Annotated in this window: 52 protein-coding genes and 1 pseudogene (2 of these 53 cut by a window edge); 29 read left to right on the top strand and 24 right to left on the bottom strand. The window is 53.3% G+C overall.

The genetic code is table 11. The features are described from left to right. The 8 genes from G7064_RS14195 to uxuA all read left to right on the top strand — a co-directional run. Window positions 1-258, top strand: the end of a protein-coding gene (locus G7064_RS14195; protein ID WP_166074100.1) for a glycoside hydrolase family 2 protein. The gene continues 1,611 nt to the left of window position 1, outside the view; only the last 258 of its 1,869 coding nucleotides appear in the window; its start codon lies beyond the left edge, outside the window; it ends in the stop codon at window positions 256-258. A 93-nt stretch (window positions 259-351) separates the two neighbouring features. Continuing rightward, window positions 352-1,812 (top strand): agarase, encoded by a 1,461-nt coding sequence (locus G7064_RS14190; RefSeq protein WP_166074099.1) that lies wholly within the window; start codon window positions 352-354, stop codon window positions 1,810-1,812. Beyond that, the gene (locus G7064_RS22760) at window positions 1,809-2,354 is read left to right on the top strand and encodes a sialate O-acetylesterase (protein ID WP_262888612.1); all 546 of its coding nucleotides are present in this window, start codon (window positions 1,809-1,811) and stop codon (window positions 2,352-2,354) included. Before G7064_RS14190 ends, G7064_RS22760 begins: the two co-directional genes overlap by 4 nt. Continuing rightward, window positions 2,264-2,674, top strand: a complete 411-nt coding sequence (locus G7064_RS22755; RefSeq protein ID WP_262888611.1) for a sialate O-acetylesterase — start codon at window positions 2,264-2,266, stop codon at window positions 2,672-2,674. The genes G7064_RS22760 and G7064_RS22755 overlap by 91 nt, the downstream gene beginning before the upstream one ends. 48 nt (window positions 2,675-2,722) lie before the next feature. Then, entirely contained in the window at window positions 2,723-3,793 is a 1,071-nt protein-coding gene (locus G7064_RS14180; RefSeq protein ID WP_166074098.1) for an endo-1,4-beta-xylanase, read from the top strand. A 225-nt stretch (window positions 3,794-4,018) separates the two neighbouring features. Beyond that, the gene (bglX, locus tag G7064_RS14175; protein WP_166074096.1) at window positions 4,019-6,265 is read left to right on the top strand and encodes a beta-glucosidase BglX; all 2,247 of its coding nucleotides are present in this window, start codon (window positions 4,019-4,021) and stop codon (window positions 6,263-6,265) included. 13 nt (window positions 6,266-6,278) lie between these two features. Then, window positions 6,279-7,157, top strand: a complete 879-nt coding sequence (locus tag G7064_RS14170; protein ID WP_166074095.1) for an SDR family oxidoreductase — start codon at window positions 6,279-6,281, stop codon at window positions 7,155-7,157. Window positions 7,158-7,343: 186 nt separating this feature from the next. Beyond that, on the top strand, window positions 7,344-8,516 hold the full coding sequence (uxuA, locus tag G7064_RS14165) for a mannonate dehydratase (protein ID WP_166074094.1): 1,173 nt from the start codon (window positions 7,344-7,346) through the stop codon (window positions 8,514-8,516). Window positions 8,517-8,654: 138 nt separating this feature from the next. Here the strand turns inward: uxuA and G7064_RS14160 are convergent, their stop codons facing one another. Both G7064_RS14160 and uvrA read right to left on the bottom strand, forming a co-directional pair. Further along, entirely contained in the window at window positions 8,655-9,068 is a 414-nt protein-coding gene (locus tag G7064_RS14160) for a DUF2251 domain-containing protein (RefSeq protein WP_166074093.1), read from the bottom strand. A gap of 68 nt (window positions 9,069-9,136) precedes the next feature. After that, the gene (uvrA, locus tag G7064_RS14155; RefSeq protein WP_166074092.1) at window positions 9,137-11,977 is read right to left on the bottom strand and encodes an excinuclease ABC subunit UvrA; all 2,841 of its coding nucleotides are present in this window, start codon (window positions 11,975-11,977) and stop codon (window positions 9,137-9,139) included. 223 nt (window positions 11,978-12,200) lie between these two features. On the opposite strand from uvrA, the gene G7064_RS14150 reads away from it, so the two are divergent. After that, window positions 12,201-13,250, top strand: coding sequence for a hypothetical protein (locus tag G7064_RS14150; RefSeq protein WP_166074091.1), 1,050 nt, complete (start codon window positions 12,201-12,203; stop codon window positions 13,248-13,250). 48 nt (window positions 13,251-13,298) lie between these two features. Beyond that, a complete protein-coding gene (locus tag G7064_RS14145; RefSeq protein ID WP_166074090.1) occupies window positions 13,299-13,808 on the top strand; it encodes a YdeI/OmpD-associated family protein in 510 nt (169 codons plus the stop codon). A gap of 189 nt (window positions 13,809-13,997) precedes the next feature. Here the strand turns inward: G7064_RS14145 and G7064_RS14140 are convergent, their stop codons facing one another. Beyond that, complete coding sequence (locus tag G7064_RS14140) at window positions 13,998-15,101, bottom strand: DUF5694 domain-containing protein (RefSeq protein ID WP_166074088.1); 1,104 nt, start codon at window positions 15,099-15,101, stop codon at window positions 13,998-14,000. A gap of 236 nt (window positions 15,102-15,337) precedes the next feature. After that, window positions 15,338-16,045, bottom strand: a complete 708-nt coding sequence (locus tag G7064_RS14135) for an SGNH/GDSL hydrolase family protein (RefSeq protein WP_166074087.1) — start codon at window positions 16,043-16,045, stop codon at window positions 15,338-15,340. Window positions 16,046-16,311: 266 nt separating this feature from the next. Here G7064_RS14135 and G7064_RS14130 point away from each other — a divergent pair, with 266 nt between their 5' ends. The 3 genes from G7064_RS14130 (at window position 16,312) to G7064_RS14120 (ending at window position 19,474) form a co-directional block, all read left to right on the top strand. Then, window positions 16,312-16,626 (top strand): hypothetical protein, encoded by a 315-nt coding sequence (locus tag G7064_RS14130; protein ID WP_166074086.1) that lies wholly within the window; start codon window positions 16,312-16,314, stop codon window positions 16,624-16,626. 44 nt (window positions 16,627-16,670) lie between these two features. Continuing rightward, a complete protein-coding gene (locus G7064_RS14125; RefSeq protein WP_166074085.1) occupies window positions 16,671-17,783 on the top strand; it encodes an alpha/beta hydrolase family protein in 1,113 nt (370 codons plus the stop codon). 209 nt (window positions 17,784-17,992) lie between these two features. Then, complete coding sequence (locus G7064_RS14120; protein ID WP_166074084.1) at window positions 17,993-19,474, top strand: alpha/beta hydrolase family protein; 1,482 nt, start codon at window positions 17,993-17,995, stop codon at window positions 19,472-19,474. 85 nt (window positions 19,475-19,559) lie between these two features. Here the strand turns inward: G7064_RS14120 and G7064_RS14115 are convergent, their stop codons facing one another. From G7064_RS14115 to G7064_RS14090, 6 genes are all read right to left on the bottom strand, one after another. Further along, on the bottom strand, window positions 19,560-20,486 hold the full coding sequence (locus tag G7064_RS14115; RefSeq protein WP_166074083.1) for a hypothetical protein: 927 nt from the start codon (window positions 20,484-20,486) through the stop codon (window positions 19,560-19,562). A gap of 29 nt (window positions 20,487-20,515) precedes the next feature. Next, window positions 20,516-21,295, bottom strand: coding sequence for a DUF4974 domain-containing protein (locus tag G7064_RS14110; RefSeq protein WP_166074082.1), 780 nt, complete (start codon window positions 21,293-21,295; stop codon window positions 20,516-20,518). A 39-nt stretch (window positions 21,296-21,334) separates the two neighbouring features. Further along, window positions 21,335-22,396, bottom strand: a complete 1,062-nt coding sequence (locus G7064_RS14105; RefSeq protein ID WP_166074081.1) for a FecR family protein — start codon at window positions 22,394-22,396, stop codon at window positions 21,335-21,337. Between the two features lie 103 nt (window positions 22,397-22,499). Then, window positions 22,500-23,234, bottom strand: coding sequence for a head GIN domain-containing protein (locus G7064_RS14100; protein ID WP_166074080.1), 735 nt, complete (start codon window positions 23,232-23,234; stop codon window positions 22,500-22,502). A 100-nt stretch (window positions 23,235-23,334) separates the two neighbouring features. Then, window positions 23,335-23,910, bottom strand: coding sequence for an RNA polymerase sigma-70 factor (locus G7064_RS14095; RefSeq protein WP_166074079.1), 576 nt, complete (start codon window positions 23,908-23,910; stop codon window positions 23,335-23,337). Between the two features lie 294 nt (window positions 23,911-24,204). Then, the gene (locus G7064_RS14090) at window positions 24,205-25,497 is read right to left on the bottom strand and encodes an MFS transporter (protein WP_166074078.1); all 1,293 of its coding nucleotides are present in this window, start codon (window positions 25,495-25,497) and stop codon (window positions 24,205-24,207) included. A 694-nt stretch (window positions 25,498-26,191) separates the two neighbouring features. Here G7064_RS14090 and G7064_RS14085 point away from each other — a divergent pair. The 3 genes from G7064_RS14085 to nth all read left to right on the top strand — a co-directional run bounded on the left by G7064_RS14085 (window position 26,192) and on the right by nth (window position 27,792). Continuing rightward, entirely contained in the window at window positions 26,192-26,827 is a 636-nt protein-coding gene (locus G7064_RS14085) for an RNA polymerase sigma factor (protein ID WP_133274187.1), read from the top strand. Next, on the top strand, window positions 26,766-26,996 hold the full coding sequence (locus tag G7064_RS14080; protein ID WP_133274188.1) for a hypothetical protein: 231 nt from the start codon (window positions 26,766-26,768) through the stop codon (window positions 26,994-26,996). Before G7064_RS14085 ends, G7064_RS14080 begins: the two co-directional genes overlap by 62 nt. A 67-nt stretch (window positions 26,997-27,063) precedes the next feature. Then, entirely contained in the window at window positions 27,064-27,792 is a 729-nt protein-coding gene (gene nth / locus G7064_RS14075) for an endonuclease III (protein WP_166074077.1), read from the top strand. A 13-nt stretch (window positions 27,793-27,805) separates the two neighbouring features. On the opposite strand, the gene G7064_RS14070 is transcribed toward nth, so the two are convergent. Then, window positions 27,806-29,014 (bottom strand): glycosyltransferase family 4 protein, encoded by a 1,209-nt coding sequence (locus G7064_RS14070; protein ID WP_166074076.1) that lies wholly within the window; start codon window positions 29,012-29,014, stop codon window positions 27,806-27,808. A 65-nt stretch (window positions 29,015-29,079) separates the two neighbouring features. Then, complete coding sequence (locus G7064_RS14065; protein WP_166074075.1) at window positions 29,080-30,081, bottom strand: gliding motility lipoprotein GldB; 1,002 nt, start codon at window positions 30,079-30,081, stop codon at window positions 29,080-29,082. A gap of 107 nt (window positions 30,082-30,188) precedes the next feature. On the opposite strand from G7064_RS14065, the gene G7064_RS14060 reads away from it, so the two are divergent. Then, window positions 30,189-30,845, top strand: coding sequence for a porin family protein (locus G7064_RS14060; RefSeq protein ID WP_166074074.1), 657 nt, complete (start codon window positions 30,189-30,191; stop codon window positions 30,843-30,845). A 174-nt stretch (window positions 30,846-31,019) separates the two neighbouring features. Here the strand turns inward: G7064_RS14060 and G7064_RS14055 are convergent, their stop codons facing one another. From G7064_RS14055 to G7064_RS14045, 3 genes are all read right to left on the bottom strand, one after another. Then, a complete protein-coding gene (locus G7064_RS14055; RefSeq protein ID WP_165963667.1) occupies window positions 31,020-32,627 on the bottom strand; it encodes a ribonuclease E/G in 1,608 nt (535 codons plus the stop codon). A gap of 400 nt (window positions 32,628-33,027) precedes the next feature. After that, window positions 33,028-33,945: a tetratricopeptide repeat protein gene (locus G7064_RS14050; protein ID WP_166074073.1), complete on the bottom strand. Its 918-nt coding sequence runs from the start codon at window positions 33,943-33,945 to the stop codon at window positions 33,028-33,030. Window positions 33,946-34,028: 83 nt separating this feature from the next. Beyond that, window positions 34,029-34,334, bottom strand: a complete 306-nt coding sequence (locus G7064_RS14045; RefSeq protein WP_084443967.1) for an HU family DNA-binding protein — start codon at window positions 34,332-34,334, stop codon at window positions 34,029-34,031. 199 nt (window positions 34,335-34,533) lie between these two features. Between G7064_RS14045 and mutY the strand changes: the two genes are divergently transcribed. The 4 genes from mutY (at window position 34,534) to recG (ending at window position 39,072) form a co-directional block, all read left to right on the top strand. Next, entirely contained in the window at window positions 34,534-35,625 is a 1,092-nt protein-coding gene (mutY, locus tag G7064_RS14040) for an A/G-specific adenine glycosylase (RefSeq protein WP_240935503.1), read from the top strand. Window positions 35,626-35,719: 94 nt separating this feature from the next. After that, on the top strand, window positions 35,720-36,145 hold the full coding sequence (locus tag G7064_RS14035) for a single-stranded DNA-binding protein (protein ID WP_133274194.1): 426 nt from the start codon (window positions 35,720-35,722) through the stop codon (window positions 36,143-36,145). 128 nt (window positions 36,146-36,273) lie between these two features. Further along, window positions 36,274-36,903: a gliding motility lipoprotein GldD gene (gene gldD / locus G7064_RS14030; protein WP_240935502.1), complete on the top strand. Its 630-nt coding sequence runs from the start codon at window positions 36,274-36,276 to the stop codon at window positions 36,901-36,903. A 72-nt stretch (window positions 36,904-36,975) separates the two neighbouring features. Further along, entirely contained in the window at window positions 36,976-39,072 is a 2,097-nt protein-coding gene (gene recG, locus G7064_RS14025) for an ATP-dependent DNA helicase RecG (RefSeq protein WP_166074072.1), read from the top strand. 62 nt (window positions 39,073-39,134) lie between these two features. Here recG and G7064_RS14020 read toward each other — a convergent pair whose 3' ends face one another. Next, window positions 39,135-39,359, bottom strand: a complete 225-nt coding sequence (locus G7064_RS14020) for a hypothetical protein (RefSeq protein WP_166074071.1) — start codon at window positions 39,357-39,359, stop codon at window positions 39,135-39,137. Window positions 39,360-39,867: 508 nt separating this feature from the next. Between G7064_RS14020 and G7064_RS14015 the strand changes: the two genes are divergently transcribed. Beyond that, a complete protein-coding gene (locus G7064_RS14015) occupies window positions 39,868-40,614 on the top strand; it encodes a hypothetical protein (RefSeq protein WP_166074069.1) in 747 nt (248 codons plus the stop codon). After that, a complete protein-coding gene (locus tag G7064_RS14010; RefSeq protein WP_166074068.1) occupies window positions 40,518-41,213 on the top strand; it encodes a hypothetical protein in 696 nt (231 codons plus the stop codon). Before G7064_RS14015 ends, G7064_RS14010 begins: the two co-directional genes overlap by 97 nt. Before the next feature lie 72 nt (window positions 41,214-41,285). Here G7064_RS14010 and G7064_RS14005 read toward each other — a convergent pair whose 3' ends face one another. The 5 genes and pseudogenes from G7064_RS14005 to G7064_RS13985 all read right to left on the bottom strand — a co-directional run bounded on the left by G7064_RS14005 (window position 41,286) and on the right by G7064_RS13985 (window position 49,410). Then, on the bottom strand, window positions 41,286-43,070 hold the full coding sequence (locus tag G7064_RS14005) for an acyl-CoA dehydrogenase family protein (RefSeq protein WP_166074067.1): 1,785 nt from the start codon (window positions 43,068-43,070) through the stop codon (window positions 41,286-41,288). A 228-nt stretch (window positions 43,071-43,298) separates the two neighbouring features. After that, window positions 43,299-44,476, bottom strand: a pseudogene (locus tag G7064_RS14000) (thiolase family protein). A 48-nt stretch (window positions 44,477-44,524) separates the two neighbouring features. Next, window positions 44,525-46,933 (bottom strand): 3-hydroxyacyl-CoA dehydrogenase/enoyl-CoA hydratase family protein, encoded by a 2,409-nt coding sequence (locus G7064_RS13995; RefSeq protein WP_166074066.1) that lies wholly within the window; start codon window positions 46,931-46,933, stop codon window positions 44,525-44,527. 70 nt (window positions 46,934-47,003) lie between these two features. Then, window positions 47,004-47,483: a MarR family winged helix-turn-helix transcriptional regulator gene (locus G7064_RS13990; RefSeq protein WP_133274200.1), complete on the bottom strand. Its 480-nt coding sequence runs from the start codon at window positions 47,481-47,483 to the stop codon at window positions 47,004-47,006. A gap of 151 nt (window positions 47,484-47,634) precedes the next feature. Continuing rightward, the gene (locus G7064_RS13985; RefSeq protein ID WP_166074065.1) at window positions 47,635-49,410 is read right to left on the bottom strand and encodes an AMP-dependent synthetase/ligase; all 1,776 of its coding nucleotides are present in this window, start codon (window positions 49,408-49,410) and stop codon (window positions 47,635-47,637) included. Between the two features lie 156 nt (window positions 49,411-49,566). Here G7064_RS13985 and G7064_RS13980 point away from each other — a divergent pair, with 156 nt between their 5' ends. The 4 genes from G7064_RS13980 to G7064_RS13965 all read left to right on the top strand — a co-directional run bounded on the left by G7064_RS13980 (window position 49,567) and on the right by G7064_RS13965 (window position 52,620). After that, a complete protein-coding gene (locus G7064_RS13980) occupies window positions 49,567-50,715 on the top strand; it encodes a formimidoylglutamase (protein WP_166074064.1) in 1,149 nt (382 codons plus the stop codon). A gap of 54 nt (window positions 50,716-50,769) precedes the next feature. Beyond that, window positions 50,770-51,099 carry a cytochrome b5 domain-containing protein gene (locus G7064_RS13975; protein WP_166074063.1) on the top strand — a complete coding sequence of 110 codons (330 nt, stop codon included), beginning with the start codon at window positions 50,770-50,772 and terminating at the stop codon, window positions 51,097-51,099. Window positions 51,100-51,141: 42 nt separating this feature from the next. Then, window positions 51,142-51,948, top strand: coding sequence for an N-acetylmuramic acid 6-phosphate etherase (gene murQ / locus G7064_RS13970; RefSeq protein ID WP_133274204.1), 807 nt, complete (start codon window positions 51,142-51,144; stop codon window positions 51,946-51,948). 105 nt (window positions 51,949-52,053) lie between these two features. Then, complete coding sequence (locus G7064_RS13965) at window positions 52,054-52,620, top strand: hypothetical protein (RefSeq protein ID WP_133274205.1); 567 nt, start codon at window positions 52,054-52,056, stop codon at window positions 52,618-52,620. A gap of 72 nt (window positions 52,621-52,692) precedes the next feature. On the opposite strand, the gene G7064_RS13960 is transcribed toward G7064_RS13965, so the two are convergent. The 3 genes from G7064_RS13960 to era form a co-directional block, all read right to left on the bottom strand. Next, window positions 52,693-52,941, bottom strand: a complete 249-nt coding sequence (locus G7064_RS13960) for a YtxH domain-containing protein (RefSeq protein ID WP_133274206.1) — start codon at window positions 52,939-52,941, stop codon at window positions 52,693-52,695. A 297-nt stretch (window positions 52,942-53,238) separates the two neighbouring features. Then, window positions 53,239-54,561 (bottom strand): ribosome biogenesis GTPase Der, encoded by a 1,323-nt coding sequence (der, locus tag G7064_RS13955; RefSeq protein WP_166074062.1) that lies wholly within the window; start codon window positions 54,559-54,561, stop codon window positions 53,239-53,241. A gap of 118 nt (window positions 54,562-54,679) precedes the next feature. Beyond that, the gene (gene era / locus G7064_RS13950; RefSeq protein ID WP_166074061.1) at window positions 54,680-55,573 is read right to left on the bottom strand and encodes a GTPase Era; all 894 of its coding nucleotides are present in this window, start codon (window positions 55,571-55,573) and stop codon (window positions 54,680-54,682) included. Window positions 55,574-55,766: 193 nt separating this feature from the next. On the opposite strand from era, the gene hemH reads away from it, so the two are divergent. Together hemH and G7064_RS13940 are read left to right on the top strand one after the other, a co-directional pair. Beyond that, window positions 55,767-56,807 carry a ferrochelatase gene (hemH, locus tag G7064_RS13945; RefSeq protein WP_133274209.1) on the top strand — a complete coding sequence of 347 codons (1,041 nt, stop codon included), beginning with the start codon at window positions 55,767-55,769 and terminating at the stop codon, window positions 56,805-56,807. Window positions 56,808-56,926: 119 nt separating this feature from the next. Further along, window positions 56,927-57,671 carry the 5' portion of a sulfite exporter TauE/SafE family protein gene (locus G7064_RS13940; protein ID WP_166074060.1) on the top strand. It continues 59 nt past the right edge of the window, so only the first 745 of its 804 coding nucleotides appear in the window; the start codon lies at window positions 56,927-56,929; the stop codon falls past the right edge of the window.

The following is a 57,671-nucleotide window of genomic DNA, read 5'->3' as shown; positions in this document are numbered from 1 at the left end:
GCCAACACTCGCTGGAGCGAGGAGTACCAAGAGGCGCTCTACGTGAACCAGCTAAAGATGCTGGGGGGCATTTCCGGCCTGCGCGGCATGACGCCCTGGATTCTGGCCGACTTCCGCGCCACCCGCCGCCAGCACCCCGTGTATCAGAACGGCTTCAACCGCAAAGGCCTGATTTCCAGCACCGGCGTAAAGAAAAAAGCTTTCTACGTGCTACAAGAATACTACCGGCAGATGGCCCAGAAATACGACGGCAAATAGCGCATGAAACCGATAAGCAAGAACGTCATGCAGAGCGCAGCGAAGCATCTCGCCAGCGGTAGTAGGATTACTAACCTTTCATCAGCACGCGAGATGCTTCGCGCTGCTCTGCATGACGTTCGCTTTGTTGGTGCGTCTCTGCTGTTACTTGGCGCTACTACTGCCGTTCAGGCCCAGAACCGCGACAGCGCCGAATACACCCTGCGCGTAGCGGCTAAAAAGACCATCAACAACTCCCAAATTGATGGGAAAGCGGGTTTCTCGGAGTACAAAAGTTACCCCACGCGCACCATCGCCCAGCTCCAAGACTTCAAACCCACTACCATCAAGCTAAGCAAATACGGCGGCAGGCTCGATAAGCGCACCAAGGCCACGGGCTTTTTCCACGTGAAGAAAATCGAAGGACGCTGGTGGGCTATTGATCCGGAGGGCTACTACTTCCTGCACAATGCGCCCAACGACGTGCAGCCGGGCCGCTCGGAGCGCACGAAAAAGGCGTTGCAGGAAAAGTATAAAGACAACGCAGGCTGGATGGCTGCCACCCGCAAGTTTCTGTTCGAGAACGGCTTCAACGGCACGGGCGCTTGGTCGGCAACCAAGGAAATTCAAGCCGAAAACATGAAAGCTGACAAGCCGCTGGCCTACACCATCAACCTGGATTTGATGAGTGGCTACGGGAGCAAGCGGGGCGGCACCTACGTGCAGCCTGGCCACAAAGGCTACCCCAACGACGTAATTTTTGTATTTGATCCGGGCTTCGAGGAGTTCGTGGAGGAGGCCACCAAGCAGCTGGCTAAGAACAAGAACGACAAGAACCTCTTCGGCTATTTCTCCGACAACGAGATGCCGCTGCTCCGCAAAAACCTCGATGGTTACCTCACTTTGCCCCCCGCCGAGCCCGGTTACGTAGCCGCCAAAAAGTGGGCCGACGAGCGCGGCATTACCCTGGCCACCATTACCGACCAGCACCGCCAGGATTTCCTGGCCTACGCAGCCGAGCGCTACTTTTCCATCGTGGCCAAGGCCATGAAAAGGAACGACCCCAACCACATGTACCTCGGCTGCCGCTTCCACGGCGCCCAGCGCTACTACCCCGAGCTGATGCGCGTAGCCGGCAAATACCTCGATGCCGTGAGCATCAACTACTACAACAACTGGACGCCCGAAAAGAAATGGGTGGCCGAGTGGGAGCAGGTGGCCGGCAAGCCCTTTATGGTGACGGAATGGTACGTGAAAGGCGAAGATGCTCCGGAGTTGGCCAACACTGCCGGCGCCGGCTGGGTAGTGAAGACGCAGGAGGACAGGGGGCTTTTTTACCAAAATTTCACGCTGGGTTTGCTGGAATCAAAGAATTGCGTGGGCTGGCACTGGTTTAAGTATCAGGACAATGACCCTACCCTAGTGGGCGCTGAGCCCTCGAATACCAATGCCAACAAGGGTATCGTGAATAACTACCTGGAGCCCTACAAACCGCTGCTGGATAAGATGCGCGAGCTAAACCAGCAGATGTACACCCTGGCCGATTTCTTCGACAAACGCCAGCCCCAACCATGAAGCAGGCCGCCACCTTACTGCTGAGCTTAATGCTCCTGCTAGCTAACTCAGTCGGTGCGCAGAGTCTGCGGCCGCGGCTGCGCGAGGTGGTGGCGCCGCCGGCGCGTAAGGAGCAGTTTCGGCTTTACCTGCTCATTGGGCAGTCGAATATGGCGGGGCGCGGGGTGGTAGCAGCGCAGGATACACTTCCTAATCCGCGGGTGTTGCGCCTAAACCAAGCCGGACAATGGGAAGTAGCCAAAGACCCTGTTCACTTCGATAAGCCGGTAGCCGGCGTGGGGCCAGGACTTAGCTTCGGCAAAGCCCTGGTTGCGCAGGAGGCCGGCATCACCGTGGGGCTGATTCCGTGCGCGGTAGGAGGGTCGGCCATTGCCCTCTGGCAGCCGGGCGTGTTTTACCCCCCACCAAAACCTACCCCTACGACGATGCCCTGGCGCGGGCCAAAGCAGCAATGCAGAGTGGTACCCTGGCCGGCATCATTTGGCACCAGGGCGAATCGGACAGCAACCCGGCCGGCAGTGAGGCTTATGCCCAAAACCTGACAGAATTGATTGCTCGGCTGCGTCAGGATCTGCAAGCTCCTAGCGTGCCCTTTGTGACTGGTCAGCTGCCCGCCTTTCAGATAGAAAAAACCGATAGCCTCGGTCGCAAAACCACTAATGCTGCGGCAATTCGCCTCAATGAGGCCATAGCTTCGCTTGCCCAAACTGTGCCGCATTACGCTTACATCAGCGCCGAGGGCACCCACGACAACGGCGACCAAATACACCTGGATGCCGCCTCCGCCCGGCTTATGGGCCAGCGCTACGCTCGGGCAATACGCAGTCTGCAAGCCAAGACCAAACGCCGCAAACGCTCCTGACGCTGCTTAGGCATTGCTTTAACAGCCCACTACTTCACTCCCCCGCTCATGAAATCGTTGCCTGTACTTGTCTTTTGCATCCTGCTACTGATGCAGTGCAGCAACAAAGAGTCCGGCGACGCGGCGCCAACGCCTACACCCCCAAAAACGCCCCCCAGCACCACATTACGGCAAGTAGCGCCCTTTCCGATGGGTGCGGCCGTGAACATTAATCTGCTAAAGACGCGGGCCACTTACCTGAACGTAGTAAAGACCGAATACAATAGCGTGACGGCCGAAAACGCCATGAAATTTGGCGCAGTGCATCCCAGCGAGACGGTTTACAACTGGACCGATGCGGACTATTTGGTGGAGTTTGCGCAGCAAAATAATGCCCGCATGCACGGCCACACGCTCATCTGGTACAAGTCGCTGCCCAGTTGGGTAACCAACTATCAAGGCAACACGGCGGCGTGGGAGAACCTGATGAAAACCCATATTCAGACCGTTGTGGCGCACTTTAAAGGCAAAGTGGCGGCGTGGGACGTGGTGAATGAAGCCTTTGAGGATGATGGGCAGTTGCGCAACAGCATCTGGCGGCAAAAGCTCGGCGACGACTACATCGCGCGGGCCTTCGAGTACGCGCATCAAACCGACCCTGAGGCTTTGCTTTTCTACAATGACTATGGCCACGAGTACAGCACCACGAAGCGCACGGCTATTCTGGGCCTAGTAAATAGCCTAAAGAGCCGTGGCGTACCGATTCACGGTATTGGCCTGCAAATGCATACTAGCAGTACTATTTCCAATACCAATCTGGCCAACGCCATCAATACGGCCGCTCAAACCGGCTTGAAAGTGCATCTGGCGGAGCTGGATATTGCGATGAATCGCGAGGCGTTGGCTACAGCCACCTTCACGCCGGCATTGGCCGCGGCGCAGAAAGACAAATATAAAGCCGTGGTGCAGGCATTCAGGGCGCTGCCGGCTGCCCAGCGCTACGGCATCACCACCTGGAACGTGGGCGACGCGGATACCTGGGTGCGTGGCTACTGTAGCTGCCCCGATTGGCCCCTGCCCTTCGACGAAAATTACCAACGCAAGCCCGCCTACGACGGCATTGTGGAGGCTTTACAATAATCAAGCACTAGTGCGGGCTTGAGAGAAGCCCGTGCTTCTATGTTCACTTGGCGGCCACTGGCCACATTGGGGAATGGAAAAGCAGCTTTTCAGTAATTCATGCGTCGGCCGCCTTGGTGGGTGAAATGCGTCGATGCTGATAGAAAAGCTGTGGTTAGTGGCCGCCAGTGAACATCTTATCCTTTGTTTTTGCCCCCCAGCGGCGACTTTTTTACCCTAAACTGAATGCGCCTACCTCTTCACAGATATTTACTCCTGGGATTGTTGCTGGCCTCCGGCACCACCGGATTAGCCCAGAAAAAGCCCCCCACCGCGGCTACTATTGAGCAGCGCGTCAGCAGCTTACTGGCCCAGATGACCTTGGAGGATAAAGTCGGCCAGCTCAACCAATACTCGGGTCGTGAGCTGACGGGACCGGCCAGCAACCGCAAAACCGATTTGCTCAACAGCATCCGCAACGGCCAAGTGGGCTCTATGCTGAACGTGAAAGGCGTAGCCGACACGCGCGCAATTCAAGCGGAAGCCATGAAGTCGCGCCTGAAGATTCCGCTACTGTTCAGCCTCGATGTGATTCACGGCTACCAAACTGTTTTCCCCATTCCGTTGGGCGAAGCGGCTTCCTGGGACTTAGCAGCCATCCGCGAATCGGCACACGTGGCGGCCCGCGAGGCAGCGGCTTCGGGCATTCACTGGACGTTTGCGCCCATGGTCGATGTGGGCCGCGACCCGCGCTGGGGTCGCGTGATGGAGGGCGCCGGCGAAGACACCTACCTCGGCGCCCAGATTGCCAAAGCCCGCGTGCTGGGTTTTCAGGGCGAGAAGCTGGGCGGCACCGACGCTATTATGGCCTGTGCCAAGCACTTCGCGGCCTATGGCGCCGCCCTGGCCGGCCGCGACTACAACGTGGTGGACATGAGCGAGCAGCAGCTTTGGGAGGTGTATCTGCCGCCCTTCAAAGCGGCGGCCGACGCGGGCGTAGCCACGTTTATGAACTCTTTCAATACCCTAAACGGCATTCCGGCCACCGGCAACAGTTATTTGCAGCGCGACATCCTGAAGGGTCAGTGGCAATATCCCGGCTTCGTGGTGAGCGACTGGGGCTCGATCAAGGAGATGGTAGCCTGGGGTTATTCGCTGGATAAAGCCGACGCTGCCCAAAAAGCCATAACCGCCGGCAGCGACATGGACATGGAAAGTGACGCTTATTCTGCTTCGCTGGCACAGCTCGTCAAAGATGGCAAAGCCGACATAAGGCTCGTGAATGACGCTGTGCGACGTATTCTGCGCAAAAAGTTTGAGTTGGGCCTGTTCGAAGATCCCTACAAGTTCTCGGATGCCAAGCGCGAAAAAAAGGTACTCAGCGACCCGCAACACCGGGTGGCTGCCCGCCAAATAGCGCAGAAATCCATCGTGCTGCTGAAGAACGAGAAGAACACGCTGCCCTTAACCTCGCAGCGCAAAATTGCCCTCATCGGCCCGCTGGCTAAGGCCAAGCGCGACCTGGCCGGCAGCTGGATTGTGCTGGCCGATACCACCCAAATAACCTCCGTGTACGACGGCCTGACCAAGCGCGACGGCAAAAATGCCCCCCAGGTGCTTTACGCCAAAGGCTGCGAGGTGCAGAGCGACTCCCGCTCCGGCTTCGCGCAAGCGGTAGAAACGGCCAAAGCCGCCGACGTAATTGTGCTGACGGTGGGCGAAACCTGGGACATGAGCGGCGAGGCCAAGTCGCGCGCCGATATTCGTTTGCCCGGCGTGCAGGAAGAGTTGTTTCAGGCCCTGAAAGCCACCGGTAAGCCTATTGTGGTGATTATCATGGCGGGTCGGCCGCTTATTTTCAACGCCATTGCCGATCAGGCCGACGCCATTTTGTACGGCTGGTGGCCGGGCTCGGAGGGCGGCACGGCCCTGGCCAACGTGCTGTATGGTGACTATAATCCGTCGGGCAAGCTGCCGGCTACGTTTCCGCAATCTGGGGGGCAAATTCCGATCAGCTACCAGCAATACAGCACTGGTCGGCCCGTTACCAAGCCCGGCGACATTCGCTACAAATCGGCCTACATCGATGCGCCCAATACGCCGCGCTACGCTTTTGGCCATGGGCTGAGCTACACTACGTTTAAGTATGACGGTTTGAAACTTAGCCAACCAAGCATGCGTGCGGATCAAACAGTGCAGGTGCAGCTGACGGTGACCAATACGGGCCAGCGCGCCGGCGAGGAAGTGGTGCAACTGTATTTGCGCGATTTGGTGGCCTCGGTAGCGCGGCCGCTGAAGGAACTCAAGGACTTTAAGAAGCTCAGCCTCAAGCCCGGCGAAACCCAGACCGTGACGTTCGTCGTCGATAAAGACAAGCTTGCCTTCTACAATCGGAAGCTGGAATGGGCCGCCGAGCCCGGTGAGTTTCAGCTCATGGTTGGCTCCGCCTCCGACGATATTCGGCTTGAAAGCAAACTAACCCTACTACCCTAAGCGACCTCTCTATATGCTTTCTACTATTCCCGTGCAGCCCGATGGAGCCACCGATTCCACTCCTCGCCCGAAGGCCGCTCTCGATCAATTTTCCCTACGCGGCAAAGTCGTTGCTATTACTGGGGCCACGGGTGTGCTGGGCGAGGCTATGTCGCTGGCCGTGGCGGAGGCCGGCGCCAAAGTAGCCATCCTCGGCCGCGACGCTACCCGAGCAGCGGCGCGCGTGGCGGCAATTCAAGGCATGGGCGGCGAAGCTATGGCGGTATTAACGGATGTCCTGGACCAGGAAAAAATGCAGGCCGCTTGCGACGAGATTCTGGCTGCTTGGGGTTCTATTGACGGTTTGGTGAATGCAGCGGGGGGCAATATGCCCGGCGCCACCATCGGTCCCGACCAGGATTTGTTTGATCTGAGCATTGAGCAAACCCGCCAGGCGGTAGACCTGAACCTGTTCGGCACCATCATTCCTACCACCATCTTTGGCCGTGTGATGGCCGAAAAAGGACGCGGGTCTATTGTAAATATTTCCTCTCTTACCGCCCAACGGCCTTTAACTCGGGTGCTGGGCTACACTATGGCCAAGAAAGCGGTGGAAGCGTACACGCAGTGGATGGCTTCGGAACTAGGCCTGCGCTACGGCGGCGCCCTGCGCATGAATGCTATTGCCCCCGGCGTTTTCCTGACCGAGCAAAACCGTTCGTTGTTACTCGACACTGACGGAAATCATACAGATCGGGCCCGCAAATTCATCGCCCACACGCCCTTTCAGCGTTTCGGTGTGCCCGAGGAACTGACCGGTACGCTGATCTACTTGCTCAGCGACGCCTCCCGCTTCGTAAGCGGTGAAACGATATTGGTGGATGGTGGCTTCAATGCCTTCAGTGGCGTATAATTGGTCATTAATCAGTTTAAAAGGCAATCATGCAGAGCGCCGCGAAGCATCTCGCGTGTTTAATTGCAGGACTAATCTCATCCCATCAGAAGGTCATGCTGCGCTGGTCGAAGCATGACAATATTCTGACAACGACCGCGCGTGATACCGCATTCTGCCTGACGTCCTCCTAGTTTTTTCTTCCCTATGCCTATCATTCAAAGCTGGCGCTGGTACGGCCCCAATGACCCCGTAAGCCTCTCCGACATCCGTCAAGCCGGTGCTACCGACGTGGTATCGGCCCTGCATTATATTCCGAATGGTGAAGTGTGGCCCATAGCCGACATCAAGCAGCGGCAGGCTGAAGTAGCCGCGGCGGGCCTCACGTGGAGCGTGGTGGAAAGTGTGCCCGTGCACGAGCAGATCAAAACCCGCACCGGCAACTTCGAGCACTACATTGCGAATTACCAGCAAAGCCTACGCAACTTGGCTGCTTGCGGCATTCATACCGTCACCTACAATTTTATGCCCGTGCTTGACTGGACGCGCACGGATTTGGCCTACGAAGTAGAAGATGGCTCCAAAGCGTTACGCTTCGAAAAAGATGCGTTTGTAGCCTTTGATGCGCTGCTGCTGAAGCGCCGCGGGGCTGCTCACGAGTATACGTCTAAGGAATTGACGCGAGCCGAGACGCGCTTAGCTGGCATGAGCGACGCCGAGCGACACCAGTTAGAGCGCAACATCATTGCCGGCTTGCCCGGCTCAGAAGAAAGCTTCACGCTCACTCAGTTTCAGCAAGCGCTAGACGCGTACGACGGCATCGACGCAGCGCGACTGCGGCAGCACCTGATTCTGTTTCTGCAAGCCATTGTGCCCGTGGCCGAAGAAGTAGGCGTGAACCTGGCCATTCACCCCGACGACCCGCCTTACCCTATTCTAGGCTTGCCGCGCGTGGTCAGCACAGCCGCCGACGTGGAGGCGTTAGCCACCGCGGTGCCTTCGCTAAATAATGGCTTATGCTTCTGTACCGGCTCCTTCGGCGTGCGGCCCGATAACGACCTACCCCAGATGGTACGCCAGTTCGCCGACCGGATTCATTTTATTCATCTGCGCAGCACCCAGCGCGATGCGGGAGGCAATTTTTACGAAGCCAACCACCTGGAAGGCGACGTGGATATGTACGCCGTGATGCGCGAGCTAATAGCCGTGATGCGGCAACGCCAAGTGAGCCTACCCATGCGCCCCGACCACGGCCACCAGATGCTCGACGATCTGCACAAAAAGACCAATCCCGGTTACTCCGCCATCGGTCGCCTGCGCGGATTAGCCGAATTGCGCGGTCTGGAAATGGGCATTTCCCGCAGCTTAGCAGCGGAATAAGTAACTCCAAAACAGCACGGAGACGCAACACTTTGCGTCTTGCCGTTGCTATGTTGGTCGTTCAGGCGGGAGAAGGTCCTTCCTTCGTCAGGATGACAGAATATTATGATTCTGACAGCAACATTTGCCCCCAGCCACTTAGGCAGCGAAGTATTTATCCACCAATTCGTCCGTCAGCTCTCGCGAACCTAGCTGCCCGTTTTGGGCGGGCGGAAAAGCGTTACGGCAGAACCCAGCCTGGCGCTGGAAGTCGTACAGCGCGTGACTTTTGCCGTTGATAAGCAGCACGGCCGTATTTTGGGCTTCGTCCCAGAAGATTTGCGCCGTTATGGGCACTTCCCGATCTTCAATATCAGCCACGTTGTAGATGTGGAGCGCATCGAGCAGTTCCAGCTCATTGCCGTTGCGCAACGCGTAGAAGTAGCCGGTGGTGCCGTCGTCTTCAAACAGAACCTGAAACTCGTTATTCGCAGCCGCGCTGCTGATTAAGCGGTTTTTTTCGCCGGGCTCTGGTTCGCCAACTCGGAATTTTTCTTCGACGCTTAAGATCATAGCTGCAATAAAAAAGGAGCCGCTGGATGGCGGCTCCTTCGTTTTACGAGAAATCTGGGTTGAGGTCGCTACACTTTATCGGCCAGGAAGCGGGCCGTGTGGTTGGTGTCTTTCAGCTTCACCATGTCTTCGGGTGTGCCTTCGAACAATAAATGCCCCCCATTGAGGCCACCTTCCGGGCCGAGGTCGATAATCCAGTCGGCGCATTTGATGATGTCGACGTTGTGCTCGATGATGAGGACCGAATTGCCTTGTTCAATAAGGGCATTCAGTGCTTTAAGCAGCTTGTTGATGTCGTGGAAGTGTAGGCCAGTGCTGGGCTCGTCGAAGATGAAGAGGATCTTATCCTGCTGCAAGGTGGCACCTTTGGTCAGGAAGGACGCCAGCTTCACGCGCTGGGCCTCGCCACCCGAAAGCGTGTTCGCCGACTGGCCTAGGCGGATATAGCCTAGTCCTACGTCGTCGAGCGGCTTGAGGCGCTCGGCTACTTTGGGCTGGCCTTTGAAGAACTCCACGGCATCAGCTACCGTCATGTCGAGCACGTCGTCAATGCCTTTATCCTGGAATTTTACGTCCAGAATGTCCTGCTTGAACTTGTGGCCATTGCAGCTTTCGCAGGTCAGGTAGATGTCGGCCATAAACTGCATCTCAATCTTCACTTGGCCTTCGCCTTGGCACACTTCGCAGCGTCCGCCTTCGATATTGAAGCTAAAGTGCGACGGTTTCAAGCCGCGCGCTTTGGCTAGTGGCTGCTCCGAAAACAAGGTACGGATAGCGTCGTAGGCCTTCACATACGTCACCGGATTAGAGCGCGACGACTTGCCAATCGGGTTCTGATCGACAAACTCTACGTGTGTCACCTGCCCATTCACGCCCATGAGGCGATCGAACCGGCCAGTAGCTTCGCCAGCCCCGCCACCGAGTTGCTTCATAAGGGCGGGGGCCAAAATGCGCTTTACCAGCGTCGATTTGCCCGAGCCCGATACGCCCGTCACCACCGTCATCACGTTCAGCGGAAACTTCACGTTGACGTTTTTGAGGTTGTTTTCGCGGGCACCGGTTATTTCCAGGGCATTGCGCCAGGGGCGGCGCGAGGTAGGCACTTTCACCTCCATTTTGCCCCCCAGATACTGCCCAGTGTAAGTGCTGGTGTTCTTTAGTATCTCGGGGTAAGTGCCTTGGAACATGAGGTTGCCGCCGCCTGAACCAGCTTCCGGGCCGATGTCAATAATTTGGTCGGCCTGCTCCATCATCATCTCCTCGTGCTCCACCACAATCACGGTGTTGCCGAGTTTTTGCAAGGAGCGCAGCACGCCAATCAACTGCTCCGCATCCTTGGGGTGCAGGCCGATGCTGGGCTCATCGAGAATATACATGGAGCCTACCAGTGCCGAACCCAGCGACGTAGCCAGCGAAATACGCTGCGATTCGCCTCCCGAGAGCGTGCTGCTCAGGCGGTTGAGCGTAAGGTAGCCTAGGCCCACGCGGTGCAGGTAGCCCAAGCGGTTGGTAACTTCTGTCACCAAGCGCTCGGCCACTTTGGCGTCGTGCTCGGTTAGGGCCAGGTTGTTGAAAAACTCCAGGGCCTTGCTCACCGGCAGCAGCACCACGTCGGTGATGCTCTGGCCGTCGATTTTGACGTATTGGGCGTCTTTGCGCAGGCGGGTACCGCGGCAATCGGGGCAGGTGGTGCGGCCCCGATAGCGGCTTTGCAGCACGCGGTACTGAATTTTGTGGGTCTGGGTGCTTACCCACCGGAAGTAAGCGTCGAGGCCCTCGAAGTACTTGTTGCCGTCCCAAAGCAAGCGGCGCTCGGCTTCGGTCAGCTCATTGTAGGGGCGGTGAATGGGGAAATCGAAGCGGATGCCGTTTTTCAGCAGGGGCTTCAGCCACTCACTTTGCTTGTCGGTGCGCCAGGGGGCAATTGCGCCCTCAAACACAGTCAGATTTTGGTCGGGAATAACGAGGTCTTCATCAATGCCCAGCACGGAGCCGAAGCCTTCGCAGGTCTGGCAGGCGCCGTAGGGGTTGTTGAAGCTGAAGAAGTTAACGCTCGGCTCCTCGAAGCTCATGCCGTCCAGCTCGAAGCGGTCGGAGAAGGTGCGAGTTTCATTGTCGAGGCGCACCAGGCAGGTGCCGTGGCCCTCGAAAAAGGCCGTTTGCACCGAGTCGGAGAGGCGGAACTGCAAATCTTCGTCGCCGGGCCGGATCACGGCGCGGTCAATCATGATGTGCACAGCGCCCTTTACTTCCGGCTTGCCTTCCCCAATCAGGTCTTCGATGAACGACACTTCGCCGTCCTCGGTCACCACCCGCGAGTAGCCTTTTTGCAGTAGCAAATCCAACTCTTTGCTCATCTTCCGGCCTTCCTCGGAAGGAGTCAGCGGAGCCAGCAGCATCACGCGGGTACCGTCGGGTAGCGTAAACAGAAAATCGACCACGTCGGCCACGGTATCCTTGCGCACCTGCTCGCCGCTGACGGGCGAAAACGTGCGACCTACGCGGGCAAACAGCAGCTTGAGGTAATCGTAAATCTCGGTGCTGGTGCCGACGGTGGAGCGGTTGTTCTTAATAGAAACCTTCTGCTCGATGGCAATGGCCGGCGAAATGCCCCGGATATAATCGACGTCGGGCTTGTCCATGCGACCCAGAAACTGGCGGGCATAGCTGCTCAAGCTTTCCACGTACATGCGCTGACCTTCAGCGTACAACGTATCAAACGCCAGGCTCGACTTACCCGACCCCGACAGCCCCGTCACGACAATAAACTTGTTGCGCGGCAGCGCTACGCTGAGGTTTTTGAGATTATGAACCCGGGCATTTTTAATCAGAATAAACTCGCGCGGATCAAGCGCGTCAATCGGGTCGTCCGCGGGGGCCGACACCTGGAGGGAAGCAGTTTTGGGCATAGGTAACGTAACAGCCGGCAGCGGGTGGAAGGTTTCGCCTACAGCGTTTTGAATTCGCAAAGGTACGGCGGGGGTGGTTGGGTTGGTAACTGCCGAGTTGTTTTGCGCGATGGTTGGCAGCTGCCTGATTAATGTGAATAAGACTACAGTTGGTATGATTTACGCTATTATCTTGCTTACCGAGGATGTATTGCTACTGTAAGTAATAGAGCCAATATAAATTTTGGCAGCAATCTTCAAATTGATACAGTTATTAATTCCTGATAGAAATAAAGTGCCAAAAAAAATAAAATCAGCAGGACTTGACCTTTCTATATATATAATAGTCGCTGCTGTTCTCGGAACAGTTTTGACAGGTTATATAGCTTACAGGGCTTCATTAAGTGAGCAAAAATTCTTTTCATTAAGCCTCTTGGCTTTATTTACAGGACTTTTGTTTGAGAGTTTTAGAATAACTAACAATTGGAAGCATGTCATTTATAAGTTTATTTGGTCTTATTTTTTTAGTTTACTTTGTTTCTTACCCGGCAAGAAAGAAGTGAATTATATATTTGAGAATCACATCAAAATGTGGCCTTACTATTTCATTGTAATTTTCTCCTTAATAACAGTTAGCATTTATAAAGATAAGGTTATAGCTAAGCTAACAGAAGGAATTACGCTTTTACTTTCATTATCGCTTATTTACTGGGTTATTGACTATGGATTTATTAATATAGATCATTGGTTCATACAAGTCTTATTAATACTCTCATTGTTTCTTTCAGTATTTTCTATTATAAACGCACTTACATATTTCAAACTATCAAAAACAATAAGGTTGATACTTAGCACTTGGAGTACAATAGTTATGTTTGCTTTTGCTATTGACAACATTATAAGAGTTTTTCAAAATGAAGATATTGAAACGACGAAGTATTTATCTCAAGGACTATACATTGCGCTTCAATATTTTCTATTAGGTGTTTCTGCTGTTTACATAATGCAGAACATGATACTGTTATCAGGTTTTTTACCAAACAAAAATGGTAACTACAAAGTAGATTTAAGAAACCATAAGAGAGATCATATTGAAAGATACTCTGACCAGCAAGTTTCAATATTATCTTCTATACTCTGTATCATTTTTACTACAACAGTCTATGGACTAAATTATAAATATCAAATACTACCTAGACACACCATGATTTGGCTTCTTTTCTTAATATTTCCATTAATTCTAATTCTAATAGAAAAGGTTGGAGCCCAATTGGCGCGGGTTACTCTACGCTAAACTCGCGCAAGCACTCGGGCGTTTTAGGCTTTCCTCTCTAAATCAATTATGCCCATCGAAGTCATAAATGCGGACGTGACGCTGGAGAAATTTTCCGGCAAAGGTGGCTGGACGTATGCGCCCGTGCCGGCGCCAGCGTCGTTTGCGGGTTCCAAGGGCTACTTCAGCACACTACCAGTGAGTGGGCACATCGATGCGTTTGAGTTGACCAACACTCACTTGATGTCCATGGGTCAGGGTCGGCTGTTTCTGCCGGTGAAGGCCGCTATCCGCAAGCAGTTGGGCAAGCAGGCCGGCGACGTGGTGCGGCTGGTGCTCTTCTGCCCCGATGCGGAGGCACCGCTCACCGTATCCGCCGATGACTTTCGGGAGTGCCTGGCGGAGGTGCCCGGCGCGCTGGAAGCCTACGAGCGCCTGCCTGCCGCGCACCAGCACGCCTGGGTGGCGTGGGTAGCGGCAGCCTCCACCGATGAGCAAAAGGTAGTTCGCGCCGAAACCGCCTGCACGCGGCTGGCACATTTGCCCCCCAACACGAAAAGCTGCCTGCCGCCGACGTAAAAAAGCCCCCCAGCGGCGGCTGAGAGGCCATTTAAACCTTACTAAAACACCTTTTGACCGTCATGCAGAGCGCAGCGAAGCATCTCGCGTGCTGACGTCAGGTTAGTAATCCAGCTAAACACGCGAGATGCTTCGCTCTGCTCTGCATGACAAGAATCTACGCTGCATGACAAAAAATGTACACATGCTCTAATGCAGGTCGTTGTAGCTAATCACTTTCACGCCGGGCATGGCCGCTAGAATTTCGCGCATGCCTTTGCCGTGCGAAGCTCCAACCCCAACGATGACCTTTTTGGCGCCTTGCTGACGGGCCTGGCGCACAATATTCTCGCACATCCCCTGGTTGCGCCGCTCATATTGCACCTTCATCCCCTTCACCGACTCCGTGGGAAAACCCGGCATTCCGTACAGGGCCTCACCGCCGTAGAAATTCATGGCCTCGTCTACCGCGTCGTAGGCGGGCGTATTCATGAATTGATAATAAATCATCTCCTGGGTTAGGGTTTCGGTGGGCTTAATATCGTCCCCAAATGTGTGGTAGGCCACCACGGCGGCCTGCATTTTCTTGGCCGTTAGCGCCTCGGCAGAAGTGGAGTCGGCTTTTACCCGCGCCTTGAGCGCTTCTACCGCCACGGCCGTGCGGCTCCATTCTTGGCTCCATTCCTTATCGTACTTCTGGCAATCCATGGGGTACACTTGCGGCAGTCCCAACTCATATACTAGAGGGAAATAAATCCGGTCGTACTCGGTGCCGGGGCGCAGTAGCTTCAGCTTTCGTAAGGAGTCGGCGCCACCGAGCACCGTGTCAAAGTAGGCCAAGTCGGCGGGACTGAACTTGGGCTTTTGGTACTTTTCCAGAATGTGCAGTTGGTACTCGGCGTTGGCCCGGTCGTAGGCCAGCACGTAGTTGCGGGCCAGCTCTATTCGGGTAGCGTGCTTGTCGGGCGCTTTCCGCAGCCTCTTTTCCTGCTTGCTGATTTCCCGCGCCAGGTTCTTGGGCACTACTGGCGTACGCCGCATGATGTAGCGGTAGCGGGGCATAAACGTATACCGGCTGTAGGTGCTGTCATCGGCCACTTTCAGCTCCGCCGGCAGCATGTACTCACCGAACACCATATCCGGTTGATAGGCCTTTAGCTTGTCAATAATAGGCCGGTATTTTTCCGGCTTGCTGGGGTTTCCGTGGGAGGAAGCCACCAACACAACTTCAAGCGGTGCTTGGGCACTAACGTTGCTGCTAAAGCCCGCGCGAAGCAGTGTGATGGTGAGGAGGAAAAGTAGTGATTGTTTCACTAGATGTTGCTGTGATTTTTAATAAAGGATAGGGTGTAGAGTTAAGATGCTAACAGTGGGATAAAAGGATGCTTGGGGGCTTTTTTATTTATAACAACCCCTACCGTCATGCAGAGCGGAGCGAAGCATCTCGCGTGTTTACCAGGATTACTAATCCCGCATCAGCACGCGAGATGCTTCGGCTCTGCCTTTGCATGACGGGCGAAATAATTGGGACAATCCTTCTAACAGCTTTCTTATTTAGCCAAAACGGGTAGTACCGCCTGCGTCCAGATTTCATAGCCGGCGCGAGTCATATGCAGACCATCTTCTAGGAATAGCTCCGGGCGGGGTTTGCCATCGGCGCCGAGCATGGGCGCACCCACATCCACGAAGCGCAGCCGCTTGGGGTGAGCCTCGATGTATTGACGGATGAGGTTGTTGGCCTCCTGCATTTTGGGGTAAAGCGCCCACCGGGCCAGACTAGGCTTGATAGACAGAAAAACCAACTGCGACTTGGGCAGCTTCCGGCGCATGAGCTTTTCAAACGTGCAGAACGACGCATATACTTCCTGGGGTGTGGCACCGGCGGCAATGTCGTTGTCGCCTTCGTAGAGCACTACTTGCCGCGGCCGGTAGCGCACCACCAGCTGATCAAACAACTGAATGGCATCGGGAAAGCGCGAGCCGCCGAAGCCGCGGTTGAGCACAGGTTGATTGGGGAAGTCGGTGGCCAGCGTTTCCCACATGCGGATGGATGAGCTACCGTAGAACAGAATAGCGGCGATGGGGGGCTTTTTGAGGCTGTCCTGGCGTGCAAATGCTCGTAGCTCAGTCGTCCACTGGGCGGCGCTGGCAGAAGGCGGAGCCGTTTGGGCGAAGCCCGTCAGCGCGACCAATAAAAAGAGCAGAACAGCAAAAGCGCTCCTCAGAGCCTGAAGCAAACGTAGCCGAAAACGAAGCATAGAGTCGAGCATACTACTGATGAAAGATTAGGCAGCTGGTACTCACTGAGGCATCAAGGTAGCGGAAGCAACGCGATTCTCAGCTAAAAAAGCCCCCGCAAGCCGCCTGACAGCCACAGCAACCGGTGGTACTGGTCGGTGAGTTTCTGCGCCTGCCTTAGTAAATATAGCATGTAGCCAATGGCAAAATTTAGAGATGGGTATACTATTCCTATCACTGGCCGGCGTTTTGCACCTGCCTGCGTCAGCTATTCATATCCCTCCCTATGCATACCGCCACCCCATTTCTGCTGCTATTTCAGCTCCTACTTTCCTGCAGCACCTCAGCGCTGGGCGCTGCTGCTCCGGCTCTGGGGGGCAAATGGAGTGGGACCCTGAAAATACCGAACGGCAAGCTGCTCCAGCTTCAGCTGCACATCACCGACAATAATGGGAAGCCCACGGCCAGCCTAGATATTCCGACCCAAAATGCGCGTGGCATTGCCGTAGAGCGAGTGGAGGTGCGCGGCGACAGTCTGCTGTTGCAGTCGAATGCCATTCGAGCATCCTTCGCGGGCCGCATAGCACCTACTGGGGGCTAATTACGGGTAAATGGCGGCAAAATGGCGCTAAGCTGCCACTGCTGTTGCAGCGCACCAGCACCGCCGTAGTGGCGGCTGCCGCGGCGGCTACCCCAACTATTCCGCCGAGCAAGCCTGTGGCCAGCAAGAACGCAAAACGGCCACAAGAACCCCAGGCACCATTTCCGTATCGCGAAGAGGAGGTGCGTTTTACAAACAAAAGCGCCGGTATCAACTTCGCCGGCACCCTAACGGTGCCGCAGGGTGCGGGCCCGTTCCCGGCCGTCGTGCTGCTTTCGGGTTCTGGGGCCCAAAATCGCGACCAAGCCGTGTTTGGGCACCGCCCGTTTTGGGTAATTGCCGACTACCTGACCCGCCGCGGTATTGCCGTGCTGCGCTTCGATGATCGGGGGGTGGGCCAGTCGGGGGGCAATTCGGCCACGGCTACGGCCGCTGATTATGCCACGGATGCCCAGGCTGCCCTGGATTTTCTGCGTACCCGCCGCGACTTAAATGCCAAGCAACTTGGTTTGGTAGGGCACAGCGAAGGCGGCACAGCTGCTATTATAGCCGCTAATAAAGCGCAAACGTCTAACTTCCTAGTGCTACTGGCCACGCCCGGCGTGCTTGGACCTGAGGTTATCGTGCGTCAGACCTTGGACATCTCTCGTCTGAAAACCAATGACCCCAAAATTCTGGCTGGCGTAGAGCAGCGCCAACGGGCCCTGCTCAACATCGTGCAGCAGATCAGCGACAATAAGCATGCGCGGGCCCGTCTTATTCCGGCCATGATTCCGCCCATTCCGCTGCCTCCCGAGCAAGCCGCGCAGATGCAGAAACTAGCCGAAAATAAGGCTGACATGATGACTACGCCGGCTTACCGCTATATGCTGGAGGATAATCCGCCCAAAAACCTGCGCACGATTAAGTGCCCGGTGCTGGCGCTTAATGGCTCCAAAGATCTGCTGGTAGCGGCTGAGCCTAATCTGAAGTCAATCGAAAAAGCATTGAAAACCGGGGGTAACCGCGACGTGACCGTACGGGAGCTATCGGGCCTAAACCACCTTTTTCAGACAGCCCCTACTGGTGCCGTCACCGAGTATGAGGGCCTTACGGAAACATTCTCCCCCACGGCACTACAAGCCCTGGGCGATTGGATCGTTCAACGAGCCAAGTAAGGTCACAGACTAGTTATTAAGACAATTATCTTTTTCCGCTATTGCATAGATAACAAGCGAACGGCACGCCGATTGCGCTAGTGAAAATATTTGTCTTAAATTATCCCAAAATAGCTTAATCGCCTATATTAATCACTATTCAGCAAGTGATAGGCGAGAAAACTATTGTTGCGTTTGACTGACTCCCAAGCAGAACATAATTAAACTTTATGAAGAAATCTTTATTCATTTCTCTGTTAGCGTGCCTGCTGATTTGGCTACCTAACCTTAGCCAAGCTGCTGATCCTGCCCCGCTAAAAGGCCAGTGGAAAGGGATGCTGAAGGTACCAGGAGGCAGCCTAGAGCTTATTATCACGATTATGCCGCTTACAAACGGCTCTTACTATGCAGCGCTGGATGTGCCTAAGCAGCGGGTTAACCGCATGCCGGTAGAGGTTGAGCTGAAAGGCAACGACCTGACGCTACGTATGGAGCAGGCTGGCAGCAGCTTTGTAGGCAAAGTAGGGCAAGGAGCCGCTACCCTCACCGGTACTTGGAAGCAGCCTGGCCTCACCGCTCCGCTTGTACTGAAGCGCTTGGTTGTTTCTACGCCGCCCGTAGCTAAAAAAGCGCGCCTTACTCCCCCCTACCGCGAAGAGGATGTTGCGTTTATGAATGCCGCGGCTAAGCTCAAGCTGGCCGGCACGCTGACGGTACCAGCCGGACCAGGTCCGTTTCCGGCGGTGGCTCTCTTATCTGATACAGGCCCGCAGGATCGGGACGCCGGGCAGCAGGAATACCGCATGTTTGGGCAGCTGGCCGATTATCTCACGCGCCGCGGCATTGCCGTATTGCGCTTTGATGATCGAGGTGTAGGCAAATCGGGCGGAGATTATCGTACTGCTACTACCGTCGATTTGGTAGGCGATGCGCAGGCTGCCTTAACGTTTTTGCGCTCGCGCGACCTCATCGACCCGCAGCATGTGGGGTTGCTGGGGCACGGGGAAGGGGCCAACGTAGCCTTACTAGCTGCGGCCGACCAGCACACGAAGACGCCTGATTTCGTGGTATCCTTGGCGGGCTACGGCCTAACCGGTCGGGACGTGCTGCTGCGTCAGCAAGTAGAAATTATGCGGCTTATTGGCTCAGATGCTCAGCAAGTGCAAGCGGCCGTAGACCTTCACAACCGTATGGTGGAAGTAATACGCCAGACACCCGATGATACGCAGGCGCGAGCTAAGCTGGCCGGCATCCTGCGGCTCAATAACACGCATATTGACCCGGTGATGGCCAAAGCACGCGCTATTCAGCTCACCACGCCGTGGTCGCGCTACTTCATGGATTTTGATCCTACCCACAAATTATCTGACGTAAGATGCCCGGTGCTGGCGCTCAACGGCGTGGATGACTTACAGGTAGCGGCCCGCACGAATCTTTCTATGTTATCGAAAGGTCTCAACGCTAACCGCGATGTGACCGTGCACAAGCTGGCGGGCGTCAATCACTCTTTTCAACCCGACATGAAAGATTGGCCCATTGTGAACGGACAGCAGCAGCCGGCTTTCTCCCCCAAAGCGCTGGACACCATCCGCGAGTGGGTGATGGATCGTAGCGGGCAGCCCGACGCTAAAAAGTTAGCAGCGCACACCACGTTTTTCAAACGACTGAAGCCTAACTTCGCCAAGCAGCCTAAGAGTCAGGCGAGCCGGTAGCATCATTTGTTTTTGGCATAAACTAGCCCAGCGCTTTCTCCGCTCAACTGCATGAGAAAGCGCTGGGCTAGTTTCGTTTGTGCATTTATAAGCGCACCCCAACGCTGTAGCCAACCCACCCCAGTACGCGAGTACTGGCGCTGCCTTCATCCAGCCACAAGCTGCGGTTCTGCAGCAGACTGGAATACACTTGAGCACGCTCCGTATCGTAGCGCTGGGTGACGAGCACGCTCACCGTCGGCCCGGCCACTAAGCGCAGGCGGCCACCGGCTTTCAGCGGGGCGAAGCCTACTAGCAGGCGCAGCTGGTTGTGCAGATTCAGGTCTTCAGTCCAGCCGCGGCTTTCCTCATTTACGTGCATAGCTACCGCATCGAGGCTAAAGCTGAGGCGACGCCGAGCAAATACCTCGGTGCCTACACCATAGCCAAGCCCCCAGCGTCGGTCGCGGTTGCCAAAGCCATCGTAAGCGCCCGTGAAAAAGGTATAGAAACTAGGTGAGCCACCCAGCTTCAGGCTGGCGCTCACCGGCCACGATTCCGTATTAATAACCTCAAAGCGATGGTAGCCACGGCGCACAAAGTTGAGCGGCGCAATACTGACGCCCGCCACTGAGTCAGCAATATTGAGCAACCCCGCCACCTGCACACCCCGCACCGTACCGCCTACATTGAATAAGCCTGCGGCCTGCGCCCCTCGCACTTCTCCCAAGGCGACGTTGAATAATCCCGCGGCCTGCATCGTTGGTCGGCCGGGGAGCATTTTAGCATCTGTGTTCTCACTATCCGTTGGCTGGGGGGCTTTTTTGGCAGGACCAACATAGTTGAACAGGCCAGCCGTTTGAGCCCCGCTTACGGGCCGGATAGCTACGTTAAATAAACCCGCAGCTTGCCACCCAGTGGCGGTGCCACCCAGCACATTCAGCAAACCTGCGCCCTGAAAGCCAGTGAGGTTGCGCCCTACTATGTTAGCCAAACCAGCCACCTGCACGCCCCGCACCGAGTCGCGGGCCACGTTGAAAAGACCCGCGGCTTCTACTCCATTTACCCCCGCCGAATAGCCCCCAGTACATTCAAGGACAGTCGGTTTACCGTTTGGCCACTACGCAATCCATTCGACCCCAGAGGCCCCAGAAAAGACACCTGCACCTGTTTGGTAACAGTAGGCCCCCTCGTTTTTTCTGACGAAATCTCAGGAGTGGTAGGCTGCGCTGTAGAATCAGATGAGGCGGTTGCGGCGAGTGTATCCACTGAGTTGGATGGCACAGAGGCCGTACTCGCGCTGGTAGGTGGCGCAGCGGTTGGCACCGATTGGGTTCCTGATTTCGCCCTATCATTCGTAGCCACGGTGGTCGAAGTCTGGGGGGCTTTTTTCTTACTTGGTAGCGGTTTACTAGATGCTGTCGGCTTGTTGGGGGTTGAAGTAGTCGCTACAGTTGCTTTCGTCGCGGCACCCTTGCTTGCGGCGTTTGCACCTGAGTCGAGGCTAGGCTTGGACGGAGTTGTGGAGTGCAGCACCACTTGGTCGCCCACCAACTCATAGCCGATGTTTTTACCCGCCAGCACTGTGTTGAGCACGGAGCGCAACGATTGATTTTGCACATTGAGCGTCACGGGCTGGCTCAGATCGAGCGCCGTATTGCTGTAAGAGATACGCACGCCATATTGGCGCCGCAGCGTACGCAGCACCGATTCGAGCGGCGCCTGATTGAAGGTCACCGTCACTTTGCGCTCCAGCACAGAGGCGGAGCTATTTTGGGCCTGAGTAGGTAGCCCGCATAGGGCAAAAAGCAAGGCCAAGGCTAGGCATATGCGGTTTCGCATAGCTATGTTGAGTTAAAAGGCAAAAGAAAATCCGAGCTGCTAGCGGCAGCCCGGCCCGTCGAGTGTATAGCCGGCGCCTAATTGGCTTACCGTTAAGTTGGCCGATAAACTCACCACGCGTAGCACCTGGGGTAGGCTAGCCTGGGCAAAGGTGCCCGTGAATCGGCAGCGCCCGAGGGCCGGGTTAGCAAGTGTTACGGGCTGGTCGTAGTAGCGGGTCAGCGTTTGAGCAAGCTGTTCCAACGACTGATTGTCGAATACCAATTCCTGGCGCTGCCAGGCGCGGAAGTTAGGATCTACAATAGGTTTTTGCACGGCCGCCGTGGGTGCCACCCGATGAATTACCCCGCGCAAACCCGCCGTAAGCAGCACCGAATCCGAACCAGTCGGTAAGCGGCGCACGGGGCTAAAAGCCACTCTCCCCGTTACTACGGCCACCTCCACGGAGTCCTCGGCGCCGTAGGCTCGTACGTTGAAGGAAGTGCCTAACACCTGCGTGCGGGTCTCATTGGCAAGCACTGTGAATGGGCGGCCTTGGTCTTTTTTCACTTCGAAAAACGCTTCTCCTTGCAGCTGCACAACCCGAGCAGTTTGGTTGAAGTTGACAGCGTAGCTAAGCGTAGAGTGTCGATTCACCCACACCTTGCTGCCATCGGGTAAAGTGGTTTGCTGACGCTGAGCACCGGCTGTTACGGTTACCATTTCCTCCTGCCGGTTATTGAGCAAGAAGATGCGGAGCACGCTCCAAACGCCGACGAGCAGCAATACGGCCGCTGCTACCGGCAGCCAGGGCCGCGCAGCGGGCCACAACGGTACCACTTTTCCAGCCGGTATTGCTCCCTGAATTGGGGCTGCTGGAGCTAGGTCAGCGGCTATCCGGAAGCGCTGCCAAGCTGGCTCAACATCAGCCTCCGAAAACTCCTCAGCGGCGGTACCGCCCCGCTCCCACGCCCGAACGGCGGCAGTAAGCAATTGCAGATGCTCCGGCGTAGCCGTCACCCAAGCGTGCAGTTCTTGTTGTTCCGACGCAGACGCCTCCCCGGCCAAGTGTTTGGCCAAAAGATCCCAGGGGGCATCCGTGTCGGAATACAAGTTGGGCATGAATGAAAGCGGCAAGTGAGCCTGCTAAAGTCGGTATTTTCGGGATACCGGATGGGGGTGAGAAAGGCAGTTTAGCAATTCCCCCGAAGCAATGCAAGTCAGCCTAATTATCGGCTAGCACCTTGCCCGAACCCGTAATTCGGCTACTTACGACGGGGGCGCCACGGTAGTATACCGAGCCACTGCCGTTAATGTCGGCATTAAGCGTTCGTGAGGCACGCACGTAGCTTCTACCCGATCCATTTATTGCTACGTAGCTATCCTGCGTGTCCAGATCGTAGGCATCTACGCGGCCCGAGCCGCTGATATTCACGTTGTGGCTGTGTGCGTTCCCGCTCAGCTTTGCCGCACCCGAGCCGGATATGCTCGTCCGCAGGGCATCGGCCCGATTGAAGTTCAAGCTAGCCTCCCCCGAACCGGATACACCCACCCGGAAGCTGGTAGCCGTCCAGGGTGTTGTGCTACTCACTTTCCCTGAGCCTGCTACCTCCACTTCCGTTAGGGCAGGCACCGTAATATAGATTCGAACCGGATCATGGCCGCGCACATTGTAGCGTCCATACTCTATCTCCAGCTTGTCACCGGCTAGTTCTGTTTCGAGCACGTCGAGAATGTTGCGCTGGGCTTCGATGCGCACTTGCTGGGGGCTGCCTTGGGTCAGAATCACATCAGCGTCAATTTTAAGCTCCAGGCGGCTGAAGTTACTGATGGTTCGGGTTTCGGTTTGGGTCGGGCCCGTGCCGCGAACACTTGGGCCTAGTATATCCCCTTCGTGGTTACAGGCAGTCGTGGTGAACAGCGAAGTGGATACTGCTAATAAGAGAAGTAGCTTTTTCATAGCTGACAATAGGTTGGGAGATGGGAATGCTTTCAGTAGTAAGATTCACATCCCTGCCTTTACCCCTACGTCAGATAAAAATATTTTTTCGCTGCAGCTTTTACCAACACAAAAAGCTGTGTAGCAAGCCCTGCAAGCCTTTTCGAAGCATTCGAAGCGCTTTGCCCATCTGGTTCTCTACCGTTTTGGGGGCCACTTCCAAGGCATCGGCAATCTGCTGGTAACTCATGCCTTCCTGCCGACTTAATAAGAAGACGGCGCGGCATTGGGGCGGCAGGGTGTCAAGAGCGGCGGCTACGGCAGCTTCGGCTTCCTGTCCGTAGACTTGCTCGTCGGTGGTGTTACGGCCCGAATCAGGTAAGCTAGCTCTGTCCCACGCGACTTGGCGCTTCTGACGAGCGGCGTGGCGCAAGGCAGAGTTCATGGCTGCCCGGAATAAGTAAGCTTGATAGGTGGAAGTAATGTGGAGAGTTTCGCGGTTTTTCCACACGTTCAATAACACGTCTTGCACCAAATCCTCGGCTACGGCTCGATCCTGCACTACACGAAAAGCGACATTCGCCAACGACCGATAGAAGGCTCGAAATAGCGTTTCCATAAACGCCTCCGCATCCGTATGCTGCAACTCCGCCAAGCGAAGCTCCAAATCAGCGGCAGGTTCGGTAGCGATGGACATAGTGAGGTGGGTGAAAGCAACCACAACTCCTGAAATTCACCTAGTAAAACAGCTCGTCTAAACAGTCTGAATAAGCGGTAGAACCCACGCTACTATTCACTTAGCTGTATCACTTGATTTCTGCGATGTCGCAAATTATAGTGGAGCTATATACTCAATCAGGTAACTAATATGGGTGCAACAATACAGCTTTACAGGCTGATACACCACCTCAGGTTCCTATATTTTATTTGAAAAATACTCTAGTGTTTAAACAGGGTTGTTGGCGTAGGATAAAGACTCTCAATGAAGCACTTAGGCTGCTGCCACTGGCTTCGGCTCGGGTGTTAAATCGAGATGGCGCAGCTTATTCGCTTTAATCGCCGTGATACCAACGACTAGTAAGGTCATGGCGCCGCCAAATATCACGGATGGCACTACGCCCATGAGCCGCGCCGCCGCACCCGATTCGAAGGAACCGATTTCGTTGGATGAGCCAATAAAAATGTTGTTCACGGCCGAAACTCGGCCTTTCATATGCTCCGGGGTGAAAGTGTGCAGCAGCGTAGAGCGGACAATTACTGAAACGGCGTCGAAGGCGCCAGTAAGGAACAGCAGAACTAAAGACAGCCAGAAATTACGCGACAGCGCAAAGCAAATGGTAGCGACGCCAAACCCAGCCACCGCCCACAGGAGCTTACGCCCGGCCCGACGCCTCAATGGGAAGTATGTCATCATCACAGCCATTAGCACCGACCCGACCGCCGGCGCCGCGCGCAGGTAGCCTAGCCCTTCAGGACCCGTACGCAGAATATCATCAGCGAAAATGGGTAGTAGAGCTACGGCTCCACCGAATAGCACCGCGAACAAATCGAGCGATAAAGCCGCCAGCACCAACTGGTTACTAAAAATAAACTGCACCCCCGACAGAATACTTTCCTTCAGATTTAGCCGCTCCCCTTCTATCTGCGGAAGGGCGCGGCCAGCAATGCTACCGTACAGCAGCAAGGCCAGCGCCATCAGCACTGCATCGACACCGTAGGCGGTATTGATGCCGGCTTTGGCAAATAAAAGCCCCCCAATCGCTGGTCCGAGCACCGCAGCCGCCTGATACGTAGTGCTGTTCCAGGTGATAGCGTTGGATAGGCGCTCACGGTCAGGGATAAGCTGGGGCATGAAGGAAAACAAAGCTGGCCCTAGAAAGCCACGCGCAATTCCACTCACGAATATGACGGCATACAGTGGCAGCGTATAAAACTGATCCTTCGCCAGCAGCCACGACCCAACAGGGCGGGTAAGCAGAAACAACGTGACTGAGCAGAAAAGCAAAGCCGTGACGGCCGCCACAATAATGTTCTTCCGCCGTACGGAGTCCGCGACGTGCCCGGCGTAAAGCGATACTACAATACTCGGTATTGCCTCGGCCAGGCCAATTAAGCCAAGAGCTAACGGATCATTAGTAAGCTGAAACATTTGCCAGCTTACCACAACACCCTGAATTTGGGTAGCGACAGTCATGCACACACGAGCCGACAACAAACGTCGAAATTCGGGCAGTCGCAGAGCGGCGTATGGATCGTGGGGCCCGGTAGAGGAAAGAACGGACATAATATAAACGCAGGTCGAAATCGTGCTCAAAGGTAGCGCAACCCCACTGGAAAGCAGAGCTGTCACGCGTCGGCCTTCGCTTTATCAGTAGGGTAGTGCTGCGTACAATCAGCGACCAGAATTAGTTTTCACACCATACATGAGCGACTAACAAGCCAATAAAGGTGTGGAGAGTTGCAGTGGTCCTACCTCAACCTATACTTGGAGGAATAGATTAATCACTGGGGGGCTTTTTTGAGTCGTGATACGTGCTATTGTACTAAATCCGGGTGATGCCGTGAATTCGTATGCTTGTTTTTGAAGGAATAACGTGACAATGATCTGGGCAGTCAAGCCGGTAAATCAACACTGAAATTGCCGCACGTTATTTGCAATATCTTGTTAGGGGCAGCGCTGGTGCGTTGTTATTACTCAGCAGTAAACCCACTACTAGCCTGTATATAGGGGGTTTGCAACAGTTAATGATAGTAGTTTTTGAAAATTAGAAATAATAAATACTTGATTTACAATATTTAATAGTTTGTTTTGAATCCGTAAAAAAAAATATTTTAACAGATTCTTTATCGCGTTGTATTTGGTCAACTAGTTTTATACATTTGATTCTCCCAGTTATCTTTTTATAAGAATTATCTCTTTCACCGGCAACCTGCACTATTTGACCTAAAGCTCTACGTTCTCTTAACCCGTAGCCTTTATGGAAACCATGCAGCCGAGTGATTCCGCGTTGATTTCGCTCTACATTGCCGGCAAAGAAGATGCATTCGCTCTCTTGCTGGAGCGGCACAAAGCCCGCGTCTTCACTACTATTATGCTCATCGTGCGCGATGAAGCCGTTGCTGAAGACTTACTCCAAGACACCTTTATAAAAGCCATCCACACCATGAAGGGTGGACGCTATAATGAGGAAGGAAAATTTTCTTCCTGGATTTGCCGCATTGCCCACAATTTGGCCATTGACTGCTTCCGCCGCGAAAAACGCAAACCTTTATTGAGTCTGGATACAACAAGCCACGCCTTTAATTCGTTGGCTTTAGCGGAGGAGGGCGCGGAAGCGACCATCACCCGCGAAGAGACCCATGCCCGGTTGCGCGAATTAATTCAGGACCTGCCCGCGGCGCAGAAGGAAGTGCTTGTTATGCGTCATTATGGCGATATGAGCTTTCAGGAAATCGCCGATGCAACGGGGGTCAGCATTAATACCGCTTTGGGGAGGATGCGCTACGCGCTTATCAACCTGCGGAAAAAAATGGCCGCACAACCCGTTTTCTATGATCAAAACATTTACCCACGAGAAACTGATCCGGTACGTATACAACGAGTTGCCGGATAAGGAGCGCCAGGAAATAGAACAAGCCTTGGCGCACGATGCTGATTTAGCGGCCCGCTGTGCCGATTTGCTGCTGGCCCAGCGCTGCCTCACCAGCTTGCAGCGAGGCCCCCGGCCCGCCACTACCCAAGCCATTCTACAGTATTCGCGCACCTTTCTGACGCCGTCGTAGAAGAGAAAAGAGGGAATGAGTAATGAGAGTAGCGTATTTTGCTGCTTCATACTCATTCCCTCTTTTTATGCGCAAGGCCGAACGGTTTCGTCGCTTTCTGGACTACTTCACCACGAACTTTCCGGAGCCGCAAACTGAGCTACAATACTCCAATCCCTATGAGTTAATTGTGGCCGTGGTGCTCAGCGCTCAGTGCACCGATAAGCGCGTTAACCTAGTAATGCCCGAGTTACTACGTCACTTTCCGACACCGGCGCACTTAGGCGCGGCATCAGCAGATGATGTTTACCCTTTTATCCGCAGCGTATCCTACCCGAACAATAAGGCGAAACACTTAGCTGGCTTGGGGCGGATGCTAATGGAGGACTTTGGGGGTGAAGTTCCGAGCACCATTGAGGAGCTACAGCGCTTGCCCGGCGTCGGCCGAAAGACGGCGAATGTGGTTGTATCCGTTATTTACAATCAGCCTGCAATGGCCGTAGACACGCACGTCTTCCGTGTGTCGCACCGACTAGGGCTAGTCAATCGCTCTTCTACTACGCCCCTGGCCGTAGAGAAAGACTTGGTGCGTTACATCCCCGAACTCCTGATTCCGAAGGCTCATCACTGGCTGATTCTGCATGGCCGCTACATCTGCGTAGCACGTCAGCCCAAATGCGCTATTTGTCCCCTAACGAATATTTGTAAATACTACGCGGAGCATTATGGCTTGCCTTCTCATAATAGTAGTGGCTCCTTAACTGAGCCGAAATTGCCCCCCAGCGGGCCTTATATTCCATCTACAGGTACAATATAGTACATAAGTAGTTCTAGTTGGTATTAGACACAGCGCTTTCTATCACTTTCTGCACATCCGCGGCAATCACTTTTCTATCGAAGCGAAGTAAAGCGGTAGCCCTTCCCCTTTCTCCAGCTTGCTTTAAGGCTGTGGGTTTGGCCAAGAGGTCACTTAAACACGAAGCCATAGTAGATGCATTGCCAGCGGGAGTGTACCAACCACACTTGTAGTCTTCCACCCACTTTTTTGTCCACCCGTTGTTCGTGACGACTACTGGTGTACCGACCGCAAGGCTATCGTAGAATTTGGCAGGAGAATTTGCATCTAATACCGGCAAATTCAAGAAAGAAACTATCGACACTTCGGCCAACTTAAACCATGTGAACACCTTGTGGCGGGGCTGGGGGGCAATTATGCAAATCCCAGTGCATCGGGCTGCTGCTGCTTGGATTAGGGGCTCATGAAAGCCATGCCCCATAAATAACCACGTAACATCCGGATGGCTGGGGGCCATTTTTTCGGCGGCGGCAACCAACGTGGGAATATCATTAGCCCGCCCGAAAGTACCTGCGTACAGCACCACTCTACGCCCTATTAAGCCCTGCTCCTGCCGCAGAGCCATTACGGCCGCATCGGTGGCCGTGGCAGCTAAAGGGAAGTCCGTACCGTTGAGAACCGTGGTTATTTTAGCTGAGCTTATCCCTAGCGCCTCAACGTAGTGCGACATATCGGGCGATAGGGGTAGGATGTGTTTTGCGCTAGCATAAAGACCTCTCTCTAACGCAAACAGACGTCGTTGCGCTATTTTATTTGGTACGGCACCCATGGCGATTGGAAAAGACGGCCACAAGTCCTGCACTTCAAACACCCACGGCACCCGACGTAGCCGGGCAACTTGCGCGGCGGCCCAGGCCGCCGTGAGCGGCGTAGATATTCCCCAGATAACATCTGGCTTCTCTAAGCGCAGGCCCTCGCGCAGGGCATAGGCTGCGTATTGCCCAAAAGCCAATGCCCGCCGGCCGACACCCATCTTATTATGGTACGGTACTTCGGCGGCTCGCATTTCTACACCTTCTGGCACCCACGGGAACTGTTGGGTAAGGCGCTGTGACTCCCACGTACGCGTCGTTATAAGTGATACGCGGTGCGTACGGGCTAAATGCGCCAGCAAGGTGTAGTGCCGACTGGTGGCCGGACAATCGGGGTTTGTATGATACTGACTGAAAACCGCGATATGCACTTCGGCAACTAAAACTAGCTTCTTATTTCCCTTTCTTATTCGTTGAAAGCAGCTTCCCTTTCAAATCACTTCCGCTTCGGGCGATAGCGCGACTCGTTCAGAATAGCCTGCGGATCCTTCATCGCCATAAGTTGAGCCAGTGTCACATTGGGATGCGTTTCCATGTACTTGCGCACAATTTGCCAACCTACCCAGGCCCCAATCCGTCCGGGGGCCGTTTTGGCAATTTCGGGCACGTTTGGTCGCTCGCTCACGTATTTTTGAATAGTGAAAGGGCTGTTGTTATAAAGCAGCTTTTTCTCAATAAAGTGAGCCCACACCTTACTTTCATTGAACTCTAAGCCCGCCAATTCCTCAGCGGTATAGCCAATGAGCACCGAATCGGGAGTACAGGGCAGCACTTTTTCGGTGAAGTAAAGTGACTTACCCAGTTGTATCATCTCGCCCAGCATGGTTTGCTGGTTGGCGGGCAACGGTTGGTTGTACTTGCTGGAAATAGCCTGTGCTACAGTCGGTAACAGGTGAGCTGGAGTGTAGCGCCGCAAGATGTAGCCGGGTACATTGGGGCGGTAGCTAGCTTTGGGGCCCACAAAGAAGTCAAGGCTAAGCACCATCAGGCTATCATTCACAAATAAATCCTGGCTCAGGCCGCTTACAAACGTCTTGACCGGTGGCACTCGGAAGTCCGGGAAATAATAGCGCACGTGCTGCATCAGCTGTTTTAGCTCCATCTGCAACGTATCAGTGCTAGAAAATTCGGTCAGTGTTTCGCGGCCTAGCTTCTGCAACCCTGGGTTGGTAGCCAAACGCGTGAGAGTAGCCGCCAGCGCCGCATCGGAGGGGTACTGCCGGCGCTGCAGAAACTGGTTGGCCAACAATGGGTTTCGAGCCAAAAATTGCTGGGCCTCTGCTTCGTTCTTGATTGCGAAGAATAATTGCTCCAGTCGCTCCACTTGGACGGGCGCCTCTATCTTGGCTACTTCTGGGTTAATTTCGCAGGAGTTATCCTTTTTGCAGCCAGCCAGCAGCAATAGAGTACTCAGCCAAATGGCAAAACAGGTACGCAAGGGGGCAGATTTATAATACACGGTTCTATCTTTGGGACGAAAATAGCCAAAACGAAACGCCAGCCAGTCAGCTTTCGTGTTTCAGGTGTCGTTTTATCCGTTTAATTATGAAAAAAATACTCATAGCCCTGTTCTTACTTAGCGCTTCCCTCGGCACTGCTTCCGCTCAGGTTGAAATTGGCATTAAGCTTTCACCGTCTATTGCTTACCTGCGAGCCGATGCACCTTCGCAATACAATTTTCAATCGGAGAAAAGCAAGGTCGGTATCGGTGGTGGCTTAGTTGTCGATTATTTCTTTGGCCAAAACTATGCCTTCGGTACGGGCTTACAGCTCACCAGCAAAGGCGGTACAGTTTCTTATGATGCCAACACCACCATTCAGGATAATGAACAGAAGATTAGCCTTCAGTATCTAGAGATTCCGCTAACCGTGAAGCTGTTTACCAACGATATTACCACGGATACTAAGCTTTACTTCCAGCTGGGGGGCAAAATTGGCGGCTTAGTGGCAGCCCGGATTGATGGCGAAAAATTCTACCAATTCGGTGGCGAAAAGGCCACAAAGCACTTTATCATTCCGGATGCTGCCTTACTTGGTGGCCTCGGGGCTGAATATCAAGTGGGCCAGAGCACAAAAGTGTTTGCCGGTCTCTCTTATCATCACGGCCTCGCTAATGTGGACCGTTACTTCAAAAAGAATGGTTTCAATGGTGCTACCCTAAAAAACGGAGAAGTAGCGCTTGACTTGGGTATCAAGTTCTAACCATAAGCGACCGAGAAAAAAGCCCCCCAGCAGCGTTTTCGCCAATAAAACGCTGCTGGGGGCTTTTTTGACTGCACATTACAGAACAGACCATCTCTACGCAAAAGCCCGCCTTGCTCATCCAGAGCGAGGCGGGCTTTCTTCTTGGTCAGGGGCTTTTCGCAGAAAAAACCGTTAGTCCGTAATCTCTATTTCGCGGTCTTGGAGGCGGGCCATAGCCGCTGCGGGTGAGTGCAGCTCAATGTCTTCGCCTCGCTCGTCCTCAATGCGGTAGTCGGTGAGGCCAAGGCTGGTGTCCTTGGTCACTTTTACCCACTTATAATATTTCAGATACCACTTCATTTGCTTGGAGACCAAGCCTTTGGTATAGTACGCGTACAGGAAAGGGTGCACGTGCAGGGTAATACCCGACTGGTTCTGGGTTACGAGCAAGTCTTCGATGCTGTTCTCAATCTCGTCGGTGACGAGGATGGAAGCCGAAATCTTGCCGGTGCCGCCGCAGGTGGGGCATAGCTCGCCGGTAATGATGTTTTCAGCGGGCCGCACGCGCTGCCGCGTGATTTGTAGCAGGCCGAACTTGGTGATGGGCAGAATCGTGAAGCGCGCTTTATCGTGCTTCATAATGTCCTTCACCGCGTCCTCCACCTTCTTGCGGCTCTCCGCCGACTTCATATCAATGAAATCGACGACGATAATGCCCCCCATATCGCGCAAACGCAGTTGGCGCGCCACTTCACGAGCCGCCGACATGTTTACGTGCAAAGCATTAGCCTCCTGGTCGCTCTCTTGGTTGCTCTTATTGCCCGAGTTAACGTCGATGACGTGCAAAGCTTCGGTGTGCTCAATAACGAGGTAACCACCACCGGGCACCGTTACAGTTTTGCCAAACAGCGTTTTGAGCTGCTTCTCAATGTTGAAATGCTCAAACATCTTCACCTTACCGGTGTAGTGCTTAAGCAAGCCCAACTTATCAGGAGCGATTTTCTCCAGATAGCTGCGCATCTCCTCGTACATCGGCGCCGAATCGACGGTGATGGCATCGAAGGACTCATTGAGCATATCGCGCAGCATAGAGCTAGTACGGCCCAACTCGCCCAGAATCTTATCGCGCTCCTTAGCGGTGCGCAGGGTCTGGAAGAGTTGTTCCCAGTTAGCCGTCATGCTCTGCATATCCTTATCCAGCTCGGCTACCTCGCGGCCCTCCGCTACAGTTCGGATAATGACGCCGAAGTTGTCAGGCTTAATAGAGGCGATAAGACGCTTGAGGCGGTCTCGCTCCGTACGGCTGACAATCTTCTTAGAGACGCTTATGGTATTGGAAAAAGGCACCAACACGAGGTAACGACCAGCCATCGAAATATCGGTGGATAGGCGCGGACCTTTGGTCGAGATGGGTTCTTTTACTATTTGAACCAGCAATTGCTGGCCCTTTTTGAGCACGGTGTCGATCTTGCCGACTTTGTCGAGCGGCTCCTCAAACTGAAAAGTCTTCAGTGGCCCGACGGTAATTTTCTGCGATTGTACGCCTTTCACCCACTTATTCAACGACGGGAAGTTCTCGCCCAAATCGCCATAGTGCAGAAAAGCGTCTTTTTGATACCCGATGTCAATGAACGCAGCGTTCAGACCGGGCATCACTTTCTTGACCGTACCCAGGAAGATGTCACCAACGGAATAGTTGGTGTCGTTGCGGTCGAAATGATATTCGATGAGCCGCTTGTCCTGGAGCAGGGCAATTCGTTCGCCATCCTGAGCAGAATTAATGATTAATTCGTTACTCAATGTATCGGTAGCTTAACTAATCTCCCCAAAAGCGCCTGCATTTGCCCCCCGAAACCCACAAAGGGAAGCCAGTGCACCAAGGCACCAGCTTCCCTTCCGAGCCACGGGGAAAGCATCAAACCAGTCACTCTCAAGGATACTAAATGAGAGATAAACGGACTTTGGTTGAAGCCTCAACCGTCCGCCAGCTAACCCCGCGGGGCTTACTTCTTCTTGTGACGGTTCTTACGCAGACGCTTCTTGCGCTTGTGGGTGGCAATCTTATGACGCTTTCTCTTTTTACCGCAGGGCATGTGGTTGTAGGTTAAATGGTTGAATGATTCTATTGTCGAATGGCTGACCTTTTATTCTTCGCTCTTGCATCAAATGCAGTGAGTTTCGGAGTTACAAATCTGCCGATTTATTCCAACTTGCTCAGCTCCTCATCAACGGAGGCTGCCAAGCTTGGGTCGCTGCTTAGGCTTTTTGCTTTGGTAAAAGCCGCTCTAGCTTCTTCCTTAGCACCCGTTTGGGCCAAAGAAACGCCTAAATAAAACTGGCCGTTCACATTCTCTGGATTCACTTTTACAAGCTCCCGAAAACGCTCTACGGCTTTGTCGTACTGATTGCTTTGAATAGAGAGGATGCCCAAATTATAGAGCGCCTTCTCATTACGTGGGTTGGCGGCCAGCACCTCGCGCAGTAACGTAACGCCCTGCACGGGGTTGTCGCTGGCCATGTAGGCCATGCCCAGGTTGGTTTTGGCATCGAGGTTATCGGGGTTGTTTTTCAACACCTTCTCGTAGAGCTCGCGCGTCTTTGCACTTAGCGCTTTGGCTCGCTCCTCGGTAGCAGCAAAGCCAAAGGCCTCGAAGTACTCATCGGCAGCACGTTTCCAGGCTTGCTCGCCCGGACGCACAATAGCTACCTGCTCGTAGTAATAGCCAGCGCTATCAAACTTAGCGATATCCTTATACTTAGTAGCCAAGTCAGAGGCTACGCGCAGACGAGCCTGCGGATCGCGCTCCTTATTGTAGCGCGCGGCCAATTGCTTGATTTCGCGGCTTTGCTCGGCTGTAGCCTGCTGATGTGGCTGTTCAGGTGTAGCACCCGCAGGGCCAGCTGTTTGCTCTTGGTCACCCGAAGAAGCAATAGCCTTCGACCCATTAGTAGCAGGGCCGCCACCGTCACGGTTGGCCGTGCGAGCTGCATCCTGATTCATTTCCCCTTTACCTTCTTTGGGCTTCACCGTTACCTTAGGCAACAGAAACAACCCAGCCACCAGCACAAGAGCGATGACTAGTATAATTAACTGATGTGAACGGGAACGTGATGCCATACAGAAAAAGCAGGCCGTCGGGCCCCCAGTTATGGAACGCCCGACGGCTAGCCGGCAAAAATTAAACGAAAGAAAAAGAGAAATTAAGCCTGAGCTGTTTCCTTGATTTTCTTGCTGTTCTTGATTTTGCCGATGAATGTTTTCGACGGCTTGAAGCTAGGAATAAAGTGCTCGTCGATAATGATCGACGTATTTTTAGAGATGTTACGAGCCACTTTCTTTGCCCGCTTCTTGTTTACGAAGCTGCCAAAGCCGCGTACGTAGATGTTGTTGCCGTCGGCCATCGAATCCTTTACTACTTTGAAGAAGGCTTCAACGGTAGCTGACACGTCTCCTTTTTCGATGCCGGTCTTGTCGGCAATCTCGGCGATTACTTCTGCTTTAGTCACGCTGGTAAATGAAATGTACTATGGAGAGAAAAAATATGCTGGGCAAAATATCCCGATTCAACACGTAAGCCCTTGCCCGGTAAGCTGTTCGCTTATGAATTGGGGCCACAAAGGTAGTTTCCTTTTTTGGTTTTGCAACATTATTTACTGATTCCACACGGCTCTGTCTTTCTTTCCTAAATTATTTATTCTCAATATATTGACTTCCCTCTCTTCTACTTCTGCCCACCCTTTCTTTGCCTCTGCTCTACTTGAATGGTACCCACGTCACCGCCGCGACCTGCCTTGGCGCCACACGCGTGATCCATACGCTATTTGGCTCTCAGAAGTCATTTTGCAACAAACTCGTGTGAAGCAGGGCCTCCCCTACTACCTCGACTTTGTAACAACTTATCCCACCGTTCAGGAGTTAGCGGCGGCTCCCGAGGATGAAGTCATGCGTCACTGGCAGGGACTGGGTTATTATTCTCGGGCCCGCAACATGCATCACACCGCCAAACAAGTTACAAGTGAGTTTGGGGGGCAATTTCCAGGCTCTTATGACGGCTTGCTCCAACTTAAAGGTGTAGGGCAATACACCGCGGCCGCTATTGCCTCTTTTGCCTACGACGAACAGGTAGCTGTCCTCGATGGCAATGTGTATCGGGTGCTGGCCCGCGTGTTTGGCATCAGCGCGGATATAGCTGCGCCTGCTAGCCGCAAGGTGTTCCAACAATTAGCTGACTCGCTTATTCCGGCGGCCTCGCCAGCGGAGTTCAACCAAGCTATCATGGAGTTTGGCGCTATTCAGTGCACGCCTTTAAAACCTGACTGTCTTTTTTGCCCCCTACAAGGTCAGTGCTTTGCTTTTCAGCACGGCATGGTGCAGGAGTTGCCCGTAAAAAGTAAAGCCAAAGCGGCACGCACGCGCTATTTCCACTACATGGTCTTGCGCTACGAGGACACCGTCTACCTGCGTAAACGCACGGAAAAAGACATCTGGCAAGGCCTCTATGATTTTGCCCTTACTGAAACTGATGGCCCCAATTTGCCCCCCACCGACCTGCTTGATGCAGTAGAAGCCTTGGGGGGCAAATTGGACACTAATAGCGTGGAGGAGCCAGCTTACGCAGCTCGACATGTGCTAAGTCATCAAAAAGTGGAGGCGCGTTTTCACCCTGTTTGGCTAGAGGCGCCACTCCCCGCTGCGGCATTAACGGCTAGCGGTTTGGCAGCTTTTACTAGTGCCGAAATTGAGCAGTTGCCCAAGGCCGTTTTGATCAGTAATTACTTAGGAAGACCCAGCTTTTAAGCCGTTTTGGGCTTGGATGCCCCGCGCTTTTTTTGTATCTTTAAAGGAATAGGAAGCGGCTTATTTAGCTTCATAACCCCTTATTAATCAGGCTATGTCAGCAGGAGTTAACAAAGTAATATTAGTTGGAAATCTGGGCAAAGACCCGGAAGTACGCCACTTAGAAGGCGGCGTAAGCGTGGCCAATTTTACCTTAGCTACAAACGAGTATCACAAGGATAAAAACGGCGCCCGTATTGAGCGTACCGAGTGGCATAACATCACTGCTTGGCGTGGCTTGGCGGAGGTAGCGGAGAAGTATTTGCGCAAAGGCCACCAGGTATATATTGAAGGTCGCATCCGGACGCGCCAGTATCAGGACAAAGACAATCAGACCCGCTACATCACCGAAATTGTGGCTGATGAAATGACTATGCTGGGTGGCAAGCCTCATACTGACGGAACTACTACTCAGGCTGCACCGACTCCGGAGGCTCAGACGTTCCGTCAGGAGCCGGAACTCGACCAGTTGCCTTTCTAAAATTACCCTAGCGGGTAGTAATGCTTGAAAGCCTCGGCACGAAGCCGAGGCTTTTTGCGTTTCAAGTGTCTCGCGAATAAATTGGTAGAATCAGCAGATGGAGACAACATCTTCTTTTCCGCCTACCTTTGATTATCATCTTCGCATTGTTTCAAATGCCTGTTTTTCGACTTTATCGTAGCCTGAGTGCAGTTCTGCTTTTTGTGGGTGCCTCACTTACTTCTTGCACATCTTCCGGGGGCGACTATACACCTAAGCCTAAAGGGTATAATCGTATTGATTTGCCCCCCCACTCCTACCAGCAACTCCCGTCGGGCCGCCCCTATACATTTGAGTATTCGCAGCACGCGCGTATTCTGCGGGATTCATCATACTTAGCACAGCCCAATTGGATTAATATTTATTATCCGAAGCTAGGCGCAAATGTGCAGATCACTTATACTAACGTGCAGCAGAATCCCAAGCTGTATAATAAGATGATGGAGGATGCGCGTAAGCTCACCAGCAAGCACCAGATCAAGGCGTCAGCTATTGACGAGAGCATTATGCAAACGCCTAGCGGGATGAAAGTGGCCGTGTTTGAGCTAGCGGGTGACGTACCTAGCCAGTTTCAGTTTTATACAACGGATAGCACCAAGCATTTTTTCCGGGGGGCATTATACTTTCCTATCGCGACGGCCAATGATTCGCTCGCCCCGATCATTGACTATGTTAAGAAGGATATTGTACAGATGCTTAATACGTTGAAATATCAATAACACTTTGCTTAGTGAGCAATGCAGGGAGCCAGGACGCATTCGTCTTTTATCCTGCATTGCTCATTCCCATGAATGAGCAATTTCTTCAATACCAAAATCGAGTATTTGCGTGGGGTAGGTACCCAGCGGGCGCAGCTCCTGCAAAAGGAACTGAACCTCTTCACTTACGGCGACCTCATTCAGCGCTACCCCTTCCGCTACCTCGACCGTACCCAGTTTTATAAAATAGCGGACCTGCACGACGATCTGCCGTATGTGCAGGTGAAGGGCGTGTTGCGCAATCGTGAAGTGTTGGGCGAAGGCCCGAAACAGCGCTTGGTAGCCAAAATTGCCGACGAGAGTGGTGAGCTGGAACTGGTGTGGTTTAAAGGGGTAAAATACCTGCAAAACGTCGTCAAGAACCACCAGGAATACATTGTCTTCGGCAAGCCAACGATGTTCAATGGCAAGCCACAAATGGCTCATCCAGAACTGGAGGAAGTAACGGAAGCTAAGCCGGGCCAAAGCTTTTTGCAGCCCGTCTACAACACTACCGAGAAGCTCAAAAACTACCATCGTATTGATAGCAAGGCGCTGGCCCGCATAGTGGCCGACTTGCTCAAAATTGCCCCCCCGCATATTCCGGAGTCGTTGTCGCCGGCGCTGATTCAGCACTATGCGCTCATGGGCAAGGCAGATGCGTTGCAGCAGATTCACTTCCCGCAGAGCCCTGAGCTACTGCAAGCAGCGCGATTCCGGCTCAAGTTTGAGGAGCTATTCTATGTCCAGCTCAAGCTGTTGCGTCAGCGCGACCAGCGCAAAGTAGAGCTAGCCGGCCAGATTTTCCGGGAGGTACCATCACTGGTTGATTTCTATAAGAACCATCTTCCCTTCGACCTCACTGGTGCCCAAAAACGTGTCATTCACGACATCTACAAAGATTTTTGCGCCGGTAAGCAGATGAACCGCTTGCTACAGGGCGATGTAGGCTCGGGTAAAACCATCGTGGCCTTTATTGCTATGCTTATGGCTGCCGATAACGGTGCCCAAAGCTGCCTGATGGCCCCCACCGAAATTCTGGCCGATCAGCACTATGTTGGCCTCAAAGCGTACGCCGACCAGTTGGGTATTAGTATAGGCAAGCTCACCGGCAGTACGCGCACTGCAGAGCGCCGGGTGTTGCATGAAGCACTGCGCGCAGGTCAGATGCATATGCTGGTGGGTACTCATGCCCTGCTGGAAGATGTAGTGCAATTCCGCAACCTGGGCCTAACCATTATGGATGAGCAGCACCGCTTCGGCGTGGCGCAACGATCCAAGCTCTGGCAGAAGAACCCGCACATCATACCTCATGTGCTAGTGATGACCGCTACGCCCATTCCGCGCACGCTGGCCATGACTTTATACGGGGATCTTGATGTCTCAGTGATTGATGAGCTACCAGCGGGTCGCAAGCCCATCGTGACGGTGCATCGCTATGATGCTAACCGGCTCAAAGTATTTCAATTTCTGCGCGACCAAATCAATCTAGGTCGGCAGGTATACATCGTATATCCGCTCATTGAGGAATCGGAAACGCTGGACTACAAAGATCTCACAGACGGCTACGAAAGTGTGGCGCGCGCCTTTCCCGAGTTTCAGATCAGCATTGTGCATGGGCGGATGCGGGCCGAAGAGAAGGATTTCGAGATGCAGCGCTTCATAAAAAAGGAAACGAAGATCATGGTGGCAACCACCGTCATTGAAGTAGGCGTGAATGTGCCTAATGCCTCCGTGATGGTAATAGAAAGCTCGGAGCGATTTGGCTTATCGCAGCTACACCAGTTGCGGGGCCGGGTGGGCCGGGGTGCTGATCAGAGCTATTGCATCCTGATGTCGGGCTATAAGCTCAGCAAGGATTCCCGCACTCGCCTCGAAACTATGGTGCGGACGAATAATGGCTTCGAGATTGCCGACATCGACTTGAAGCTACGCGGCCCCGGCGACCTGATGGGCACCCAGCAAAGTGGCGTACTTGATCTACTTATCGCCGACTTAGCCAAGGATGGCCGTATTCTGAGCGAGTCGCGGGCGGCAGCTCAGCAGTTGCTCAGTGAAGATCCAGGTCTTAGCCGGCCCGACAACCTCAATATTCGTCGCCATATCGAGTCGTTGCCCGCCACAGCCGTCAATTGGAGCCGAATTAGCTAACGTGCGCTTAGCTAATGAAGATAAAAAAAGCAACTAACTAGTTGCTTATCAGGTACTTGGCTCTAATTATTACTTAACTGGGCTTGTTCTTGCAACCACCACTGCTTACCATCGCCTGAGGTAGTACCTTGCAATGTAGCCTGCCGCGAAAAGAAAGAAACCATATGCACAGATAGCTCATTGGGAGCAACACGCTTAGCAGCAATATCTCCGGCAACAGGCTCTTTCGCCAACTTACCAACTATGATCAGGCTAAACAGTAATAAAAACTTGAGTAATGATTTCATAATGTAGGTAAGCTAATAAACGACTGCCTTAAAGGGGCACAAAGTTAAAGCCAAAGGTGGTAAAGAGGCAAGGAAACAAATGACAAAGGCGAGGAAAGGCGATTTAAAAGCTCCTGAAGCGTTTTTTTATTTTTGTTACTCCTTTCATCTGCCATTTTTAAAGGCATAAGTAGTAAGCGCTTACCGGCAATTTCATATTCGCCAATATTCTATCCACAAAGTAAGCGTACTCAAACCCTAATATTGAACACCAGAATATTAAGGCTTCATCAAGAAATGGTTACTTACTGATGCACTACCCGACTGGTAGCGGCGCCATATACGAGATGCCGTCGAAGATGGATACCTTTGATCCTATTTATTTCTGCTAATTATCATTTTTCCAATCTAACTGTCTTTCAACGTGCGATTTATATTTCCTCTTTCTCATTGCCTTATTTGGGCCATCAGTCTGGTCTTGGCTTTACCGGCGTTAGGGCAACGGGTAAAATCGGTAGCCTTTACCTACTTGCCCGAAAAGACGGACGACCGCTATAACCAACGGGTAGCCAAAAAAACGCTTACTCTGCCAGATGGTGGCTTCGTAATCTTAGCGCACCACACGGCTACTGAGTATGCGGTGGAGCGTTATGACAAAGAGCTAAAGCGCCTATGGTCAACGGCCCTACCAGTTACAGTGGAGGAAAGCATTGATGGATTTGAGCATAGTAGTCAGCAGGTTACAGCCATTATCTACCACAAAGACGGTGCAGCCCAAAGCTTAGCCGCGCAGCCGTTTGATTTGAGCACCGGTAAAATTGCCCCCCGGAAAAAGCTTACCGAAACTACTGCCCGCAACCGTCGCCCAGGGGCAGCTTTCTCCCCGGACGGTACTAAAATTGTGGCGTGGCAGTACGTCACCCGCGATGAGCAGATTCGGTCTATCAGCGCCAGCGTGTACGATGAGAAACTAACAAAGCTCAAGGATCGAGTTTACAATTTTCAGGATCTGGGGGGCTTTTTTTCGACAACTATTCATGTCGACAACGAGGGCACGCAGTACGTAACGCTGCTGAGCGACGAGATGAAGAAGCTCACGGTGCGCCGTTACCGCAATGATAATCCGGACATTAAAGTGATGTCGGTGGCCGTGGGGGCTCCTTTGAGGGCAAGAGCATTATGGTGTTCGACGCCAAGTTTGCCCTTCAACCGGACTCCACACTCTACGCCGCCGCTATTTGCACGGAGCGCCTCACGGGCCTTTACTATAGCCTGAAAGTAGTAAAGTTCGATTTTGCGGGCCAAGGGACCATGAAGTTTGCCCCCGAGTTCCGCTTCAAGCCCGAATACTTAGCAGAAGTAAACAAGGCGACCCAATCAACGGCGAAGCGGCTGGAAGACGTGTATCTAAACGACTTGCTCTTCACCGCGGAAAAGCAGATGATCGTCATGGCGGAAAAGAAATATGAAGAGGGCGGCGATACTTCGCCAGTGCATGCCCGTGAGCTGCACTTGTTTGGCTACAACGAGTTTCAACTCCCCGAGTGGCACAGTATCATTGATAAAAAGCAGGTAGCCTCACCTGCAGAAGCCTTTGCTGGAATCGGTTACCGAGTAGCGGTTTTTGGTCACGAAATCCATATTCTGACGCAGGAAAAGCTAAAAGGCAAATCGGACTTATACTTGCGCCGGGTGAACGCACAAACTGGTGTAGTAGAACCGGCTAAAGGCTTAGGCCTTAACGTAGCCAATGACCAGCAGCTAGCTTATGTAAAGGACTTTACCGCTTGGCTAGACCCCAAAACTATCGTAGGTGTGAGCCGACCAAGCAAGAAATCGGCAGCCTTACAGCTGAATAAAATTGCTGTAAAGTAGTTACTACTTGTTAAGCATAAAAAAGCCCCCCAGACGAACTCTGGGGGCTTTTTTCTTAGAAATATGTGTCAACTAGTACACGTATTCGTTCGCCTCAATCATGGCCGCGGCAATGCGGCGACGGGCTTCTTTGGTGTTGAATAGCTCGGCTTTAGTGAAGCGCTTAAGGCCGGTAGCCAGTAGTCGCTGCTCGTCGCCTTCCGTCATGGCGGCAATCGCGTCTTTGGCAGACTTGGTTACTAAGTCAATGGTGTCGGCCAAGTACACGCGGGCAATGTCAATCTGGTTGGCCAGTGCGGCTTCGTTTTTCAGGCTAATTTCCTTCTCAACGCGCAGCAACGTGCTCTCGGCAGTGTATACCTTGATGGACATGTCGGCGATGTTCATCAGCACTTCCTGCTCTTTGGCCAGTGAGTTCATGTACTTCTGAACGGCCGTGCCAGCTACCATCAGAATAGCTTTCTTGAGGTTAGCAATGATCTTCTTCTCTGCACCAAACAGTGAATCATCAGCCTCGGCAAAGTCCGGGATAGCGAGTAATTCTTGCTGTACCGCTTGGGCCGGGCCCATCAAATCTAGCTCGCCTTTTAAACCCTTTTTCAGGATCATGTCAACGGCCAGCATGCGGTTGATTTCGTTGGTACCTTCAAAGATGCGGTTGATACGGGAGTCGCGGTAAGCACGGTCCATGGGGTAATCGGCCGAAAAGCCGTAGCCGCCGAAGATCTGCACGCCTTCATCGCACACGAAGTCAAGTACTTCCGATCCCTCTACCTTTAGCATGGCGCATTCTACGGCAAACTCGCGAGCAGCACCCAGCAGCGCTTCGTTCGATGATTTGCCTTGGCTCAACAACTCCTGCTCCATGCGGTAAATGTCCATGCCAGCGCGGTAAATAGCCGATTCAGCCGCGTATACGCGGATGGCTTGCTCGGCTAGCTTGTGGCGAATAGCACCGAATTTAGAGATGGGCAGCTTAAACTGCACCCGCTCATTGGCATACTTGATACTCAGGTTAAGCGCCATTTTGCTGGCACCTAAGCAAGCCGCAGCCAGCTTAATGCGGCCGATGTTCAGAATGTTGAAGGCAATCAGGTGACCTTTGCCAATCTCACCAAGCACGTTCTCCTTCGGAACCGTTACGTCCGAAAGAAATACCTGCCGGGTTGAAGAACCACGAATACCCATCTTGTGCTCCTCAGGCCCGAACGTCAAACCTGGCGTGTTACGCTCTACGATAAAGCCCGTGAACTTGTCGCCATCAACCTGGGCGAAAACGATGAACACCTCGGCAAAACCAGCATTGGTAATCCACATCTTCTGACCGTTCAGCACATAGCTCTGTCCGTCTTCGGTCAGGATGGCTTTGGTTTTGGCCCCTAGTGCATCGGAGCCCGAGCCGGGCTCGGTGAGGCAATAAGCACCAGCCCACTCACCGCTTGTCAGCTTAGGCAGGTATTTGGTCTTCTGCTCTTCGTTTCCAAAGTACAGAATGGGCAGCATAGCGATACCCGTGTGCGCCGCGAAAGCCACCGGGAACGAATGGCCGCCACCTACGCCTTCCGTCACGCGCAGGGCCGTATTGAAGTCCATGTCGTAGCCGCCGTACTCGGCTGGCATCGACACGCCAAACAAACCCAACTCACCCGCTTTTTTCATCAAGCCCGCCATCAGGCCTTCCTCGTGGTTGTCGAGGCGGTCCAGCAGCGGGTATACTTCACTAGTCACGAAGTCCAGACAGGTCTGGTACATCATGTTTTGCTCCTCAGTGAATTCAGCAGGAGTAAACACGTCTTGGGCGTCCGTCTCCTTAATGATGAATTCACCGCCTTTTCTGAGTTTGTTCGATACTTCCATGACTATGTGAGGTTGAGAGTTGAGGTTGATTCAATGGGGATAAATAGCAATGAAACTATTAGGCTTGCCGAGCATTCGGGGCAAAAGCTTCCTTTGATTTCATTACCGAAATATACAAAAATATGTTATGCTTGCCGAGTACTTAGTGGAAAGAAAACCCCGTTTATTTCGGGGCTTTCTTTCCACTAATACAAACAGGATATCGTCCTGTCAAGTTCTAACGTCGGGCTACTTCAGCAGTTCGTAAATACCGGCTACGCCTTGGCCACCACCTACACAGGCGGTTACCATGCCGTACTTCTTGCCCCGCTCGCGCAGTTCGTCGAAGAGTTGAATACTGAGCTTAGCACCGGAGCAACCTAGCGGGTGGCCCAAAGCAATAGCGCCGCCGTTCACATTGAGCTTTTCCTCATCAATTCCCAACTCACGCATTACAGCAATAGACTGAGAAGCGAAGGCCTCATTTAGCTCAATCAGATCAATATCGTCGAGCTTCATACCGGCTTGCTTCAGCGCTTTCGGCACGGCCTTGATAGGGCCCATACCCATGATGCGCGGGTCAACACCTTCGGCGGCGTAGGTCACCATGCGAGCGATGGGCTCCAGGTTCAACTCCTTTACCATGCGCTCCGACATGACAATGACGAAAGCAGCCCCATCGGATGTCTGGGAAGAGTTGCCTGCAGTCACGCTACCGTTCGCCGCAAACACAGGGCGCAGACGGGCCAAAGCTTCAATAGATGTGTCGGCACGCGGACCTTCATCGGTGTCAACCACGTAGGAACGAGTTTTCTTTTTTCCCGACGCTTGATCGAGGTAAGTTTCCTCAACCGTGATAGGCACGATTTGCTTTTTGAATTTGCCCCCCTGAATCGCTTTGATAGCTTTTTGGTGAGAGTTGTAAGCAAATCTATCCTGGTCTTCGCGGCTGATGTTGTAGTCCTTTGCTACCGCCTCAGCAGTTAAGCCCATGCCCAGATAATAGTCTGGGTGATTTTTAACCAGGTTGTAGTTAGGCACTGTCTTCCAGCCAACAGTCGGCACTTGCGACATGTTCTCAGCGCCGCCGGCCACAATGCAGTCGGCCATGCCAGCCGTGATTTTGCTGGCAGCCATGGCAATCGTTTCGATGCCCGAGCCGCAGTAGCGATTCACGACTAAGCCCGGTACGTTTATGGGCAAAGCCAGCAGGGAAATCATCCGACCAATTTGCAGGCCTTGCTCCGCTTCAGGCACCGCGTTGCCCACAATTACGTCATCTACGCGAGTGGGATCAAGCGCGGGCACGGATGCCATCAGGTGTTTGATAACTTCAGCGGCGAGGTCATCGGTACGGGTGAAGCGGAAGCCACCGCGGGGGCTTTTCCGACGGCCGTACGATAACCAGCTACGATATATGCAGTCATTAGTGTAAGTCTTGAGGAAAGTGATAGAGTTAAAACCAGCTTCCGGCGTTAGTTTCTCAAAGGCTTGCCCGTAGTCAGAATGCTCTGAATGCGCTCCAGCGTTTTGCGCTCACCGGTGAGCGACAGGAAAGCTTCACGCTCCAGATCCAGCAGGTACTGCTCGCTTACTTCCGTAGGCTGCGACAAGTCGCCGCCGCACATGATGTAGGCCAGTTTATTGGCAATTTTCACGTCGTGCTCCGAGATGTAATTGCCTTCCTTCATGGCATATACACCACTCATAAACATACCCAGCGCTCCTTTGCCGTGCACCTTGATATTGGTTTTCTGCACGGGCATGGTATACCCAGCATCAGCTAAATCCAGCGCCTCGGCTTTCGCTTGGGCGATAACCCGCTGGCTGTTTACCACGATTTCATCGCCCCGACGTAGGAAACCTAGATCAAATGCTTCGGCGGCGGAGGTAGAAACCTTGGCCGTGCTTACCGTTACAAACGTGTTGCGCAGCAAGTTAAATTCCGGTTCGCCCTCCTCGTACTTCGCGGCCGTGCGCAGGGTCATTTCCTTGGTGCCACCACCCGCCGGAATTACACCTACCCCAAATTCCACCAAGCCCATATACGTCTCGGCCGAGGCAACTACCTTATCAGCATGCAGACAGATTTCGCAGCCGCCGCCCAAAGACAAGCCGTGCGGCGCTGTCACGACGGGAATGCTGGAATACCGCATCCGCATCATGGCGTTCTGGAACTGCTTAATCATCAAGTTTACCTCGTCGAACTCCTGTTCGATGGCATACATGTAGAGCAGCGCCAAATTGGCCCCCGCCGAAAAGTTGGGTGCGTCATTGCCTACCACGAGCGCGCGGTAGCCAGCTTCGGCCATATCCACGCCCTTCATCAGCCCCTGAATAACATCGGAGCCGAGAGTGTTCATTTTGGAATGAAACTCTACGCCTAATACTCCATCGCCGAGGTCATGTATGCTGGCGCCCGCGTTTTTCCAGAGCACTTTGCCCGTGGCCCGCAGGTTGTCGAGAATGATAAAGTTCTCGACGCCCGGAATCGGCTGGTAGCTCTTGCTTTCGAGGTCGTAGAACTGCTTGGTGCCCGTTTCGGATACTTTGTAGAAAGACGTGTGGCCAGCGGCCACCATCTCCTGTACCCACGCGGCGGGCTGTTTGCCTTCGGCCTGCATCAGCTCCAGGCCTTGCTGTACGCCTAGCGCGTCCCAGGTTTCAAACGGGCCCATATCCCAACCAAAGCCGGCCCGTAGCGCGTCATCTATCTTATAGAGAGAATCCGTGATTTCGGGAATGCGGTTGGTGACATAGGCAAATAGGCCGGCGAACATCTTGCGGTAAAACTCGCCGGCTTTGTCTTTGCCGCTGGCTAGCACCTTAAAGCGCGGCGCCAGCTGCTCTATGGTTTTGGTCAGCTCCAGCGTAGCAAACTTCACCTTCTGGCTGGGCTGGTATTCCATCGTTTTCAGGTCGAGGGCCTGAATCTCCGATTTGCCCCCCGCGCCTTTTACTTTCTTGTAGAAGCCCTGGCCGGTCTTGTCGCCCAGCCACTTCTTCTCGCCCATTTGCTTCAGAAAGTCAGGCAGCGTAAAGACAGCTTTGGCTTCATCGTTCGGTAAGCCTTGCGCTAAGCCATTGGCTACGTTAATCAACGTATCAAGCCCTACCACATCCGAAGTGCGGAACGTAGCCGACTTGGCGTGGCCGATAACCGGACCAGTCAGCTTGTCTACCTCCTCCACCGTCAGGTCTAGCTGCTGCATAATTTGCAGCACATCCATGATGGCAAACACGCCCACGCGGTTGGCAATAAAGGCAGGCGTGTCTTTGGCTAGTACTGTGGTTTTGCCCAAGTACAAGTCGCCGTAATGCATCAGGAAATCAACCACGGTCGGATCGGTGGCCGGCGTCGGGATGATTTCGAGTAGCTTCAGGTAGCGGGGCGGATTGAAGAAGTGCGTACCGCAGAAGTGCTTTTGGAAGTCTTCGGAGCGGCCTTCCGCTAATAAATGAATTGGAATACCGGAAGTGTTCGACGTGATGAGCGTACCGGGCTTGCGCACCTTTTCCACCTTTTCGTAGAGGCTCTGTTTAATGTCGAGCCGCTCTACCACTACCTCAATGGTCCAGTCGCAGGTAGCAATGTCCTTGAGGTTATCGTCGAAGTTGCCGGTTTTAATGCGCGACGCGTCCTGCTTACGGTACAAAGGCGAAGGATTGGAGGCCACCGCTGCCTGCAAGGAAGCATTCACAATGCGGTTGCGCACGGCGGGGTTTTCCATAGTCAAGCCTTTGGCTTGCTCCTCGGGCGTGAGCTCGCGGGGCACAATGTCGAGCAGCAGTACTTGGGCACCGATATTAGCGAAATGGCAGGCAATACGCGAGCCCATCACGCCTGAGCCGAGCACGGCTACTTTCTTGATAGTTCGATTCATAAAAGCTGAAACGGGTAATCTGTTGACAGAAAATAGATTAGGTGAAAACCAAAACGCGCCAAAAAGCCCCCTAGGCGGAGGTTGTTTCGGGGCGAAGCGGCTTAAGCGTGAAGTCGTCAAACAGGGATTTGCTCTCAATCATGGCGTTGATCTGGCCTATCACCTTAAAGAGCGTATCCAGTTGCGCCTGCGGAATTTTCTCTCGCACTTTCTGATTGAAGTGTCGCACCGTTTGGCGCGAGATTTCCTTGCCCCGCAAGCCCTCTTCCGTCAGAAAGATGCGCACTGAGCGCTTGTCTTGCGTGTCAGCTTGTTTGTAGATGAGGCCGCGCTCTTCCATGCTGCGCAGAATGCGCGTAAGGCTGCGCGTCTCCAACCCCAGCAGGGGGGCAATTTTGGTGGCGGGGGTGCCATTTTCCTGATCAATATTCAGGAGCACGAAACCGATGCTGGTCGTGATGTCGTGCTTGGCAGCCTGCGTATTATACATGCGCGAAATGGCATGCCAGCAGACTTTTACGTTATAATCGACGGTTTCTTCGGGTTTCATGGGGGCAAGCATGTCCGGTAAACATACAAAGAATATGTTAGGCTTGCATACTACTTTACTATAAAAAAGTTTAGCGCCTTAGCCATACTCTCTTTTCCTTACTGCAGCTTATTATACGAAAACGGCCCCGCCGTGGGGCGGGGCCGTTTTGCTAGCGAAGAGCGTTTTGGTGATACAAGCTCTCGATTAAGTCGCGGTTGTTTTCGGTGATTGCCTTACGCTTGACTTTCATCGTAGGAGTCATCTCGCCAGTTTCCACAGTCCAGAGATGATCCATTATGCAGATTTTTTTAACCTGCTCCCACTGCGCGAAGCCTTTGTTGTAGTCTTTTACCAGTGCCTCATACATATCTACAATCTTGGGATCCTTTACAATCTCTTCATTGGAGGTAAAGGGCACCTGGTGGCGCTTGCACCAGTTCTTGAGCTCATCAAAGGATGGTACCACCAGCGCCGACGGAAATTTCTGGTCAGCGCCTACCACCATCGCCTGCTCAATCAGCGGCGACTCCTTGAGCTTGTTCTCAATAACCTGTGGGGCGATGTATTTGCCCCCCGAGGTCTTAAACATCTCCTTTTTACGATCCGTGATTTTGAGGAAACGGCCATTTACGAACTCCCCAATGTCACCGGTATGGAACCAGCCATCTTCGTCGATTACTTCTTTGGTTAGTTCAGGCTTATTGTAGTAGCCTTTCATGACAGAAGCAGATTTGGTCAGAATCTCGCCATCCGGGGCGATTTTGACCTCCGTATTTTCAATCACGGGGCCTACGGCGCCGATGTAGTTATTCTCCGGCTCGAAGCCGCTAACGGCAATAACAGGGGAAGTTTCAGTAAGGCCATAGCCTTCCATCACCGGAATGCCCGCCGCCCAGAACACGCGGGCCAGCCGCGGCTGTAGCGCGCCGCCACCTGACACAATACACTTCAAATTGCCCCCCAACGCTTCCCGCCACTTGTTGAAGATCAACTTATTAGCCAGTGCTAGTTGGGTGTTGTAAAAGAAGCCCTGGTTTTTCTGGGTATCAAACTTTAACCCCAGATCCAGCGCCCAGAAGAAGAGGTTTTTCTTCACACCTTCCAGATCGTGACCCTTGGCGACAATCTTATCATACACCTTCTCCAGCAGGCGCGGCACGGTGGTGAAGATCTGCGGCTTGACCTCACGCAGGTTGTCGGCAATTACTTCCATGCTCTCGGCGTAGTAAATGCTCACGCCATTAATCATGTACAGATACGTCACCATGCGCTCAAAAATGTGGCAGAGCGGCAGGAAGCTAAGGGCTATATCGTCTTTATTGACGGGTACCGAAGGCTGCGAATGGCGACAGTTGCTGAGCAAGTTATCGTGGCTGAGCATCACCCCTTTCGGGTTACCGGTAGTGCCAGAGGTGTAGATGATGGTGAGCAGGTCATCGGGCTGCACGCTAGCTTTTATCGGGTCCAAATCGGCGGCGTTGCCTTTCTTACCCATGGCCAGCAATTCGTCGAAGTTCCGAGCGCCTTCAATTTTATCAAACGTGAAAATGTGCTGTACTTCGGGCAAAGCGGCAGTAGCCTCTTTTACCTTGGCGTACAGGTTTTTATCTGACACAAACACGGCCTTTACACCGGCATCGGTGAAGATGTATTTATAGTCTTCAACCGTAATGCTGGGGTACATAGGCACGCTTACGGCACCAAGTTGGGAAATACCAAAGTCGGCCAACATCCACTCCGGACGATTCATGGAGATGATGGCCACCTTATCGTCCTTTCCAATTCCCAACTGCCGCAACCCTAAGCTTACCTGATTGGCAGCCTCACTTACCTGCTGAGTGCTCATCTTTTGCCATTCGCCATTGACTTTGGCGGTCAGACAATCCGACTTCGGATACTTTGCAAGCTGGTTAGGCAGAACATCAAACGCGCGCCGAACTTCCATTTATTAAGAGCAAAAGGGTGGGAAATACTGGTTAAATAAATGGATTTTTTCGCGGAAAGCCAACTACCTCCGTACGATTGCGCTGCTGGGGGGCAAATGTGGTGGATGGCTGACTCGATTTGCGTAATTTCGCCGGCCTGCCTTGCTTTTTGCCCGATGAATCTGGCTATCTTCTTTGATCCGCTCCCTGAGGAGCTTGTACCTCCATTTATTGCCCCTACCACACTTGGGGCGCACCTCACCTGCTTTCTGGATACATTTCCGGATTGGCGGGATGCTGATATGGCCATCATTGGCCTGAACGAGTGGCGTGGTAGTGCCGCCGGCTCGCCTGACTTACACGGGGCCAACATTGTGCGCCACCGCTTTTACCAATTGCAAAAAGGTACTGCGCCACTCCGGCTCGTAGACTTGGGCAATCTTCGGCCCGGCTTAACTCTGGAAGACACCTATCGGCGCCTCTGCGAGATAGTCTCGATGCTCTTGGAACAAAAGACAGTGCCCATTCTGCTCGGGGGCAGCCACGATCTGGACTATGGGCAATTTCTGGCCTATGAAACCCTTGATCGGGCCGTCAGCTTTGCTACCGTAGATGCCCGCGTGGATATGGCAGAGCACGATTCGGCTGCCGCCGAAGATTCACACTTGCGGCGCATGTTGATGCACGAGCCCAGCTTTTTGTTCAACTTCGCCCAACTGGCACACCAACAGTATTTGGCTACGCCGGAAGTATTGGCAGCCTTGGAAAAACTACACTTCGAAACATTGCGCCTAGGGGCCGTGCGGACTGATGTACGCCAAGCCGAGCCGCTATTGCGGCAGGCCGACTTTGTAAGCTTTGACGTGGCGGCGCTACGCTGGCAAGATGCGCCGGCTTATTCGCCAGCCAACCCCTTCGGCCTAACTAGTGAGGAAGCGGCCCAGTTAGCTTGGTACGCTGGCCACAACGACCAGCTCAGCAGCTTTGGTCTCTATGGCTACCGCCCCGACTACGACCAGCACGGGTTAGGCGCGGCTACCTTGGCCACTATGCTGTGGTACTTCGTGGAAGGCTTTTATCATCGGCGCGGCGAGACTGATTTCCAAAGTACCCGCTTTAAGCGTTACGCAGTAGGGCTTCCCGGTACGCCAGCCAAGCTGGTTTTTTACAAAGCTAAGCGCACCGAAAAATGGTGGCTGGAGGTGGAAAGCCTGGCAGATAGCGCTATTAAGCGGGTTGTTCCCTGTAGCTACGAAGACTACGTCTATGCCGCGCAGGGCGACTTGCCCAACCGCTGGATTCTAACTCAGGCTCTGTTAGGCTAACCTGCTTTGGTGGCTGATTGAGGCCGAATTTTTTAGAAGCTTCTTCATTTTTAAATGGATAACCCTTTATCGTCGGCACCAAAAAACGAGGATCAATCATTAAAACTCGACACTTTACCTGAATACACGGTGTCGCAGTTGGCTTTGCGCAATGGGCAGGACCGGGATGAAATTTGGGTTAGCTACCAAGGGCTGATTTATGATGTCGGCCGGTCGCGGCTCTGGACGCGTGGCAACCATTATGGGCACTGGGCCGGCCAAGACCTTACTGCTGAGCTGCACCGCGACGCACCTCACACAGCTCATGTTTTCGATAAATTTCAGGTGATTGGCCGGCTAAAATTGCCCCCCAGCCCCGCCTCTGCCAACCAGACCGGCCGGTAACCGTAAGCGCCGTCATCCCACCCACCTATTCCGACCTTTGCTATGAACTCCACCGAAAGCTCCTCCCTTTTTAACGACCTCGAAACTTTATCCACGCACGATTTGCTGGCAGGCATGAACAGCGTCGATCAAACGGTGCCGCTGACCGTTGCCAAGTCGTTGCCCCAGATTGAGGCCTTAGTAGAGGCTACAGTGGCCTGCATGCAGCGTGGGGGGCGTTTATTTTACATAGGTGCAGGTACAAGCGGGCGACTGGGCATTCTGGATGCTTCGGAGTGTCCGCCTACGTTTGGTGTGCCGCAGGGGATGGTTATCGGCATCATTGCCGGCGGCGATACAGCTATTCGCCAGGCAGTAGAGAATGCGGAAGACGACGCTGAGCAAGCCTGGAAAGATTTGCAGCAGCATAGCATCAACCAGAACGATATGCTGGTGGGCATTGCTGCTTCGGGCCGCACACCGTATGTTATCGGAGGCTTGGAGCAGGCGCGGCGTCAGGGTATTGCCACGGGATGTATTGTTTGCAATGCGGGCTCCTTGGTAGCCGCCGCCGCTGAATTTCCGGTAGAAGTCGTGACGGGGCCGGAGTTCGTAACCGGCAGCACGCGCCTTAAAGCTGGTACGGCGCAGAAGCTGGTCCTCAACATGCTCACTACGGCTACCATGATTCGGCTGGGCCGGGTGAAAGGCAACAAAATGGTGGATATGCAGCTCAGCAACTACAAACTGGTAGACCGCGGTGAACGGATGCTGATGGATGAGCTCGGCATTGAACAGGCTGAGGCTGCGACGCTACTCAAACAGCATGGCTCGGTGCGCGCAGCTATGGCAGCTCATGCCAGTCAGTAAAAACTAGAAGTGCCGGGCACTAACTTATAGCCGACGGATATTTTTGGCGATGCATGGAACAGAACGTTCTGTGGCACGTTTCTACCAAAAAACATCCGTCTTCCCGTGCATACCATTGAGCCGCATTATAATTGGATTGAGCAGTACTCGGCCTCCGAAGACCCCCGCTCGCCCCTCTTCGAGGCCGAAAACAGCCTTGATTCCTTCACGAACACGATCTACGGCTACTATATTCACCCTCAGTGGGATAGCTTAGAATCGGATACCTTATTTCTCAAAATCCTCTTCGTTGATTATGAGCAAGGTATTGGTGTAATCGAGTTTATAGGTGAGTGGAATGATGCCATTGAGAACGACGTGATGCAGCTCAAGCGCAACATTATCGACTTGATGGTGCATGAGGGCATTCGCAAATTCATTCTGATTGGTGAAAACGTGTTCAATTTCCATGGCTCCGATGACTCCTATTACGAGGAATGGTTTGAAGACGTGGAAGATGGCTGGATTGCCGGCGTCAATTTTCAGGAGCACGTACTGCGCGAAATGCGCCAATATAACATCGATAATTACGTAAACTTCGGGGGTCAGCTCGATGAGCTGCCTTGGCGCACCTACGAGCCGCGTCGTCTGTTTGAAGTGGTGGACAGCATGTTGCAACGCCGACTCAATTGAGAAAAGTATAATCAATAAAAAAGCCCCCCGGAGCAAGTCCGGGGGGCTTTTTGTGCTTTCGCACCACCTGAATTAGTTGGTGGTGGTAGCAGCAGGAGTAGTAGTAGAAGGAGTTGCGTCAGCAGCATCTTCCATAGCATCAGACGTGTTCTCAGCAGCGTCGCGGGTCGAGTCAGCAGCCTCTTCCATAGCGTCAGCCTTTACTTCGCCAGCCTCTTCTACATTCTCAGCAGCATTCTCTTGAGCGTTTTCAGTCTTCGTGTCGCAAGAAGCGAAAGTGAACGAAGCAGCAGCGAGGGCGAGGAACAATACTTTTTTCATGATCAGGGTAAATTTGAGAGGGGGTTGAAAAATCAGTTTTAGGGTGAATCTCACGTCATGCCGCGAGCGAATTAACAGGAGATTCGAAGCTTTATACCCCAATCAGCAATAGGTAACCCGACAGGACCAAGAATTTTATTAATTATTCACAGATAACCGTGTTTTCCATCCATGTATCTCAGTAAAAAGCCCCCAGATCTACTCTGGGGGCTTTTTACTGAGATAAGTCAACCAAATAAAAGTACTAATTGCTTATCTCTTATTTGTCAGAATATCTCTATTCGGTTGAATAAGTACTTACTTCTTGCGGAAAATAATACCGATTGGTACACCTGTAAAGTCGAAATGCTCGCGCAGACGATTTTCGAGGTAACGGCTGTAGCTGTCCTTTACATACTGCGGCAGGTTGCAGAAAAAAGCAAAAACCGGGTTGTGCGTGGGTAATTGGGTTACATATTTGATGCGCACCATCTTACCCTTCACCGACGGCGGCTGATGCGCTTCAATCTCCCGCAGCATAACCTCGTTCAGCTGGGAAGTAGGCACCTTCTTGGTCTTGTTGTTATACACCTGCACGGCCGTTTCAATGGCTTTGTGCACGCGCTGCTTGGTCAGCACCGACGTAAAAATGATTGGCGGATAGCTGATAGGAGCAATTTTCTCCCGAATTTGATCCTCAAACTCTTTTACTGTATTCGTCTGCTTATCCTCAATCAAGTCCCACTTGTTGACCACAATCACAATACCCTTACGGTTGCGGTCAGCCAAGCCGATGATGTTTACATCCTGCGCCTCAATACCACGAGTGGCATCGAGCATCACGATGCACACGTCCGATTCTTCCATGGCCCGAATAGAGCGCAACACGGAGTAGAACTCAATGTCTTCGTGCACCTTATTTTTACGGCGCAAACCGGCCGTATCTACCAAGATAAAGTCATTGCCGAAGGCGTTGTAACGCGTCTGGATAGCGTCGCGGGTGGTGCCGGCAATATCCGTTACGATAGTGCGCTCTTCACCGAGCAGCAGGTTGAACAAGCTGGATTTGCCCACGTTAGGGCGTCCCAGAACTGCAATTTTCGGCAAACCGGAATCAGGCTCTTCTTCCCATGGGTCATCGAAATGACTAACCACAGCATCTAGCAAATCACCGGTGCCGGAGCCGTTTTGGCTGGAAATGGTGAAGATATCACCGTCGCCTACGCCTAAGGCATAAAACTCACCGGCCGCGTGTGCCCGCGCGTTTGTATCCGCCTTATTAGCAACCAGATAGATCGGCTTTTTGCCCTGATAACGACGCAAAACGTTGGCAAACTCTTCGTCTAAGCCGTGCAAGCCAGCATCAACGTCGACCATAAACAGGACCACATCGGCCTCATCAATGGCGAGCTTTACCTGCTTGCGGATTTCTTCTTCGAATACGTCGTCGGAGCCGTGCACGTAACCGCCCGTGTCGATAACGGTGTAGTACTTACCGGTCCAGTCGCCGTAGCCGTAGTGCCGGTCGCGGGTTACGCCGCTTTCGTTGTCCATGATGGCCTTACGCTGGCCAACTAAGCGGTTAAAAAGCGTGGATTTGCCCACGTTGGGCCGCCCCACAATAGCGATGGTATTCTTCATGATACGATGCCCCAGCCGCCAGTCCGACCTACGTCTGGCAGTGCCCGGGGATATTAAGTGAAAGATGGTCGGACTTGAGGTAGAGGCAGGGAATGTGAAGCCTGCCCTCTTTATTTAGTTATTGATAGCCAAACCGGCTCAACGCTTTCGGGTCGGTGCGCCAGTTCTCGTTGACTTTTACGTGCGTTTCTAAGAATACCTGTTTGCCGAAGAACTTCTCCATTTCTTCCCGCGCCCAAGTGCCTACTTTTTTCAGCGCCTCGCCTTTGTGGCCGATGATAATGCCTTTCTGACTAGCCCGCTCCACGTATATAGTGGCTCGGATGCGAATGATTTTCTCATCTTCCTTGAACTCCTCCACGCCAACTTCGCAGCTGTAAGGGACTTCTTTTTTGTAGAGCTTAAAGATCTTTTCCCGAATCATTTCGGCGGCAAAAAACCGCTCCGGCTTATCCGTTAGTTCATCTTTGGGATAATATGGCGGATGCTCAGGTAAGCGCTCCAAGACCAGTTCCAGAACACGCTCGGTGCCCAAAGCATTCAATGCCGATATAGCTAGCACTTCGGCGGCATTGGGGAGTTGCTCGCGCCAGTAGGCCAGTTTGGCTTCTACCTCCGCCTGCTCGGCTTGGTCAATCTTATTAACCAAAACGATAACTGGCGTTTCGGCCCGGCGCAGGCGCTCTACTACCGGCTCTTCGTCGTGCTTTTCGTAGATATCGGTCACAAACAGAATCACGTCGGCATCTTCCAAAGAAGAATACACGAAGCTCATCATGGCATTGTGCAGCTCATATTTGGGCTGAATAATGCCGGGCGTATCCGAATAGACGAGCTGAAAGTCGTCGCCGTTCAGAATGCCCATGATACGATGGCGCGTAGTCTGGGCTTTGCTGGTAATAATGCTGAGCCGCTCGCCAACGAGCACGTTCATAAGCGTAGACTTGCCCACGTTGGGCTTGCCAATAATACTTACAAAGCCGGCGCGGTGCGGTTTGGGTTCGGGATTCACGAGGATGCTGCTGAAAATGAGGCTGCAAAGGTACGGCTTTCAGACGAGTGAACCGTGGTGCCCAATAAGTTAGGTATCTGAAGCAGCATGCAAGACTTTTAGTTCGCCTATCTGTTCCTACTTTACGCATTCCTAGTTAGCGCAAACCATTGGTGCTCTACCTTTGTATTGCGTCCGACGTTCTGTACTGTTTATGCCTGAAAATGCCCCCCAGCGCCGTATCGGCGTTCTACTCGTCAATCTTGGTACGCCCGACTCGCCCCAAACCAGCGACGTGCGCCGCTACCTCAACGAATTTCTTACCGATGGCCGCGTAGTAGATATGCCGGCCGCTGTGCGCTACCCCTTGTTTCAGGGATTGGTAGTGCCGCTGCGAGCCCCCAAATCGGCCAAAATATACCAGCAGCTCTGGACCGATCGGGGCTCTCCCCTCCTCTTCCACGGGCTCGATTTGCAGAAACTGGTGCAAGAGCAGTTAGGCTCCCAATATGTGGTAGCCTTCGGGATGCGCTATCAGAACCCGAGCATCGAAAAAGCGCTGGAAGAATTGCGGGAGGCCGCCGTCGACCGCATTATTGTGCTGCCGCTGTTTCCGCAGTACGCTTCGGCCAGTACGGGCTCCGTGCAGCAGAAGGTGATGGACATCGTGCGCAAGTGGTGGATAGTGCCCAGCATCAGCTTCATCAGCTCCTTTGCTGATGACCAAGGTTTTATCGACACCATTGTGGCTTTAGGAAAAGCCGAGATGGAGAAGCGCGACTACGACCACGTAGTGTTCAGCTACCACGGCATTCCGGAGCGGCACGTGCTCAAAGGCAGCTTCAACGGGTATTGCCAGCTAGGCAAATGCTGCAATACGTACAACAAGAACAACCGCTACTGCTACCGCGCCCAGTGTTTTGCCACGTCGCGCTTGGTGGCAAAAGGCTTGGGATTAAGTCCAGATCAATATACGGTGGCCTTCCAAAGCCGCTTGCAGAGCCGCCTCCGTGACCCGTGGCTGCAGCCGTACACGGATGAGATTCTGAAGCCGCTGCCCGCAAAAGGCTTCAAGAACGTACTGGCTTTCAGTCCCGCTTTCGTTGCTGACTGCCTCGAAACGACCATCGAAGTTGGGGAAGAATTTAAGGAGCTATTTGAAGAAGCCGGCGGCGAGCATTGGCAGTTAGTACCGTCTCTGAATACGCATCCGCTTTGGGTAAATGCCGTGACGGAGATGATTCGTCAGAATTAGTTAGCTGTCTTACAGAAACAAATAACCTCTATGCCTGACTAGCCAGTCACTGTTCGGGCATAGAGGTTTTTTAGCGCCTCTCAATAACCTGCAACGTGGCGTTTAGTGTACTATTAGGTATGAATGTGTTGACACTGGCTATTTCCTGGGAGCAGATATGGGAAGTGATCAGCAGTGCCCAGACATTCTATCTTTTCGTGGCTATTGGGTTTGCCGCCCAGCTCATCGACGGGTTGCTAGGCATGGGCTACGGCGTGGTCACGGCTATTAGCCTGATGTCGTTGAATATGTCGCCGGCAACGGTGAGCGCGAGCATTCATACGGCGGAGATGTTTGCCAGTGGCGCTTCCGGCTACAGTCATTACCGACTTGGCAACGTCAATCGGCGCCTATTTAGGGCGTTGCTGGTGCCGGGTGTGCTGGGGGCTGTAAGCGGGGCCTTTCTGCTTTCTTATTTTGGTGAGCATTTCTCCGCCTGGGTAAAGCCTACCCTAGCAGTATATCTGTTACTGCTAGGATTGCGCATTCTGCGACAGGCTTTTCAGCAGCCGGGGCCTTCTCGCCCCGTAAAGCATATTGGTTGGCTGGCCGGTGCGGGGGGCTTTTTAGACTCGTTCGGTGGCGGCGGCTGGGGACCGTTGGTTACCAGCACGTTGCTTATGCGAGGCCGCGCCCCCCAATATGTTATCGGTTCTGTCAGCCTCACCGAGTTTTTTGTCACCTTCTCCAGCGCGCTCACCTTTTTTGCCACCATAGGCTTTTCGCACTGGCAGGTAGTGTTGGGCCTAATCGTGGGAGGCCTAGCAGCGGCTCCTTTGGCGGCGCGCCTGGCCGGAAATCTACCCGTTCGTTGGATGTTTGCGG

It is taken from the genome of Hymenobacter sp. HDW8, from assembly GCF_011305775.1.
GTDB classification, from domain to species: domain Bacteria; phylum Bacteroidota; class Bacteroidia; order Cytophagales; family Hymenobacteraceae; genus Hymenobacter; species Hymenobacter radiodurans.
The sequence above is the reverse complement of the archived record's forward strand: the minus strand, read 5'-3'. Positions and strand labels throughout refer to the sequence as shown.

Excerpts from the sequence above, each read along its gene's own strand:
- G7064_RS14190 (WP_166074099.1), top strand. The coding sequence starts at position 352 with ATGCTTCGCGCTGCTCTGCATGACGTTCGCTTTGTTGGTGCGTCTCTG.
- G7064_RS22760 (WP_262888612.1), top strand. The coding sequence starts at position 1,809 with ATGAAGCAGGCCGCCACCTTACTGCTGAGCTTAATGCTCCTGCTAGCT.
- G7064_RS22755 (WP_262888611.1), top strand. The coding sequence starts at position 2,264 with ATGCAGAGTGGTACCCTGGCCGGCATCATTTGGCACCAGGGCGAATCG.
- G7064_RS14180 (WP_166074098.1), top strand. The coding sequence starts at position 2,723 with ATGAAATCGTTGCCTGTACTTGTCTTTTGCATCCTGCTACTGATGCAG.
- bglX (WP_166074096.1), top strand. The coding sequence starts at position 4,019 with ATGCGCCTACCTCTTCACAGATATTTACTCCTGGGATTGTTGCTGGCC.
- G7064_RS14170 (WP_166074095.1), top strand. The coding sequence starts at position 6,279 with ATGCTTTCTACTATTCCCGTGCAGCCCGATGGAGCCACCGATTCCACT.
- uxuA (WP_166074094.1), top strand. The coding sequence starts at position 7,344 with ATGCCTATCATTCAAAGCTGGCGCTGGTACGGCCCCAATGACCCCGTA.
- G7064_RS14160 (WP_166074093.1), bottom strand. The coding sequence starts at position 9,068 with ATGATCTTAAGCGTCGAAGAAAAATTCCGAGTTGGCGAACCAGAGCCC.
- uvrA (WP_166074092.1), bottom strand. The coding sequence starts at position 11,977 with ATGCCCAAAACTGCTTCCCTCCAGGTGTCGGCCCCCGCGGACGACCCG.
- G7064_RS14145 (WP_166074090.1), top strand. The coding sequence starts at position 13,299 with ATGCCCATCGAAGTCATAAATGCGGACGTGACGCTGGAGAAATTTTCC.
- G7064_RS14135 (WP_166074087.1), bottom strand. The coding sequence starts at position 16,045 with ATGCTTCGTTTTCGGCTACGTTTGCTTCAGGCTCTGAGGAGCGCTTTT.
- G7064_RS14130 (WP_166074086.1), top strand. The coding sequence starts at position 16,312 with ATGCATACCGCCACCCCATTTCTGCTGCTATTTCAGCTCCTACTTTCC.
- G7064_RS14120 (WP_166074084.1), top strand. The coding sequence starts at position 17,993 with ATGAAGAAATCTTTATTCATTTCTCTGTTAGCGTGCCTGCTGATTTGG.
- G7064_RS14110 (WP_166074082.1), bottom strand. The coding sequence starts at position 21,295 with ATGCGAAACCGCATATGCCTAGCCTTGGCCTTGCTTTTTGCCCTATGC.
- G7064_RS14105 (WP_166074081.1), bottom strand. The coding sequence starts at position 22,396 with ATGCCCAACTTGTATTCCGACACGGATGCCCCCTGGGATCTTTTGGCC.
- G7064_RS14100 (WP_166074080.1), bottom strand. The coding sequence starts at position 23,234 with ATGAAAAAGCTACTTCTCTTATTAGCAGTATCCACTTCGCTGTTCACC.
- G7064_RS14095 (WP_166074079.1), bottom strand. The coding sequence starts at position 23,910 with ATGTCCATCGCTACCGAACCTGCCGCTGATTTGGAGCTTCGCTTGGCG.
- G7064_RS14090 (WP_166074078.1), bottom strand. The coding sequence starts at position 25,497 with ATGTCCGTTCTTTCCTCTACCGGGCCCCACGATCCATACGCCGCTCTG.
- G7064_RS14085 (WP_133274187.1), top strand. The coding sequence starts at position 26,192 with ATGGAAACCATGCAGCCGAGTGATTCCGCGTTGATTTCGCTCTACATT.
- G7064_RS14080 (WP_133274188.1), top strand. The coding sequence starts at position 26,766 with ATGATCAAAACATTTACCCACGAGAAACTGATCCGGTACGTATACAAC.
- nth (WP_166074077.1), top strand. The coding sequence starts at position 27,064 with ATGCGCAAGGCCGAACGGTTTCGTCGCTTTCTGGACTACTTCACCACG.
- G7064_RS14060 (WP_166074074.1), top strand. The coding sequence starts at position 30,189 with ATGAAAAAAATACTCATAGCCCTGTTCTTACTTAGCGCTTCCCTCGGC.
- G7064_RS14050 (WP_166074073.1), bottom strand. The coding sequence starts at position 33,945 with ATGGCATCACGTTCCCGTTCACATCAGTTAATTATACTAGTCATCGCT.
- G7064_RS14035 (WP_133274194.1), top strand. The coding sequence starts at position 35,720 with ATGTCAGCAGGAGTTAACAAAGTAATATTAGTTGGAAATCTGGGCAAA.
- recG (WP_166074072.1), top strand. The coding sequence starts at position 36,976 with ATGAGCAATTTCTTCAATACCAAAATCGAGTATTTGCGTGGGGTAGGT.
- G7064_RS14020 (WP_166074071.1), bottom strand. The coding sequence starts at position 39,359 with ATGAAATCATTACTCAAGTTTTTATTACTGTTTAGCCTGATCATAGTT.
- G7064_RS14010 (WP_166074068.1), top strand. The coding sequence starts at position 40,518 with ATGGTGTTCGACGCCAAGTTTGCCCTTCAACCGGACTCCACACTCTAC.
- G7064_RS14005 (WP_166074067.1), bottom strand. The coding sequence starts at position 43,070 with ATGGAAGTATCGAACAAACTCAGAAAAGGCGGTGAATTCATCATTAAG.
- G7064_RS13995 (WP_166074066.1), bottom strand. The coding sequence starts at position 46,933 with ATGAATCGAACTATCAAGAAAGTAGCCGTGCTCGGCTCAGGCGTGATG.
- G7064_RS13990 (WP_133274200.1), bottom strand. The coding sequence starts at position 47,483 with ATGAAACCCGAAGAAACCGTCGATTATAACGTAAAAGTCTGCTGGCAT.
- G7064_RS13985 (WP_166074065.1), bottom strand. The coding sequence starts at position 49,410 with ATGGAAGTTCGGCGCGCGTTTGATGTTCTGCCTAACCAGCTTGCAAAG.
- G7064_RS13980 (WP_166074064.1), top strand. The coding sequence starts at position 49,567 with ATGAATCTGGCTATCTTCTTTGATCCGCTCCCTGAGGAGCTTGTACCT.
- G7064_RS13975 (WP_166074063.1), top strand. The coding sequence starts at position 50,770 with ATGGATAACCCTTTATCGTCGGCACCAAAAAACGAGGATCAATCATTA.
- murQ (WP_133274204.1), top strand. The coding sequence starts at position 51,142 with ATGAACTCCACCGAAAGCTCCTCCCTTTTTAACGACCTCGAAACTTTA.
- G7064_RS13960 (WP_133274206.1), bottom strand. The coding sequence starts at position 52,941 with ATGAAAAAAGTATTGTTCCTCGCCCTCGCTGCTGCTTCGTTCACTTTC.
- der (WP_166074062.1), bottom strand. The coding sequence starts at position 54,561 with ATGAAGAATACCATCGCTATTGTGGGGCGGCCCAACGTGGGCAAATCC.
- hemH (WP_133274209.1), top strand. The coding sequence starts at position 55,767 with ATGCCTGAAAATGCCCCCCAGCGCCGTATCGGCGTTCTACTCGTCAAT.